This is a genomic window from Streptomyces sp. BE20, from assembly GCF_036322525.1.
Lineage (GTDB): Bacteria > Actinomycetota > Actinomycetes > Streptomycetales > Streptomycetaceae > Kitasatospora.
Genome location: NZ_JAQYWW010000471.1, coordinates 55,647 through 113,317, shown reverse-complemented (window position 1 = coordinate 113,317; position 57,671 = coordinate 55,647). Strand labels below are relative to the sequence as shown.

50 protein-coding genes and 1 pseudogene (1 of these 51 only partly in view) are annotated in these 57,671 nt (G+C 72.6%); 33 read left to right on the top strand and 18 right to left on the bottom strand.

Translation table 11 applies throughout. The features are described 5' to 3' along the window. Positions 1-59 precede the first annotated feature (59 nt). Entirely contained in the window at positions 60-722 is a 663-nt protein-coding gene (locus PUR61_RS06180) for a DUF3000 domain-containing protein (protein ID WP_329876427.1), read from the bottom strand. Positions 723-969: 247 nt separating this feature from the next. On the opposite strand from PUR61_RS06180, the gene hemE reads away from it, so the two are divergent. Beyond that, positions 970-1,983: a uroporphyrinogen decarboxylase gene (gene hemE, locus PUR61_RS06175; protein ID WP_329876460.1), complete on the top strand. Its 1,014-nt coding sequence runs from the start codon at positions 970-972 to the stop codon at positions 1,981-1,983. Between the two features lie 85 nt (positions 1,984-2,068). Here the strand turns inward: hemE and PUR61_RS06170 are convergent, their stop codons facing one another. Then, a complete protein-coding gene (locus tag PUR61_RS06170; protein ID WP_329876425.1) occupies positions 2,069-3,127 on the bottom strand; it encodes a DUF4349 domain-containing protein in 1,059 nt (352 codons plus the stop codon). Positions 3,128-3,580: 453 nt separating this feature from the next. Between PUR61_RS06170 and hemG the strand changes: the two genes are divergently transcribed. Both hemG and hemQ read left to right on the top strand, forming a co-directional pair. Continuing rightward, positions 3,581-5,017: a protoporphyrinogen oxidase gene (gene hemG, locus PUR61_RS06165; RefSeq protein ID WP_329876423.1), complete on the top strand. Its 1,437-nt coding sequence runs from the start codon at positions 3,581-3,583 to the stop codon at positions 5,015-5,017. Then, positions 5,014-5,727, top strand: a complete 714-nt coding sequence (gene hemQ, locus PUR61_RS06160) for a hydrogen peroxide-dependent heme synthase (RefSeq protein WP_329876421.1) — start codon at positions 5,014-5,016, stop codon at positions 5,725-5,727. Before hemG ends, hemQ begins: the two co-directional genes overlap by 4 nt. 117 nt (positions 5,728-5,844) lie before the next feature. On the opposite strand, the gene PUR61_RS06155 is transcribed toward hemQ, so the two are convergent. The 3 genes and pseudogenes from PUR61_RS06155 to PUR61_RS06145 all read right to left on the bottom strand — a co-directional run bounded on the left by PUR61_RS06155 (position 5,845) and on the right by PUR61_RS06145 (position 9,252). Further along, complete coding sequence (locus PUR61_RS06155) at positions 5,845-6,621, bottom strand: TIGR04222 domain-containing membrane protein (protein ID WP_329876419.1); 777 nt, start codon at positions 6,619-6,621, stop codon at positions 5,845-5,847. Between the two features lie 86 nt (positions 6,622-6,707). After that, positions 6,708-7,763, bottom strand: a complete 1,056-nt coding sequence (locus tag PUR61_RS06150) for a TIGR04222 domain-containing membrane protein (RefSeq protein ID WP_329876417.1) — start codon at positions 7,761-7,763, stop codon at positions 6,708-6,710. Positions 7,764-7,966: 203 nt separating this feature from the next. Further along, positions 7,967-9,252, bottom strand: a pseudogene (locus PUR61_RS06145) (multinuclear nonheme iron-dependent oxidase). A gap of 386 nt (positions 9,253-9,638) precedes the next feature. On the opposite strand from PUR61_RS06145, the gene PUR61_RS06140 reads away from it, so the two are divergent. The 8 genes from PUR61_RS06140 to PUR61_RS06105 all read left to right on the top strand — a co-directional run bounded on the left by PUR61_RS06140 (position 9,639) and on the right by PUR61_RS06105 (position 17,578). After that, positions 9,639-10,559, top strand: coding sequence for a GNAT family N-acetyltransferase (locus PUR61_RS06140; protein ID WP_329876415.1), 921 nt, complete (start codon positions 9,639-9,641; stop codon positions 10,557-10,559). 237 nt (positions 10,560-10,796) lie between these two features. Next, a complete protein-coding gene (locus PUR61_RS06135; protein WP_329876414.1) occupies positions 10,797-11,543 on the top strand; it encodes a hypothetical protein in 747 nt (248 codons plus the stop codon). A gap of 174 nt (positions 11,544-11,717) precedes the next feature. Next, positions 11,718-12,749 (top strand): MBL fold metallo-hydrolase, encoded by a 1,032-nt coding sequence (locus tag PUR61_RS06130; protein ID WP_329876412.1) that lies wholly within the window; start codon positions 11,718-11,720, stop codon positions 12,747-12,749. Between the two features lie 60 nt (positions 12,750-12,809). Further along, positions 12,810-14,777 carry an ATP-binding protein gene (locus tag PUR61_RS06125; RefSeq protein WP_329876410.1) on the top strand — a complete coding sequence of 656 codons (1,968 nt, stop codon included), beginning with the start codon at positions 12,810-12,812 and terminating at the stop codon, positions 14,775-14,777. A gap of 111 nt (positions 14,778-14,888) precedes the next feature. Continuing rightward, positions 14,889-15,284: a roadblock/LC7 domain-containing protein gene (locus tag PUR61_RS06120; protein ID WP_329876458.1), complete on the top strand. Its 396-nt coding sequence runs from the start codon at positions 14,889-14,891 to the stop codon at positions 15,282-15,284. After that, positions 15,281-15,643 carry a DUF742 domain-containing protein gene (locus PUR61_RS06115; protein WP_329876408.1) on the top strand — a complete coding sequence of 121 codons (363 nt, stop codon included), beginning with the start codon at positions 15,281-15,283 and terminating at the stop codon, positions 15,641-15,643. The genes PUR61_RS06120 and PUR61_RS06115 overlap by 4 nt, the downstream gene beginning before the upstream one ends. Before the next feature lie 61 nt (positions 15,644-15,704). Next, positions 15,705-16,340 (top strand): GTP-binding protein, encoded by a 636-nt coding sequence (locus PUR61_RS06110; protein WP_329876456.1) that lies wholly within the window; start codon positions 15,705-15,707, stop codon positions 16,338-16,340. Then, positions 16,337-17,578, top strand: a complete 1,242-nt coding sequence (locus tag PUR61_RS06105; protein ID WP_329876406.1) for a cytochrome P450 — start codon at positions 16,337-16,339, stop codon at positions 17,576-17,578. Before PUR61_RS06110 ends, PUR61_RS06105 begins: the two co-directional genes overlap by 4 nt. Positions 17,579-17,650: 72 nt before the next feature. On the opposite strand, the gene msrB is transcribed toward PUR61_RS06105, so the two are convergent. The 4 genes from msrB to PUR61_RS06085 form a co-directional block, all read right to left on the bottom strand. Further along, a complete protein-coding gene (gene msrB, locus PUR61_RS06100) occupies positions 17,651-18,055 on the bottom strand; it encodes a peptide-methionine (R)-S-oxide reductase MsrB (RefSeq protein ID WP_329876404.1) in 405 nt (134 codons plus the stop codon). Between the two features lie 21 nt (positions 18,056-18,076). Beyond that, entirely contained in the window at positions 18,077-19,459 is a 1,383-nt protein-coding gene (gene murC, locus PUR61_RS06095; RefSeq protein ID WP_329876454.1) for a UDP-N-acetylmuramate--L-alanine ligase, read from the bottom strand. Positions 19,460-19,656: 197 nt separating this feature from the next. After that, on the bottom strand, positions 19,657-20,118 hold the full coding sequence (locus PUR61_RS06090; protein ID WP_329876402.1) for an indole-3-glycerol phosphate synthase: 462 nt from the start codon (positions 20,116-20,118) through the stop codon (positions 19,657-19,659). 144 nt (positions 20,119-20,262) lie between these two features. After that, positions 20,263-21,030 (bottom strand): pyrimidine reductase family protein, encoded by a 768-nt coding sequence (locus PUR61_RS06085; RefSeq protein WP_329876400.1) that lies wholly within the window; start codon positions 21,028-21,030, stop codon positions 20,263-20,265. 114 nt (positions 21,031-21,144) lie between these two features. Between PUR61_RS06085 and zapE the strand changes: the two genes are divergently transcribed. From zapE to PUR61_RS06065, 4 genes are all read left to right on the top strand, one after another. Continuing rightward, positions 21,145-22,203: a cell division protein ZapE gene (zapE, locus tag PUR61_RS06080; RefSeq protein ID WP_380360198.1), complete on the top strand. Its 1,059-nt coding sequence runs from the start codon at positions 21,145-21,147 to the stop codon at positions 22,201-22,203. A gap of 115 nt (positions 22,204-22,318) precedes the next feature. Beyond that, positions 22,319-24,415, top strand: coding sequence for an excinuclease ABC subunit UvrB (uvrB, locus tag PUR61_RS06075; RefSeq protein ID WP_329876398.1), 2,097 nt, complete (start codon positions 22,319-22,321; stop codon positions 24,413-24,415). Positions 24,416-24,675: 260 nt separating this feature from the next. Next, positions 24,676-25,257 (top strand): TerD family protein, encoded by a 582-nt coding sequence (locus tag PUR61_RS06070; protein WP_329876396.1) that lies wholly within the window; start codon positions 24,676-24,678, stop codon positions 25,255-25,257. Positions 25,258-25,521: 264 nt separating this feature from the next. Continuing rightward, positions 25,522-26,496 (top strand): TerC family protein, encoded by a 975-nt coding sequence (locus tag PUR61_RS06065; protein ID WP_329876394.1) that lies wholly within the window; start codon positions 25,522-25,524, stop codon positions 26,494-26,496. A gap of 135 nt (positions 26,497-26,631) precedes the next feature. Here PUR61_RS06065 and PUR61_RS06060 read toward each other — a convergent pair whose 3' ends face one another. After that, positions 26,632-27,285 (bottom strand): MBL fold metallo-hydrolase, encoded by a 654-nt coding sequence (locus PUR61_RS06060; RefSeq protein WP_329876392.1) that lies wholly within the window; start codon positions 27,283-27,285, stop codon positions 26,632-26,634. A gap of 54 nt (positions 27,286-27,339) precedes the next feature. Further along, on the bottom strand, positions 27,340-28,146 hold the full coding sequence (locus PUR61_RS06055; protein ID WP_329876390.1) for a maleylpyruvate isomerase family mycothiol-dependent enzyme: 807 nt from the start codon (positions 28,144-28,146) through the stop codon (positions 27,340-27,342). A gap of 275 nt (positions 28,147-28,421) precedes the next feature. On the opposite strand from PUR61_RS06055, the gene uvrA reads away from it, so the two are divergent. The 11 genes from uvrA (at position 28,422) to PUR61_RS06000 (ending at position 41,521) form a co-directional block, all read left to right on the top strand. Next, positions 28,422-31,328: an excinuclease ABC subunit UvrA gene (gene uvrA, locus PUR61_RS06050; protein ID WP_329876387.1), complete on the top strand. Its 2,907-nt coding sequence runs from the start codon at positions 28,422-28,424 to the stop codon at positions 31,326-31,328. A gap of 154 nt (positions 31,329-31,482) precedes the next feature. Next, entirely contained in the window at positions 31,483-31,929 is a 447-nt protein-coding gene (locus tag PUR61_RS06045) for a Rieske (2Fe-2S) protein (protein ID WP_329876385.1), read from the top strand. Between the two features lie 51 nt (positions 31,930-31,980). Next, positions 31,981-34,047 carry an excinuclease ABC subunit UvrC gene (gene uvrC, locus PUR61_RS06040; RefSeq protein WP_329876383.1) on the top strand — a complete coding sequence of 689 codons (2,067 nt, stop codon included), beginning with the start codon at positions 31,981-31,983 and terminating at the stop codon, positions 34,045-34,047. Positions 34,048-34,135: 88 nt separating this feature from the next. Then, the gene (gene rapZ / locus PUR61_RS06035; RefSeq protein ID WP_380360184.1) at positions 34,136-35,077 is read left to right on the top strand and encodes an RNase adapter RapZ; all 942 of its coding nucleotides are present in this window, start codon (positions 34,136-34,138) and stop codon (positions 35,075-35,077) included. A 64-nt stretch (positions 35,078-35,141) separates the two neighbouring features. Continuing rightward, a complete protein-coding gene (locus PUR61_RS06030; protein WP_443035128.1) occupies positions 35,142-36,272 on the top strand; it encodes a gluconeogenesis factor YvcK family protein in 1,131 nt (376 codons plus the stop codon). Continuing rightward, a complete protein-coding gene (gene whiA / locus PUR61_RS06025; protein ID WP_148642545.1) occupies positions 36,263-37,243 on the top strand; it encodes a DNA-binding protein WhiA in 981 nt (326 codons plus the stop codon). Before PUR61_RS06030 ends, whiA begins: the two co-directional genes overlap by 10 nt. Positions 37,244-37,549: 306 nt before the next feature. Then, positions 37,550-38,554, top strand: coding sequence for a type I glyceraldehyde-3-phosphate dehydrogenase (gene gap / locus PUR61_RS06020; RefSeq protein WP_329876374.1), 1,005 nt, complete (start codon positions 37,550-37,552; stop codon positions 38,552-38,554). A gap of 151 nt (positions 38,555-38,705) precedes the next feature. After that, positions 38,706-39,911 (top strand): phosphoglycerate kinase, encoded by a 1,206-nt coding sequence (locus PUR61_RS06015; protein ID WP_329876372.1) that lies wholly within the window; start codon positions 38,706-38,708, stop codon positions 39,909-39,911. 7 nt (positions 39,912-39,918) lie between these two features. Continuing rightward, positions 39,919-40,704, top strand: coding sequence for a triose-phosphate isomerase (gene tpiA, locus PUR61_RS06010; protein WP_329876370.1), 786 nt, complete (start codon positions 39,919-39,921; stop codon positions 40,702-40,704). An 87-nt stretch (positions 40,705-40,791) separates the two neighbouring features. Continuing rightward, on the top strand, positions 40,792-41,028 hold the full coding sequence (gene secG / locus PUR61_RS06005; protein WP_329876368.1) for a preprotein translocase subunit SecG: 237 nt from the start codon (positions 40,792-40,794) through the stop codon (positions 41,026-41,028). Positions 41,029-41,233: 205 nt separating this feature from the next. Continuing rightward, positions 41,234-41,521, top strand: a complete 288-nt coding sequence (locus tag PUR61_RS06000; RefSeq protein ID WP_329876448.1) for an RNA polymerase-binding protein RbpA — start codon at positions 41,234-41,236, stop codon at positions 41,519-41,521. Positions 41,522-41,610: 89 nt separating this feature from the next. Here PUR61_RS06000 and pgl read toward each other — a convergent pair whose 3' ends face one another. The 5 genes from pgl to tkt all read right to left on the bottom strand — a co-directional run bounded on the left by pgl (position 41,611) and on the right by tkt (position 48,438). Next, a complete protein-coding gene (gene pgl, locus PUR61_RS05995; RefSeq protein ID WP_329876366.1) occupies positions 41,611-42,399 on the bottom strand; it encodes a 6-phosphogluconolactonase in 789 nt (262 codons plus the stop codon). Continuing rightward, positions 42,396-43,493: a glucose-6-phosphate dehydrogenase assembly protein OpcA gene (opcA, locus tag PUR61_RS05990; RefSeq protein WP_329876365.1), complete on the bottom strand. Its 1,098-nt coding sequence runs from the start codon at positions 43,491-43,493 to the stop codon at positions 42,396-42,398. The genes pgl and opcA overlap by 4 nt, the downstream gene beginning before the upstream one ends. After that, the gene (gene zwf / locus PUR61_RS05985) at positions 43,490-45,046 is read right to left on the bottom strand and encodes a glucose-6-phosphate dehydrogenase (protein WP_329876446.1); all 1,557 of its coding nucleotides are present in this window, start codon (positions 45,044-45,046) and stop codon (positions 43,490-43,492) included. The genes opcA and zwf overlap by 4 nt, the downstream gene beginning before the upstream one ends. Before the next feature lie 63 nt (positions 45,047-45,109). Beyond that, entirely contained in the window at positions 45,110-46,249 is a 1,140-nt protein-coding gene (tal, locus tag PUR61_RS05980; protein ID WP_329876363.1) for a transaldolase, read from the bottom strand. A 92-nt stretch (positions 46,250-46,341) separates the two neighbouring features. Further along, a complete protein-coding gene (gene tkt / locus PUR61_RS05975; RefSeq protein WP_329876361.1) occupies positions 46,342-48,438 on the bottom strand; it encodes a transketolase in 2,097 nt (698 codons plus the stop codon). A 507-nt stretch (positions 48,439-48,945) separates the two neighbouring features. Between tkt and PUR61_RS05970 the strand changes: the two genes are divergently transcribed. Continuing rightward, on the top strand, positions 48,946-49,887 hold the full coding sequence (locus PUR61_RS05970; RefSeq protein WP_329876359.1) for a heme o synthase: 942 nt from the start codon (positions 48,946-48,948) through the stop codon (positions 49,885-49,887). Positions 49,888-50,040: 153 nt separating this feature from the next. Here PUR61_RS05970 and PUR61_RS05965 read toward each other — a convergent pair whose 3' ends face one another. Further along, positions 50,041-50,682 carry a DUF2461 domain-containing protein gene (locus tag PUR61_RS05965; RefSeq protein WP_329876357.1) on the bottom strand — a complete coding sequence of 214 codons (642 nt, stop codon included), beginning with the start codon at positions 50,680-50,682 and terminating at the stop codon, positions 50,041-50,043. A gap of 84 nt (positions 50,683-50,766) precedes the next feature. Between PUR61_RS05965 and PUR61_RS05960 the strand changes: the two genes are divergently transcribed. Further along, positions 50,767-51,105 carry a hypothetical protein gene (locus PUR61_RS05960; RefSeq protein WP_329876355.1) on the top strand — a complete coding sequence of 113 codons (339 nt, stop codon included), beginning with the start codon at positions 50,767-50,769 and terminating at the stop codon, positions 51,103-51,105. A gap of 73 nt (positions 51,106-51,178) precedes the next feature. On the opposite strand, the gene PUR61_RS05955 is transcribed toward PUR61_RS05960, so the two are convergent. Continuing rightward, on the bottom strand, positions 51,179-52,192 hold the full coding sequence (locus tag PUR61_RS05955) for a COX15/CtaA family protein (protein WP_329876353.1): 1,014 nt from the start codon (positions 52,190-52,192) through the stop codon (positions 51,179-51,181). Positions 52,193-52,459: 267 nt separating this feature from the next. Here PUR61_RS05955 and PUR61_RS05950 point away from each other — a divergent pair, with 267 nt between their 5' ends. From PUR61_RS05950 to PUR61_RS05930, 5 genes are all read left to right on the top strand, one after another. Next, a complete protein-coding gene (locus PUR61_RS05950) occupies positions 52,460-53,884 on the top strand; it encodes a choice-of-anchor A family protein (RefSeq protein ID WP_329876351.1) in 1,425 nt (474 codons plus the stop codon). Between the two features lie 302 nt (positions 53,885-54,186). Further along, positions 54,187-54,936, top strand: a complete 750-nt coding sequence (locus tag PUR61_RS05945) for an LAETG motif-containing sortase-dependent surface protein (protein ID WP_329876349.1) — start codon at positions 54,187-54,189, stop codon at positions 54,934-54,936. Between the two features lie 283 nt (positions 54,937-55,219). Continuing rightward, positions 55,220-55,642: a WXG100 family type VII secretion target gene (locus tag PUR61_RS05940; RefSeq protein WP_329876347.1), complete on the top strand. Its 423-nt coding sequence runs from the start codon at positions 55,220-55,222 to the stop codon at positions 55,640-55,642. Positions 55,643-55,645: 3 nt separating this feature from the next. After that, complete coding sequence (locus PUR61_RS05935) at positions 55,646-57,349, top strand: alpha/beta hydrolase (protein ID WP_329876345.1); 1,704 nt, start codon at positions 55,646-55,648, stop codon at positions 57,347-57,349. Then, positions 57,337-57,671, top strand: the 5' portion of a protein-coding gene (locus PUR61_RS05930; RefSeq protein ID WP_329876343.1) for a hypothetical protein. The gene runs 211 nt beyond the window's last position; 335 of the gene's 546 nt are visible here — the first part of the coding sequence; its start codon is at positions 57,337-57,339; its stop codon lies off the right edge, out of view. Before PUR61_RS05935 ends, PUR61_RS05930 begins: the two co-directional genes overlap by 13 nt.

The following is a 57,671-nucleotide window of genomic DNA, read 5'->3' as shown; positions in this document are numbered from 1 at the left end:
TCGTCAGCCCTGGAGGACGTGCCGGGCGCGGCGGCGCCGGGCCTCCCGGGCGCCACTCGTCAGTGCGAGCGCGGGCGCCGTCGCGCGGGCATCGGGACCACTCCACCGAGTGACGCGACGTCGGCCGGTGACTGCGGGGCCGGGGCGACCGGCGGCAGACCCGCGCTGATGCAGAGCAGGTCCCCCCAGGCCGCGAGGTGCCGTTCGAAACGGCCGTCGGCCGGCGTCCAGGACGCCCGGATCTCGATCTCGGTGCTGGACTCGCGGTCCGCCAGCCCGCCGAAGTACTGCGAGGCGCACCGGGTCACCGTGCCGGAGGTCTCCGCGTACCCGGCGCCGTGCGCCTGCAACGCGTCGAGCAGCCAGGCCCAGCCGACCTCGGAGAGCATCGGGTCGCCGGCCATCTCCGGTTCCAGCTCCGCCCGGGTCATGGTGACCACGCGGAAGTCCCCGTTCCAGGCCTCCTGGCCGGCGGGGTCGTGCAGCAGCACCAGCCGGCCGTCGGCGAGCTCCTCGCCGTCGACCTCGACGGCGGCGGTCACCGCGAACGCGAACGGGGCGAGCCGGCGCGGCGCGGGGGCGGGGGAGAGGACGACCTCGGGGCGGAGCCGCGCTCCGGAGAACGCCTCCACGGCGGCCCGGAACTCGCTCGGCGCCGTCTCCCGACCCGTTCCGCCACCTGCTCCGCCACCCTGTGCGGGGTGCCCTCCGACCGCTGCCATGACCCGAAGACTAGGTCGAAAACTCGGTTAATCGCCGCAACTTCTTTCCGCGCGGCGCGCCGGGAGGGCAATCCGGCCAGATCTTGGAGGAACCGACGAGACCGGGCGAGGGGGCCGGTCCGGGGCGCGTGCGAAGATTTGGGGCGTGAGCGAGACAACGGCAGACACCACGGCAGCCGCCCAGGCAGGCGCCGCCCCCGGCCAGCAGCCCCCCGCGCGCCGCGGCGCCGCGTACGACTCCGCGTTCCTGCGGGCCTGCCGGCACGAGCCGGTACCGCACACCCCGGTGTGGTTCATGCGCCAGGCCGGCCGCTCGCTGCCCGAGTACCTGAAGGTCCGCGAGGGCATCCCCATGCTGGAGTCCTGCATGCGGCCCGAGCTGGTCAAGGAGATCACCCTCCAGCCGGTGCGCCGGCACCAGGTGGACGCGGCGATCTTCTTCAGCGACATCGTGGTGCCGCTCAAGGCGGTCGGCATCGACGTCGACATCAAGCCCGGCATCGGTCCGGTCATCGCCGACCCGATCCGTACCTTCGAGGACCTCCGGCGGCTGCGCCCGCTGGAGCCGGACGACGTCCCCTACATCACCGAGGCGATCGGCCTGCTCGTCGACGAGCTCGGCTCCACCCCGCTGATCGGCTTCGCCGGCGCGCCCTACACGCTGGCCAGCTACCTGGTCGAGGGCGGCCCGTCCAAGAACCACGAGAACACCAAGGCCATGATGTACGGCGAGCCCGAGCTGTGGGCCGCCCTGGTCGACCGGCTGGCCGACATCACCTCGGCCTTCCTCAAGGTGCAGATCGAGGCGGGCGTCTCCGCGGTCCAGCTCTTCGACTCCTGGGTCGGCGCGCTCGCTCCGGACGACTACCGACGCTCGGTCATGCCGGCCAGCACCAAGGTGTTCGACGCCGTCGCCGGCTACGGCGTCCCGCGGATCCACTTCGGCGTCGGCACCGGCGAGCTGCTCGGCCTGATGGGCGAGGCCGGCGCGGACGTGGTCGGCGTGGACTGGCGGGTCCCGCTGGACGTCGCCGCCGAGCGGGTCGGCCCCGGCAAGGCCCTGCAGGGCAACCTCGACCCGGCCGTGCTGTTCGCGCCGACCCGGGCCGTCGAGGCCAAGGCGCGCGAGGTGCTGCAGGCCGCCCGGGCGCTCGGCACCAGCGGCCACATCTTCAACCTCGGCCATGGCGTGCTGCCCAGCATGGACCCGGACGCGCTCAGCCGCCTCGTCGCCTTCGTCCACGAGTCCAGCGCCCGCTGAGGTCTGCGGGCCGGCGCCCGCCGAGGGGCGGCGGCGGGACCTCCCGGAGGGGTCCCGCCGCCGTACCGGCGGTTCCGCTGCCGCGCTACTCCTCCCCGCCCTCCCCGGGAGCGCCCGGGCGCCCGGGCGGGACGGCCGGGACCTTCGGGCTCTCGACGGGGGCGGCGGGGACCTCGGGTGCCGCCGGCCGATCGCCCTGACCGCCCGGGGTGACCGGGGTGACCGGTGTCGTCCCCGCTCCGGCCCGCCGACGCCGGCGCAGTACCCAGAGCACCAGCGCCGCCGGTCCGGCGACCAGCAGGAACGGCGCCGCCGCGGCCACCGCGACCGCGACGCCGCGCACGATCGCCGCCAGCACGTCCCAGCCGCCGCCCAGCGCGTCACCGACCGAGGTCCAGAAGCCGTCGTCGTCCTCGGCATCCGGTTCGTCCGGCGCCGGGGTGTCCGCCCGCTGCCGGACGTCCAGCGTGATGGTGGACAGCGAGGTCTTCGCCGACAGCTCCTTCAGCTGCTTCTGCAGGGACTCCAGGTCCGCCTCGCGGCGGCTCAACTCGCCCTCCAGGCTGGTGATCTCGGCCAGCGTCTTCGCCTGCGCCATCAGCGCCCGGACCCGGTCCACGCTCACCTGCTGGGTCTGCACCCGGCTGCCGACGTCCGCGACCTGCTGGGTCAGGTCGTCCGCCTGGCTGCGGCGGGACAACACCTCGCCCAGCCCGGCCAGCTGGTCCAGCGTCTGCTGGAACGCCGCCGACGGCACCTTCACCGTCAGCTGGCCGCTCTGCGGGCCGGGCGGATCCATGTCGACCGGGCGCTTGCCACCCCCTCCGCCGCCGGGGACCCCGGCGGAGCCGCTCACCGTCTCGCTCGCCACGTAGCCGCCCGCCCCGACCGCCAGGTCGCGGGCCCGCGCCAGCGCGGTGTCCGCCTTCGCCACCCGGACGGACAGCTGCGCGCTGTAGGCGATCTGCCGGGTGTCCGCCACCGGCACCGCGTTCGGCTTGCCGGCCCCCGCCTCCGGTGCGGCCTTCGGAGCGGCCGAGGCCGCACCCGCCGCACCCGCCGCACCGGGTGCGGCCGGCGCGGCCGGTGCGGCGGCCGGTGCCGCCGCGTCACCGGCGACCGCCGGCGCCGCGTTGCCGCTCATGCTGCTGTCCCTCTTGTCGGACGCGCTGCACCCCCCGGCCAGTACCGCCGCCACGGCCACCGCCGCCAGCGCTCCCGCTCTCCGCCGTCCTCGTTCCACGATCGAGTCCTCCCCGCGTCCACAGTTCCGGCGCCGCTTCCTTCCGGCACTCGGACCATTCGACGGGCGCGGAGCCGGATCGGACCCGCTCCGGAGGTCGCAGCTCGATCACAGCTCGGCTGCGGCCCGGACAAGGCGTCAGACCGTCACCACCACGCTCCCCGCCCGCCGCAGCAGTGCCGCCGTCACCCCGCCGCACCGCCCCGCCGGACATCCGGGCGCCGACCTCCCGTACGACCCCGACCGGACGTGGCTCGCGCGCGGATGTCGCGCCCGCCCCCGCCCCCGGGGCCTCGAACGGGCGGAAGCGGGCGGATTGAGGCAAAGGTGTAAAGACCTGCAAGACTGCGAGGCATGTCGCAAGCACATGTCGTCGTGATCGGCGGCGGGATCGCGGGGCTGACCGCGGCCGCCGTGCTCAGCGGGGCCGCCGGGGGAGCGGCCCGGGCGCGGGTGACGCTGCTGGAGGCGTCCGACCGGCTGGGCGGGAAGCTGTGGGGCGGCGAGGTGGGCGGGGTCCGGGTGGACCTCGGGGCCGAGTCGATGCTGGCCCGGCGGCCCGAGGCGGTCGACCTGGCGCGCGCGGTCGGACTGGACGGGGAACTGGAACCGCCGACCACCGCCAGGGCCGCGATCTGGACGAGGGGCGCGCTGCGGCCCCTGCCCGGCGGACAGGTGATGGGCGTTCCGGGAGACCTCGCCGCGCTGGAGGCCTCCGGGGTACTGAGCGCCGAGGGCCTGGAACGGGCCCGGCACGAGGGGGCAGGCGAGGCCGTCACGGACGACGTCGCGATCGGGCGGTACGTCGCCGACCGGCTCGGCCGCGAGGTGGTGGACCGGCTGGTCGAGCCGCTGCTCGGAGGTGTCTACGCCGGCCGCGCCGACGAGATCTCGCTGCGTGCCGCCGTCCCCGCCCTGCTGCCCGTCGCCCGCGGCGGCGGCTCGCTGGTCGCCGGCGTGCACGAACTGGCCACCCGGCCGCAGACCGCCGGCACCCCCGTCTTCCAGGGTCTGCGCGGCGGCCTCGGCACCCTGCCGACGGCGGTCGCCGCCGCCTGCGCCGGAGCCGGCGTCGACCTGCGCACCCGCACCGCCGTGACCGGGCTGCGCCGCACCCCGGACGGCTGGCGGGTCGCGACCGGCGACGGCGGGGAACTGCACGCCACCGCCGTGGTGCTGGCCGTGCCCGCCCCCGCCGCCGCCCGGCTGCTGCGCGCCGACGCACCGGCCGCGGCCGTCGAGCTGGACGCCGTCGAGTACGCGGGGATGGCCCTGGTCACCCTGGCGTTCCGGCGTTCCGACCTGCCGGAGCCGCCGGCCGGCAGCGGCTTCCTGGTGCCGCCGGTGGACGGCCGCCGGATCAAGGCGTCCACCTTCTCCTCCAACAAGTGGGGCTGGCTGGAGCGCTCCGCCCCGGACGCGTTCGTGCTGCGCACCTCGCTGGGCCGGCTGCGCGAGGAGGAGCCGCTGGAACTGCCGGACGAGGAACTGGTCGCCGGATCGCTGGCCGACCTGGGCGAGGCGATCGGACTGACCGCCCGCCCGTACGACACCGCCGTCACCCGTTGGCGGGCCGGGCTGCCGCAGTACCCGGTCGGCCACCTGGACCGGGTGGCCCGGATCCGGGCTGCCGCGGACCGGGTCGGCGCGCTGGCGCTGTGCGGGGCCGCGTACGACGGGGTGGGCATCCCGGCGTGCATCGCGAGCGCCCGGACGGCCGTCGCCGGGCTCGACGGAGTGCTGACCCCGCTGACCGGGGAGAACGTCACGGAGAGGACAATGGGCGCATGACTGAGACCGTTGAGCAGCAGCCGGAGAAGAAGAAGGCACGGGACCTGAACCAGGTCATCCGCTACACCATGTGGTCGGTGTTCAAGCTCAAGGGCGCACTGCCCGAGGACCGCACCGGCCTGGCCGCCGAGGTGGACGAGCTGTTCGCCCAGCTCGACGCCAAGGACGTCACGGTGCGCGGTACCTACGACGTGTCCGGTCTGCGCGCCGACGCCGACATCCTGGTCTGGTGGCACGCCGCCGACTCCGACGACCTCCAGGAGGCGTACAACCGCTTCCGCCGCACCGGCCTGGGCCGGGAGCTGGAGCCGGTCTGGTCGAACATGGCGCTGCACCGCCCGGCCGAGTTCAACAAGTCGCACATCCCGGCGTTCCTCGCCGACGAGCGCCCGCGCGACTACGTGTGCGTCTACCCGTTCGTCCGCTCCTACGAGTGGTACCTGCTGCCGGACGCCGAGCGGCGCGCGATGCTCGCCGAGCACGGCCAGATGGCGCGCGGCTACCCGGACGTGCGGGCCAACACGGTCGCCTCGTTCGCGCTGGGCGACTACGAGTGGCTGCTCGCCTTCGAGGCGGACGAGCTGCACCGCATCGTGGACCTGATGCGCGACCTGCGCCCCTCCCGGGCCCGGCTGCACGTCCGCGAGGAGGTGCCGTTCTTCACCGGGCGCCGCAAGCCGGTCAGCGAGCTGCTCAACGGGCTCGTCTGAGGCCACCGGCCGTCGAACGCGGCCGAGGATGCCGGTCTGCGGGGCTCGTCCCGGCAGGCCGGCATCGCTGCGTCCGGGCGTCGTGGCGTGGTCGGGGCCGCCGGTCCGGCCGGACCCTCAGTGCCGGCGGAGGGCCGCGCGGAGGCGGGCGTCGGGGTGGGCGTCGGTGCCGTTCATGGCGACGGCGGTGAACAGTTCGCGCTCGTCGTCGTCGGTGAGGCCGTGCTGGCGCGGTGGGCGGACTTCGCGGAGCACCTCCTGGCCGACCGGCGAGGCCCAACCGGTGTACGGGTAGACGTCGACCCGGGCCATCAGCAGGGTCCCGGCGGTGAGCACCAGCGGCAGCGAGAACCAGGCGAGCGGTGCCAGCGCGTCACCGTCCACCAGGACGCCGGTGGCCAGCGCGGCGGCCAGCAGGACCAGGGAGAGCAGCAGCGCCTGCCGGACCTGCCGGATCACCAGGACGGTGCGCCGCTGGACGGCCGCCGGGGTCGCCAGCCCGGCGAGCGAGAGCCGGCTGCCGATCTCCAGCACGGTGGGGTGGGCGCCCATCGCCTCGCGCAGGTCGTCCGTGCGGCACTGGCCCTCGGGGCCGACGGTGGCGAGCACCGCGCGTTCGAGCCGGCTGCGGCCGCGCGGGTCGACGACCGTCGTCCACCCGGTGTGGGCCAGGTGCAGCCGGCCCCGGGACGCCATCAGGACGAGTGCCAGCTCCACCACCCGGTCCGGGCCGCCGGCCAGGTAGGCCGTCTCGTAGAGCCCGATCCCGACCGCCTCGGCCGGCCGTGGGCCCTCCTGCCCGGCCAGGGCGTCGGCGGTCGCGGCCGTCCGGACCAGCCGGATGCAGGAGAGGACCGCGGCGACGCAGGCCGGGAGCAGGAAGAGCAACCACATGGGGTTGTTGTAGACCCGCCGCCGTCGTGGGTGGAACGCATTCCCGGACCGCGATACCGAACTGTGACGTCCGGGGCGGGCGGTGGTCAGGAACCGCAGCCGCCTCCGCCTCCGCCGCAGCTGGAGGAGGAGCTGCAGGAGGACCCGGAGCTCGACCCGCAGCTCGACGAGGAGGACCCGCCGCTCGACGACCCGCAGCCGCTGCTTCCGCCGCAGCCCGAACCGGAGGAACCGGAGTCGGAGGAGGAGCCGCACCAGGTGCCCGCGGTGCCGCAGGACGAGGAGGACGAGCCGGACGAGGAGGACGAGGAGGAGCCGGCGCCGGTGTGGGCGGCGGACCGGGCGGCCTGGTCGGCCGCCGCCGAGGCGAGCATCGCCTCCCGCAGCTGCTCGTCGGCCAGCTCGGCGGTGGTGAGGCCGCCGAGCGCCACGGCACCGAGCAACGTGGCGTCGCGGGCGTGCAAGGGGGCCGGTCGGTCGGAGGGCTTCCACGGCTTGCCGGTGTTCATCAGGGTGAGCTGACGCCGCCCGGCGGGCGTGATCCGGCCCTTGAGCGGCCAGCTGGCCGGCAGCGAGAACAGGCCGAACCCGAGCATGACCAGCGGGGCCCAGAGCGCCGGGCGGTCGTAGCCGGGCTCGTCGGAGTCCAGCAGGTAGGCGGCGACGGCGAAGACCACCACGTCGAGCAGGGCTATCCAGAGCAGCCGGCGGGCGGACCTGGCCCGCCGCAGCCGCACGGGGTCGCGCAGCAGACCGCGGTCGGCGAGCCGGTCGCCGATCTCCTGGACGGCGACGGAGCGCATCACCGTGCGGCGCAGGGCGCCGAGCTCGCCGCTCCGGGACGGGCCGGCCGCCTCGATGACGGCCTGGTCGACGGCGTCGAACGCCAGGGTGCCGGTGAGGGTGACGAGGCCGGCGCGGTTCAGGACGGCGCGGCCGTCCCGGTGCATCCGGACGAAGGCGGTGTCGAAGACCCGGCCGGGGCCGCCGGCGAGGAAGGCGGTGTCCAGCAGCGGCAGGCCGCGGCCGGGCAGGCCCTTGGGGGACGGCACGCGCTTGGCGGCCCGCTTGGCCTGCGCGGCGTACAGCGCGGCGCCGAACAGCAGGAGGGCGGGGACGAGGAAGTAGCTGTTGTGCCACATGGGCGGATTCCCCCCGGGACGTGAGCGTTCTGGTGCCGCTCGTTCTGGTGCGCGGGGCCTGGCGGCCCGGTGCGGGTTTCGGGTGCGCGGGGTCCGGCGCCCGGTGTGTGGTGGGTCGTTCGTGGGGTCCGGCGAACGGTGCGCGGACCCGGTGACGAAGTGCGCGGTCCGGTGCTTGCCTGCTGCGGCCGGGCCGCCGGGTGTCAGGTCCGGCTGCCGGGCCGCAGGGCGCGGCGCAGGCGGGCGAGCGGGCCGGGCGGTCGTTCGGGGGCGGGGCGGAGCCAGCGTTCCAGGGCCCGGCGCCGTTCGGCGTCGAGCGGGGCGGCTGCGGTGCCTTCCGTCGCCGGGTCGCGCTTCGTCGGGTCGTCCGTTGCCGGGTCGTCCGTTGCCCGGCGGGGCGGTTCGGTGAGAGCCCAGGCGGCGAAGGCGCGGGCGTCGGCGCGGTAGCCGCCGGTCTGCGGGTGCCGTCGGGCGTAGGCGAGGAAGAGCGGCCCGTACTGCGGCCCGAGCAGGCGCGGCAGTGCCGGTGCCACCTTGGCGGCGGTGTCACGGCGCTTGGCTGCCAGGGCGGCGGACTGGGCGCGGACCTGGGCCGGATCGAAGCCGGGCGGCACCGGCCCGCCGGCCACCAGGGCGGTGAGCAGGTCGGTCTGCCGGGCGGCCAGCCGCTCCCGGGCCTCGTCGGTGGCGGTCACCGTGGGCCACCGCCGTCCAGCACCCGGCGCACGGCGTCGAGTTCGGCGGCCAGTTCGGCGGGCGGCGGGAAGGCGGCGTCGCGCTCCAGCAGCACGCCGGGCGGGGCGACCCGGGCGCAGAGCTCGGCCAGCACCTCCAGCACCGGCTCGGTGACCGGGTGGGCGTGGGTGTCGTGCCAGACCCCGTCGATCATGGTGCCGCCCGCGACGTGCACGTAGGCGAGGGCCTCCAGCGGCAGGCGGTCCAGCTCGGCGGCCGGGTCGATCCCGAGGTTGACCCGGTTGGTGTGCAGGTTGGCGACGTCGATCAGCAGCCGGACGCCGGTCCGTTCGACCAGCTCGGCGAGGAACTGCCCCTCGGTCAGCTCGTCGTCCGGCCAGGCCAGCTGGGCGGCGATGTTCTCCAGCGCCAGCGGGACCGGGAGCTGGTCCTGGGCGATCCGGACGTTCTCGGCGATGACGTCCAGGGCGTCGCGCGTGCGCGGTACCGGCAGCAGGTGGCCGGCCTCCAGGCCGCCGGCCCGGACGAAGGCCAGGTGCTCGGTGACCAGCGGGGACCCGAGGGCCCCTGCGGTCTCGGCGAGCCTGGCCAGGCGGGCCGGGTCGGGCCGGTCGGCGCCGCCGAGACCGAGCGAGACGCCGTGCGGGATCACGGTCAGGCCGCGGGCGAGGAGGACGGTCAGGGACTCGGGCAGGTGGTCGGCGCAGACGTTCTCGGCGACGACCTCGATCCAGTCCAGGCCGGGCTGCCGCTCCACCACGGTGTCGATCTCGCTGCGCCAGCCGAGGCCGATGCCGAGCCGGCCGGCGGCACGGGCCGTGCCGGCCGTGGCGGTGCTGCCGGCCGTGCCGGCGGTGGTCCCCGTCGTCGTCGCGGGCGCTCGCAGTGCGGGAGAGGTCATGGGTGCGCCCCCTTCTGAGGGCTGGTGGGGAGCCGTCGGTCGGCGCGGGCCTCGTCGCCAGGGCCGCCGGGCTGTGCTGCTGAGGATGTCCCCGGACGGTACCGCTGCCAAGCCTCACCCGGACATCTCAGAGCATTATTTGAGCTTGGCGGCACGCGGGTGAGGGACTTTGGTCCCCTTCCCGTGACTTCTTCGCAGGTGGAGCCGGTAGGGCGGGCCTCGGGCCCGGAGAATAATCGGCTGCGTACGAGCCCGCCGCGGGTTAGCGTGACGCACCTATGACAACACTGATAATTCGTGACTTCCGCCCCGACGACGCCGAGGCCGCCGCGGCGGCCCACCGTGCCGGCCGCGACCACCTGGTGATGACGGCCGAGGCCTTCGCCTGGCACGCCGCCCACCAGGCCGAGGGTGCGCACTTCCGCACCTTCGTGGCGGAGCTGGACGGCCGGGTGGTCGGGTCGGTCCGTTGCGCGCTGGTCACCGGCACGACGACCAAGGGCATCGGCTACGCCAACGGCAGCGTGCTGCCCGAGTACCGGCGGCGCGGTGTCTTCACCGGCCTGCTGGCCGCCGCCGAGCGGCACCTGGCCGAGCACGGCGTGGTCGAGGTGCACAGCTGGGTGGACGAGGACGAGGACGCGTTGGCCTTCGCTCGGGCCCGCGGCTTCACCGAGGGCCGGGTGGCCCACTTCGGCGGTCGTGACCTGACGCTGCCGCTGCCGGAGGCCCCGCCGCTGCCGGCCGGTGTCGAGCTGCGCCCGGCGAGCGAGTGGGCGGCCGACCCGTACCCGATCTTCGTGATCGAGGCGGACGCCATCCGGGACGAGCCGGGCGAGATCGAGATGGACGCGGCCGACTTCGAGGAGTTCCTGAACGGCGACTGGATCCACCCGGACCACGACCGCGACCTGACCGTCGTGGCCGTGGTCGACGGTGAGCCGGCCGCGTTCAGTGCGGTGCACACGGACGGCGTGGACCGGTACTGGTCGGCGTTCACCGCCTGCCGCCGGGAGTACCGGGGCCGGGGCCTGAGCAAGCTGGCCAAGCTGGAGTCGCTGCGCCGGGCCCGCGAGGCCGGGTTGCTCCGGGCGTACACCTCCAACGACGCGACCAACGCGCCGATGCTGGCGATCAACGCCTGGCTCGGGTACGAGCAGTGCGCCAGCGAGCGGAAGTTCACCAAGAAGCTGGGCTGAGACGCCGGTCGGCGGCCGGCCCGACGGACGGCCGCCGACGAAGTCGGGCGGCGGTGAGGCCGGGCCGGTCGGCCGGAACCGCGGCGGGCGTGACTGGGTGTCACCCGAACGGGTGAAGTGGGCGCATTTCGCGTGGTCGGCGCCGGGTGGGCTGCAGTGCCGGGAGTTTCTGGTGTTCTACGGGGCATCACCTCAGCGCAGACAGTTCGTGCCCGAGTCGTTCGCGCGAGGGGTGCCATGGAGATCCTCCTGCAGATCCTGGTCGGGTTCTTCCCGGCCGTGATCGGCTTCGTCGCCGCCCGGTCCCTCGCCCGCACCCGCCTCTTCCTGCGCTACGGCTTCCTGCGCGCGCTGCTCGCGCCGTACGGGCGGGTGCAGATCGTCACCCCCAGCATCGAGGTGGCGGAGTTCGCCTACGCCAAGGACGGCTGCCGGCTCACCAGCCGGGGGCCGAAGAACGTGCTCTTCATGCCGATGGCCGAGGCCCGGGCGATCGCCGAACTCACCGACCTGCTGCGGAAGATCAACCGCAAGGCGACCATCGAGCTGGTCACCGCCGGCGCCCAGGACCCGCGGATGCCGACCTTCTCGATAGGTGGGCCGAGCGTCAACGCCTACTCGGCCAGCGTGCTCGCCGGCGACTTCCCGGACTTCCGGCTGGAACACCCCCGGGCGGCCCGGGCCCGCTGGGGCGGCATGGCGTTCGAGGCCCAGTACAACGCCGCCGACGAGCTGGTCCGCGACCACGGCTTCGTCTTCGTCACCCGCACCTCCCGGCACGCCCCCTGCATCGTGCTCTGCGGCGTCTTCGCCTTCGGGTCCGCGATGGCCGTCGAGGCCCTGGGGGCCGCCGGCCGGCAGTCCCCGCTGGCCGCGCTCTTCCGTTCCGGGGAGAAAGGATTCGTCGCCGTCGAGGGCCGGGTCATCGGCCTCGACACCGTCGACGTGACCGTCGAGGTGTGCCGGCCCCTGCCCCTGGTCTGAGACGCCGACGGACCGTCCCCCGGCGGGCCCTGCCCGGCGGGACGGAACGGCCTGGACCGGGCGTGGTGCAAGGGGGGAGGAATCGGGACAGGACAGGATGGTCCGTGACAGGAATTGTCTTGAATTGCAGAGGCCCTGCTCCACTCCTGTCACATCATCGGCATAATCGCGCCCATGACGATCAACCGTGCGAACGTGAGCACGATTGCCGATGACCTGTACGTCTGGCTTCCCCCGAAGCGCGGATGGGGTCTCGCCAACTGCGGGCTGCTGGCTTCGCCGAGGACGGCGCTCTGGATCGACACGCCCTACGACCCCTCGCTCGCCGCGGAGTTCCTCACCGAGAGCCGCAAGCGGCTCGCCGACGGCGTCACCGTCGACCGGGTGATCGTCACACACGCCAACGGCGACCACCTCTGGGGAGCCGGCGTGCTCCCCGGGGCGGAGATCATCGCCACCCGCGAGGCGCTGGAGCACATCCACTACGAGCCGACGCCCAAGCAGCAGCACGCCCTGGTCGCGAGCAGCGACCCTGACTCGCTGCTCGGCGGCTACCTCCGGCGCCACTTCGGCCAGTTCGACTGGTCGCAGACCGAGCCCGTCCGGCCCGACACCGTCTTCCACGGCGAGCTGGAGCTGCGGGTGGGGGAGTACCCCGTGCAGATCACCGGGCTCCCGTCCGCGCACACCGGTGGGGACCTGATCGTCCACCTCCCGCACCAGCGGGCGGTGTTCACCGGTGACGTGATCTTCGGATCGAGCGCCGACCAGCCCGGCGACCACCCCTCGCACTGGGCGGGGCCGCTGGAGAACATCATCGCCGCCTGCGAGCGCATCCTGGCGACCGGTGCCGAGATCTTCGTCCCGGGACACGGACCGGTGCTCGGCCGTGCCGGCGTCCGGGAACACATCGCCTACCTCGGCCACCTGCGCGAGCGCGCGCACGCCCTGCACGCCGCCGGGATCCCCGCGCTGGACGCGGCCCGCCGGATCATCGCCGAGCAGCGCTACCCCGAACTCGGCCTGCCCGAGCGGCTGGTGCTCACCATCGGCGCCGAGTACCGGCACCTGGACGGCACGGAGGTGCCGAACGTCCTGGAGGCGATGAGCCAGGTGGCCCTGGTGGCGCGGGAGTTGGACGAGGACACTGATCGGCGCACGCCCCGGCCACGGAACGGGACGGGCGGCACGACCACCCGGGCCTGAGCCGCCGGACACCCCCCGGGGCGACCCCGCCCCTCCGACCGAGGACCTCCGAGGACGTCGATGACGCAGCTCGTGTTGCCGGCCCTGGCACTGATCGCGGTCGCCGCGCTCGCGGCGACGGCCGTCCTGGCGCGCGCCCGCTCCCGGGCGCTGGTCCGGGCCGCCACCGCGGCGGCCGGGGCGGCCCGGACCGAGGAAGCCGCCCGCGCCGCCGAGAACCGGGCCCTCCTCGGCGAGGAGCGGGCCCGCGAGGCCCGGGCCGAGGCCCGGCGCTCGGCCGACGAGGCCCGGCAGGCGGCGGACCGCGCACTGGCCGCCGAGGACCGGGCGCACGAGGCGGAGCGCGGCACCGCGGAGGCCGTCCGCCGGGCCGTCGAGGCCGAACGCGCGACGGCCGGGGCCGAGCAGGCGGCGACCGTCGCCGGCCGCACGGCGTCGGAGGCCCGGCGCGCCGCCGAGACCGCCGAGGAGCGCGCCGCCGCCGCCGTGCGGCAGGCCGCGGCCCTGCTGGCCGAGATCGGCCACCTCGCCACCGAACGCGTGGCCGCCGCCGCCCTCCGGCTCAGCCACCCCAACGCGCCGGTCGCCGGACCGCTCGACCCGGCCGCCGTCGGCCCGGAGGCCGTCCAGACGCTCCAGGCCGTCCTCGACGCCGCAGCCGCCGCCGTGACCGACGAGCGCGAACGGGTCGACGCCGCCGCCCGCTCCGCGATGCGCGGGGCCACCTCCAAGATCCAGACCCTGCTCTACCAGATCCAGAGCCTGGTCCAGCAGCTCCAGCACGACAACGACGACCCCCGGCTGCTGGAGGTCGACTTCCGCAACGAGGTCGCGCTGCGCCGCATCCAGACCGTCGCCGTGCTCTGCGAGGCCTGGCCCGGTCTGGCCCGCACCGACTCGCCGCTCGCCGAGGTGGTGGTCGGCGCGCTCTCCCGGGTGCCCGGTTACGCCCGGATCAAGGTCGCCAACCACCTGCGGGAGAGCCGGCTGGCGGTGGTCGCCCGGGCCGCCGAGCCGCTGGCCATCGCCGTCGCCGAGCTCCTCGCCAACGCCACCGCGTACTCGCACCCGGAGACGGACGTCCCGGTGACCGTCCAGCAGGGCGGACGGGGCGCGCTGGTGATCGTCGACGACAGCGGCATCGGGATGGAGGAGGACCAGCTGAGCCGGGCCCGCCGGCTGCTGTCAGGTCCCCCCGAGGTCCTGCTCACCGAGCTGGGCAACCCGCCGAAGACCGGCTTCGCCGTGGTCGGCAAGCTGGCCCGCCAGTACGGCTTCTCCTGCCACATCGAGCCCTCCCCGTACGGCGGCATGCGGACCATCGTGCGGGTCCCGGCCGGACTGCTGACCGTCATGGACGAGGGGCAGCAGCTCTCGGTGCTCACCCCGCTGCCGCTGCGGGCCGGGGCCGGGCCCGCCCCGGCGCCCACCGTGCAGGCGGTCCCGACGCCGTACACCCTCCGGTCCGGGGACCGCTCCGGTCCGGCAGGCGGGTCCGGTGCGTCCGGCGCCGATGCGCCGGACGCTTCGGAGCGGCACGCGCCGCCGGCCATCCACGTCGTGCCCGCGGTGCACCTCGTCGCGGACGACGGCAGCGGGCTGCCCAGCCGTCGCCGGCGCCAGCCGCTGGCCGCGAGGACGCAGCCGGCGGCACCGGGCGAGCCCGGGGAGCCGACGGCTGAGGGGGAGCGGCAGCCGGCCGGTCCGCCGGCCCGCACGCCCGAACAGGCCGCCGAGCGCTGGCAGGCCCTCCAGCACGGCACCGGCTCCGGCCGGGCCGCCGTGGCCCTCGCCGCCGTGACGGCCGCCGACGCCCGGGCCGAGGGTGACGGCGGTGACCCGGGCGGCGGTGACGGCGGTACTGCCGCGGCCACCGCCGCCGACGAGCCCGCCGCCACCGGCGACGCCACCACCGACCACCGTCCGTCCCCCGCGGCGACCGGCCCCGCCGGCGCCGACCGGGCGGCCCCGCCCCGCCCCGACGCCGACCACGCCGGCGCCGGACCCGCGGGCGCGTCCGGCCGCTAGATCCCCAGCCCCCGAAGGAGTCGAGCCGTGAGCAGCACGCCCAGCCCCACCGCCGCAGGGACCACCACCGCAGGCACCGCCGCCGGTGCGGCTGCGGCCGGCACTGACGAGATCTCGTGGGTGCTGACCCCGCTGCTGGAGCTGCCGGGCGTCCTGCACGCGGTCGTCGCCACCGGTGACGGCCTCGTCGAGGCCGCGTCGGCGGGCCTCGGCCGCGCCTCCGCCGAGCGGGTCGCCGCGATGACCGCCACCGTGCACGCCGCCGCCCGCGCGTTCACCACCGCCTTCACCGACGTCGAGCAGCCCCGGCTGGCCCAGACCGTGGTCGAGTCCGAACTGGGCTTCGCCGTCGTCGTCCCGGCCGGGGAGAACACCTCGCTCGCCGTCTTCACCACGCCCGAGGCCCAGCTCGGCAACGTGGCCTACCAGATGCAGGTGCAGGTCGCCGCCCTGGGCCGCGCGCTGGCGAGCCCGGCCAGGCGGCAGGACGCGCCCGCCCGGTCATGACCGCCGTCCCCCGCAGGCGGATGGTCCCCGCCTACCTGGCCACCGGCGGCCGGTCCCGGCCCGGCACGGCCGGTTTCGACCGGCTCACCGTCCTGAGTGCCTCCGGCACCGAACCCCCGCCGGAGCTGGCGGAGTTGGGGGCCGAGCACGGTCGGCTCTGGGACCTGCTCCGCCCCGGCGCGCTCACCGTCGTGGAGGCCGCGGCCCATCTGCGGCTCCCGGTCAGCGCCACCGTCTTCCTCGCGGCCGACCTGGTCGAGGCGGGCTGCCTGCGCGCCCGCGCGCCGATCCCCCGCGCCCAGCAGACCGACCGCTCCATCGTCGAGAGGCTCCTCGTTGGACTCCGCACTCTCCGGTAACCCGGCCGCGCCGGGCGGGCCGGACCGGGTGGGCTACCTGCCCGACCGGGACCAGACGCTGATGAAGCTGGTGGTGGCCGGCCCGTTCGGGGTCGGCAAGACGACGCTGATCCGCACGCTCTCGGAGATCCCGACCCTGCACACCGAGGAGGCGATGACCGAGACCGGAGCCCCGGTGGACGACGTGGCCGGCCTGACCGGCAAGTCCACCACCACCGTCGCGGTCGACTTCGGCCGGCTCACCCTGCCCGGCCAGGTGGTGCTGTACATGTTCGGCACCCCGGGCCAGCGCCGGTTCTTCCCGCTCTGGCAGGACATCGCCCGCGGCGCGGTGGGCGCCCTGGTGCTGGCCGACACCCGCCGGCTGGCCGACTCCTTCGAGATCATGGACATGGTCGAGGAGCAGGGCCTGCCGTACGCGGTCGCCGTCAACTGCTTCCCCGACGCGCCCGTCCACCCGCCCGACGTGCTCCGGGCCCACCTGGACCTGCACGCGAGCACCCCGTTGGTGCTCTGTGACGCCCGCGAGCGCGACTCCGGTCTGGACGCCCTGATCGCGCTCACCGAACACGTCCTGCACGGCCTGCCCGCCGGTCCCGACCCCGCCGGTTCCGATCCGGCCGGTTCCGATCCTGACGCGTCCGACCCCGCCGGTCCCGACCCAGCCGTGCCCGATCCCGCCCCGGAGCAGCCGTGACCAGCCCCGACGACGCACCCGCCGGCCCGACCGACGCCGTACCCGGCGACCCGGCCCCCCGGGCGGTCCCCCTCCACGGTCCGGCCTTCGCCGCCGACCCGCAGGCCGTCTACGAGCAGCTGCGCCGCCACGGCCCGGTCGCCCCGGTGGAGATCGCGCCCGGCGTCGAGGCCCTGCTGGTCACCGACTACCAGGCAGCCCTCGACCTGCTGCGCGACTCCGACACCTTCTCCAAGGACTCCCGGGCCTGGCAGCGGACCGTCCCGCCCGACTCCCCGCTGCTGCCGGTGCTCGGCTACCGTCCGACCGCCCTCTTCAGCGACGGCGCGACCCACGCCCGCTACCGCCAGGTGATCACCGACGGCCTGGCCCTGCTGGAACCGCACCTGCTCCAGCGCCGGGTGGCCGAGGTCGCCCACCGGCTGATCGGCACCTTCGAGGCCACCGGTTCGGCCGATCTGATCGCCGACTACGCGCGCCGCCTGCCGGTCCACGCCGTCACCACCTGGTTCGGGGTGCCGGAGGAGCACGCCGACCGTCTGGTGGCCGGGATCGTCGGCATGATCGAGTCGACCGAGAAGGCGGTGGCCGCGTACGGCGACGTCGTCGCGGTGGTCACCGCGATGGTCGCCGAGCGGCGCGAACGGCCCCGGCACGACCTGACCTCGTGGTTCCTCACCCACCCGGCGGGGCTGGACAACGAGGAGGTGGTCCGGCAGATCACGCTGACCATGATCGCCGGCAACGAGCCGACCACCAATCTGATCGGCAACGCCCTGCTCCGCCTCCTCACCGACGCCCGCTACGCCGGTTCGCTGTTCGGCGGCGCGATGACGGCGTTCCAGGCGATCGACGAGGTGCTCTGGCACGAGCCGCCGCTGGCCAACCTCTCCGCGCACTACCCGCGCTACGACGTGACCTTCCACGGCCGGGAGATCGCGGCCGGCTCCCTCGTCCTGGTCTCCTACGCGGCCGCCAACTCCCAGGCCGCCCCGCCCACCGGCGGCGGCGAGCTGGGCAGCGGTGAGTCCGCGCACCTGGCGTGGGCGGCCGGTCCGCACGCCTGCCCGGCCCGGGACCCGGCGCTGCTGATCGCCATCACCGCGATCGAGCAGCTCACCAGCCGCCTCAGCGAGCTGGAGCTCGCCACCCCCGCCGCCGGTCTCCGCTGGCGCCCGGGCCCGTTCCACCGGGCCCTGGTGGAGCTCCCGGTCCGCTTCGCCCCGGTCGCCGGATAGCGCGCGGGCCCGGGAACCGAACCGGTTCCCGGGCCCGCTGTCCGACGGCCGCCGAAACGGCCGCCGGTCCGGCTACTCCGCCGGCTTCAGCGTGAGCGAGACGCTGTTGATGCAGTACCGCTGGTCGGTCGGCGTGCCGTAGCCCTCGCCCTCGAAGACGTGTCCGAGGTGTCCGCCGCAGCGGGCGCAGCGGACCTCGACCCGGCGCATGCCGAGCGTGCTGTCCTCGATGTACTGGACGCGGTCACCGGCGAGCGGCGCGTAGTAGGACGGCCAGCCGCAGTGGCTGTCGAACTTGGTCTCCGAGCTGAACAGCTCGGCGCCGCAGGCCCGGCAGCCGTAGACGCCGACCGTCTTGGTGTCGGTGTACTCGCCGGTGAACGGGCGCTCGGTGCCGGCCTCCCGGAGGACGTGGTACTCCTCCGGCGAGAGCTCGGCGCGCCACTCGGCGTCGGTCTTCTCGATCTCGTAGCTCATGACGGCTCCAGGTCGGGGGACTCAGACGTTGGTGGCAACGTTCGCGAGGTGCTTCAGGATTTCCGGGCCGAGGTTGGTGACGTCGCCCGCACCCATGGTGAGCAGCAGGTCGCCCGGGCGGGCCAGGCCGGCCAGCAGGGCGGGGGCGGCGGCGAAGTCGTGCTCGGCGGTGACCTCGGCGCCCGCGGTCCGGGCCGCGTCGATGATCAGCTCGCTGGTGACGCCCGGGATCGGGTCCTCGCGGGCCGGGTAGATGTCGAGCACGACGGAGGAGTCGGCCAGGGCCAGGGCGGCGCCCATCTCCTCGGCGAGCTGCTGGGTGCGGCTGAACAGGTGCGGCTGGAAGACCACCAGGACGCGGCCGTCGGTGGCCTCCCGGATCGCCTCCAGGTCGGCGGTCATCTCGGTCGGGTGGTGCGCGTAGGAGTCGATCACCTGGACGCCGCCCGCCTCGCCCTTGAGCTGGAGGCGGCGGCGCACGCCGGTGTAGGCGGCGATGGCCTTGGCCAGGTCGGCGGCCGGGACGCCGAGCGCGACGCCGGCGGCCAGCGCGGCGACCGCGTTGTGGGCGTAGTGCCGGCCGGGCACCGAGACGGTGAAGGTGAGCTCGGCGCCGTCGAGCAGGACGGTGACCTCGCTGGTCATGCCGTGCGCGACCACCGACAGGACGCGGAGGTCGGCGTCCTCGGCGGCGCCGACGGTGACCACCCGCAGGCCCTCGCGGCCGGCCACTCGGGCGGTCAGCTCGCGGGCGCCGTCGTGGTCGGCGGAGACGACCAGGGTGCCGCCGGGGGAGATCCGGCCGACGAAGGTCTCGAAGGACTCGTAGATCTCGTCGATCGAGGCGTAGTTGGCGTGGTGGTCCAGCTCCACGTTGAGCACGATCGCCACCTCGGGCGCGTACTTGTGGAAGCTGCGGTCGCTCTCGTCGGCCTCGGCGACGAAGATCTCGCCGTCGCCGTGCCGGGCGTTGGAGCCGGGCGCGTCGAGGTCCCCGCCGATCGCGTAGGACGGGTCGAGGCCCAGCTCACCGAGCGCGACGGCGAGTATGCTGGTGGTGGTGGTCTTGCCGTGGGTGCCGGCGACGGCCAGCGCCCGGCGGCCGCCCATCAGCGCGGCCAGCGCGTCCGAGCGGTGCACCACCGGGATCCCGCGCTCGCGGGCGGCGGCCAGCTCCGGGTTGTCGGCGCGGATCGCGCTGGAGACCACGATGCTGCTGGCACCGTCCGGGACGTGCTCGGCGGCGTGGCCGATGTGCACGCCGGCACCCAGGGCGCGCAGGGCGAGGACGGTCTCGGACTCCTTGGAGTCGCTGCCGGAGACGCTGGCACCGCGCACCGCGAGGATCTTCGCCAGGCCGGACATCCCGGCGCCGCCGATACCGATGAAGTGCGGGGCGTGCAGGTCGTGCGCGGCGTCGTTCAAAACGGGACTCCGTACGGGCTGTGGCCCCTCCTGCCCGACGGCGGGCGCGGAGGGAGAGGCGGGTGTGGTGGAGGGCGGGCGGCAAGGGCGAATCGTCCTCGCGGACCGGACCGCAAGGACGATTCTGCACCACCGGAGGCCCCGGCCCCGGTGCCCGAGAGCGGGCGAGGAGGGCGTCAGGAGTCGCTGGCGAACAGCCGCAGCACCGGAACGCCCACCTTGTGCCGGGCCTGGGAGGCCCAGTCGCGGTGGAAGAACTCCTCCACGAAGTGCGGCGAGGTGAGCACCACCACCTCGTCGGCCCGGTGCTCCTCGACCACGGTGCGGAGCCGGTCGAGGGGCTTCTCCTCGACCAGCTCGCCGACCGCCTCGGCGCCGGCCTGCCGCAGGTGGCGCAGGCTGTGCTCCAGCGACTCGGTGGCCACCGTCGGCTCGCTCTCGGACTCGTCGTGCTCGTGGACCACCTTGTCGAGGTGGCCGAGGGCGACGTCGTCCAGCGCCCGCAGCAGCTCGTCCTGCTTGCCGCGCGGTTGCATCAGGACGACGAAGGACACCGTCTCGTCGCTGTGGAGCGTGGTGACCAGCTCCACGTCGGCGTCGGAGAGTGCCTTTTCGATCATCAGTACCGTCTTGAACACGTGAGTCCCTTCCAGTCGCCGGCCCCCGGGCTCCGGCATCGGATCCCATACTGCCCCGGCGGAAGCTTTCCGCACCTTGCTCACCCGACAGACGGGCCACGCGGAGGGAACGTCCCAAGTGGGAGCGGGATCACTTTCCGGGGGTCACGGGGTCGGCGGACGCAGGTAACGGGTGAAGAGGAATCCTTTCTGCTCGATCAATGAGACCAGTCGCATCCGCTGCACGTCCGGCATTTCCGCATCGTGGATGATCCGCGGCGCGTCGCCGGCCGTGATCAGCGGTGCCAGCGACAGGCACAGCTCGTCGAGCAGGCCGGCGGCGGCCAGCTGTCCCAGCAGCCGCGGTCCGCCCTCGGTCAGCATCCTCGTCCAGCCCCGGCCGGCCAGGGCCGCGACCGCCGCCCGCAGGTCCACCGAGCCCCGGCCCGCGACGATCACGTCCGCCACCTCGGCCGCCGCCGCGCGGCTCTCCCCGGGCGCGTCCTCGGTGGTGATCACCACCGTCCGCACCAGCGGCTCGGTGAACAGCGGCGCCGCCAGGTCCAGGCCCAGCGAGCGGGTGACGACCGCGATCGCCGGCGCCGGGGCCTGCCCGGCCGCCTGCCGCGCCCCGGCGAACTCGGCCCGGGCACGGGCCGGCCGGTACCCCTCGGCACGGACCGTCTCGGCGCCCACCAGCACCACGTCCGACAGCGCCCGCAGCACACCGAAGATCCGCTTGTCCGCCGAACCCGAGAGCCCCTCGGAGAGCCCGTCCAGCCGGGCCCCGCCGTCCAGGCCGGCCACCATGTTGGCGCGCAGCCACGGGCGGCCGTGATTCACCTGGTCGGGGTACGCGTAGACGGCGGCGAGCGACTCCAGCGAGGCCGGATCGGCGAACTGCCCGCCCGACGGGCTGATCAACTGTTGCATGCCGCCAGTCTTCCACCGGCGCGCGCCGGCGGCCGGGGCCCGCCGCGTGTGCGGTCGGGCGTACCCTGTACTACCGTGCCAGCAGCCTCACACCCCGACTCCGTGATCGACGCCGTGATCGACCCCGAGCTGATAGCCACCACCGGCCCCGCCGGACCGGTCGCGCTCACCGACCGGCGCCCCGTCGTCCCCGCCGAGCGGCTGGTCGCCGAGATGGTGCCACCGCCGCGTTTCTCCGACGTGAGCTTCGGGACGTACCTCCCGGACCCGACGCAGCCCAGCCAGTACGAGGCCGTCCAGGTCCTGGAGCAGTTCGCCGGCACGCTCGCCGCCGGGAAGGGCTCCGCCCCGAAGCGCAGCTGGTTCCGCCGCAGTGCCCCCGTGCCCACCGGTCCGGCCGGCGTCTACCTGGACGGCGGCTACGGCGTCGGCAAGACCCACCTGCTCGCCTCGCTCTGGCACGCCGCGCCGGGCCCCAAGGCCTTCGGCACCTTCGTCGAGCTGACCAACCTGGTCGGCGCGCTCGGCTTCCAGCAGGCCGTGACCACCCTCTCCGGCCACACGCTGCTCTGCATCGACGAGTTCGAACTGGACGACCCCGGTGACACCGTGCTGGTCTCCACCCTGCTCGGCCGGCTGGTCGACAACGGCGTCAAGCTCTGCGCCACCTCCAACACCCTGCCCGAGAAGCTCGGCGAGGGCCGGTTCGCCGCCGCCGACTTCCTCCGCGAGATCCAGGGCCTGTCCGCGCACTTCCGCCCGATGCGGATCGACGGCCAGGACTACCGCCACCGCGGCCTGCCGGACGCCCCGCCGCCGTACTCCGACGCCCAGGTGGACGCCGCCGCGGCCCGCACCCCGGGCGCCTCGCTGGACGACTTCGACGCCCTGCTCGGCCACCTCTCGGCCGTCCACCCCAGCCGCTACGGCGCCCTGCTGGACGACGTGACGGCGGTCTGCCTGCGCGGCGTGCGACAGGTCGACGACCAGTCCACCGCGCTGCGCCTGGTCGTCCTCGCCGACCGGATGTACGACCGCGAGCTGCCGGTCACGGCCTCCGGGATCCCCTTCGACCGGGTCTTCCCGGAGGAGATGCTGCGCGGCGGCTACCGCAAGAAGTACCTGCGGGCCGTCTCCCGCCTGGTCGCGCTCGCCCGCGACAGCGCCCGCTAGGGCTCGTCCGACCGACGGGCTCCGGGCCCTGCCCGGGCCTTCCCGGCCTCCCCGGCCTCCCCGCGGGTTTCCCGGCCGGGGCGGCAATGTCGGTGGCGGGTCGTACGGTGGACACGTGCGACCCATCACGAGTATTGAGCGGTCAGAGACGCCCTTCGAGGTCGTCAGTCCCTACCAGCCCAACGGCGACCAGCCCGCGGCCATCGCCGAGCTGGAGCGCCGGGTCCGGGCCGGGGAGAAGGACGTCGTCCTGCTCGGCGCCACCGGTACCGGCAAGTCGGCCACCACGGCCTGGATGATCGAGAAGCTCCAGCGTCCCACCCTGGTGATGGCGCCGAACAAGACCCTGGCCGCCCAGCTCGCGAACGAGTTCCGCGAGCTGCTGCCGAACAACGCGGTCGAGTACTTCGTCTCGTACTACGACTACTACCAGCCCGAGGCGTACGTCCCGCAGACGGACACCTACATCGAGAAGGACTCCTCGATCAACGAGGAGGTCGAGCGGCTGCGCCACTCCGCCACCAACTCGCTGCTCACCCGCCGGGACGTCGTCGTGGTCGCCTCGGTCTCCTGCATCTACGGCCTCGGCACCCCGCAGGAGTACGTGGACCGGATGGTGAGGCTCAAGGTCGGCGAGGAGATCGACCGCGACGTCCTGCTCCGCCGCTTCGTCGACATCCAGTACACCCGCAACGACCTCGCCTTCACCCGCGGCACCTTCCGGGTCCGCGGCGACACCATCGAGATCTTCCCGGTCTACGAGGAGCTCGCCCTCCGGATCGAGATGTTCGGCGACGAGATCGAGGCGCTGTACACCCTGCACCCGCTCACCGGCGAGATCATCAGCCAGGACGACTCCGTCCACGTCTTCCCGGCCTCGCACTACGTCGCCGGCCCGGAGCGGATGGAGCGCGCGGTCGGCGACATCGAGAAGGAGCTGGAGGGGGCCCTCGCGCGGATGGAGAAGCAGGGCAAGCTGCTGGAGGCCCAGCGACTGCGGATGCGCACCACCTACGACCTGGAGATGCTCCGCCAGATCGGCACCTGCTCCGGCGTCGAGAACTACTCGATGCACTTCGACGGCCGTGAGCCCGGCTCCCCGCCGAACACCCTGCTCGACTACTTCCCGGACGACTTCCTCCTGGTCATCGACGAGTCGCACGTCACCGTCCCGCAGATCGGCGCGATGTACGAGGGCGACGCCTCGCGCAAGCGCACGCTGGTCGAGCACGGGTTCCGGCTCCCGTCGGCGATGGACAACCGCCCGCTGAAGTGGGAGGAGTTCCAGAAGAGGATCGGCCAGACCGTCTACCTCTCGGCGACCCCCGGCCAGTACGAGCTGTCCCGCGGTGACGGCCAGGTCGAGCAGATCATCCGCCCGACCGGCCTGATCGACCCCGAGGTGATCGTCAAGCCCACCGAGGGCCAGATCGACGACCTGGTGCACGAGGTCCGCAAGCGGGTGGAGAAGGACGAGCGCGTCCTGGTCACCACCCTCACCAAGAAGATGTCCGAGGACCTCACCGACTACATGCTCGGCCTGGACATCCGGGTCCGGTACCTGCACAGCGACATCGACACGCTGCGCCGGGTCGAGCTGCTGCGCGAGCTGCGGGCCGGCGAGTACGACGTGCTGGTCGGCATCAACCTGCTCCGTGAGGGCCTGGACCTCCCCGAGGTCTCCCTGGTGGCGATCCTGGACGCCGACAAGGAGGGCTTCCTGCGGTCCGGCACCTCGCTGATCCAGACCATCGGCCGCGCCGCCCGCAACGTCTCCGGCCAGGTCCACATGTACGCGGACCGGATCACCCCGGCGATGGAGAAGGCCATCGACGAGACCAACCGCCGCCGCGAGGTCCAGCAGGCGTACAACAGGAAGCACGGGATCGACCCGCAGCCGCTGCGGAAGAAGATCGGCGACATCCTGGACACCCTCACCCGTGAGGAGGTCGACACCGACCAGCTGCTCTCGACCGGCTACCGCGGTACCGGCGCCAAGGGCGCCAAGGCCCCGGTGCCGGCGCTGGGCGCCACCCGCAAGCCGGCCAAGTCCTTGCCGGCGGCCGAGCTGGCCGACCTGATCCAGTCGATGACCGAGCGGATGCACGCCGCCGCGACGGACCTCCAGTTCGAGGTCGCGGCCCGGCTGCGCGACGAGGTGAAGGAACTGAAGAAGGAGCTGCGGCAGATGCGGGAGGCCGGCATCGCGTAGCGGCCCCGCGCAGGCTCCTCGACGCCCCGCCGGGCGTGGCCGGTTCCGTTCCCGGTCGTGCCCGGCGGTGTCTAGCCCCGCCACGAAGGGGTACACGGCGATCGAAGCGTTCTGCCGCAGGGCCTAGGCTGGCCTGCGGTGCCGCCACGCGAGGGGGCGGCCGAAACAGGGGGCCTCAGCCGGGGGACGGCAACGGGGTGTTCCACCGTGGAGCCTGCGCGGGGATCGACCGCGGGGCTGGGCAGAGAGGACACATCGCCGTGTCGGTGACACTTGCCAAGGGGCAGCGGGTCAGCCTCCAGAAGGGTTCGGGCGAGACGCTGACCGTCGTCCGGATGGGCCTCGGTTGGAAGGCGGCGCCCCGGCGCGGTCTCTTCGGCAGCCGGACCAGGCAGATCGACCTGGACGCCTCCGCCCTGCTGTACGCCGAGCGGACCCCGTCGGACGTGGTGTTCTTCCAGCACCTGGAGAGCGCCGACGGCTCGGTCAGGCACACCGGGGACAACCTGGTCGGCGGAGCCGGCGCGGGGGAGGACGACGAGGCGATCCTGGTCGACCTGGCGCACGTGCCGCCGCACATCACCCAGGTGGTGTTCACGGTGAGCTCGTACACCGGGCAGACCTTCGCCGAGGTCCAGAACGCGCACTGCCGGCTGGTGGACGAGTCGACCGGGCTGGAGCTGGCCCGGTACGAGCTGACCGGCGGCGGTCCGCACACCGGGCAGGTCATGGCGAAGGTGTTCCGCGAGGAGGACGGCGGCTGGGGGATGCAGGCGATCGGCGCTCCGGCCCGCGGCCGGACCTTCCAGGACCTGCTTCCGGCCATCGAGCCGTACCTGTAGCGGCGGGCCCCCGAGCGGGCCCCCGAGCGGCCCGGGACCGGCCCGGTCCCGGAGGTCCTTTACCTTCTTTACCTTTCCTTGGGACTGCTGTTACCCTGGTTGGCAGCGGAGGGGAGTATTCCCCCGCAGTTGCCCCGTCATCACGGGCGTCCCCAGCGGCGTCCCGGGGCGCTGGTCCGCGGGCGCGCAGCAGCGCGTCCGACGGGCGGAAGAGACCTCCGGCAGTGACGATGACTGTCTCGCCTACCTGCCGGAGGAGCAGTAGTGGACGTTTCCGTAAGTTTGTGGGTCGGCACGATCGTGGTGCTTCTGGCACTGATCGTGGCCGACTTCTTCATCGGCGGTCGCAAGCCGCACGAGGTGTCGATCAAGGAAGCCGGCATCTGGACCACGGTCTGGGTCGTGCTCGCGGCACTCTTCGGTGGATTCCTCTGGTGGCACTCCGGCGCCCAGCCGGCCGGTGAGTTCTTCGCCGGGTACATCACCGAGAAGTCGCTCAGTGTCGACAACCTGTTCGTGTTCATCCTGATCATGGGCAAGTTCGCGGTGCCCCGGATCTACCAGCAGCGCGTGCTGATGTTCGGTGTGATCATCGCGCTGGTGCTCCGGGCGGTCTTCATCGCCGGTGGCGCGGCCCTGGTCGCGCAGTTCTCCTGGGTGTTCTTCATCTTCGGCGCCTTCCTGATCTGGACGGCGTGGAAGCTGATCAAGGAGGCCCGGTCCGACGAGGAGGACGAGGAGTTCGAGGAGAACCGCCTGCTCAAGTCGATCGAGCGGCGCTTCCCGTCGACCGACAAGTACCACGGCACCAAGCTCTTCATCCGGGAGAACGGCCGCCGGCTGATGACCCCGATGCTGATCGTCATGCTGGCGATCGGCACCACCGACGTCCTGTTCGCGCTGGACTCGATCCCGGCGATCTTCGGTCTGACCCAGGACCCGTACATCGTCTTCACCGCCAACGCCTTCGCCCTGATGGGTCTGCGGCAGCTGTACTTCCTGATCGGCGGCCTGCTGAAGAAGCTGGTCCACCTCTCGTACGGCCTGTCGGTGATCCTCGGCTTCATCGGCGTGAAGCTGGTGCTGCACGCGGCGCACGAGCAGGGCGCGAACGTGCCGGAGATCGGCATCCCGCTCTCGCTGGGCTTCATCGTGGTGGTGCTCGCCGTCACCACCGTGACCAGCCTGATGGCCTCGAAGAAGGCCGAGCGGGCCGAGGCGGAGAAGATCGACGCCTGAGCCCCGCCCCCCCCGGCCCGGCGGGCCCGCGACCGAGCAGTGGTCGCGGGCCCGCCGTCGTCGTGTCAGCCCCGCACGGGCCCCCGCACGGGCCTCCGTGGGGTCCTCACGGGCCCGCGGGGGCCCGTCGCGCGCCTACCAGCCGCGCTCGCGCCAGGCGGCCAGGTTGGGGCGCTCGGCGCCCAGGGTGGTGTCGTTGCCGTGACCGGGGTAGACCCAGGCCTCGTCCGGCAGGACGTCGAAGAGCTTCTCGTTGACGTCCCGGAACAGGCTCCGGAAGGCCTCCGGGTCGCCCCAGGTGTTGCCCACCCCGCCCGGGAAGAGGCAGTCCCCGGTGAACACGTGCGGGTGGCCCTGCGGGTCGTCGTAGACCAGCACGATCGCCCCGGGGGTGTGGCCGACCAGGTGCCGCACGGTCAGCTCGCAGTGGCCCACCCGCAGGGTGTCGCCGTCGTCCAGCGGCAGGTCGGTCGGCACCTCGACGGCCTCGGCGTCGATCCGTCCGGCGGCGGTGCGGGCGCCGGTGGCGGCGACCACCTCGGCCAGCGCGCCCCAGTGGTCGTGGTGCCGGTGCGTGGTGACCACGGTGGCCAGGTTCTCGCCGACGGTCTCCAGCAGCGCCGGCGCGTCCGCCGCCGCGTCGATCAGCAGCTGCTCGTCGGTGTCGCGGCAGCGCAGCAGGTAGGCGTTGTTGTCGTAGGGGCCGACCGCCACCTTGGTGATGATCAGGTGGGCCAGGTCGCGCACGTCCGGCGGTCCGCCGACCTTGACCGCTCCGTGGTACGTCATCCGTCCGCTCCTCGTCATGGGGGTTCTGGGATCATCCTCGCGCCGAGCGGGCCGTCAGCCCAGCGGGGGGAGCGGGGGCAGGGCGGCCCGGCCGTCGGCGAGCGGGACGCCGTCCTCGCGGACCAGCAGGCCGTCGCCGTCCGAGCGGCCGGAGAGCCAGGCGGTGAGGGTCCGGACGGGGCCCTCGACGCTGAGCCGGGCCTCCCCGTCGGCGGAGCCGATCCGGGCCCGGTCCCCGGTGTCCCCGGCCACCAGCAGGGCCGCCGGGAGGGCTGTCGGGAGGTCCCCGGAGGCCCCGGCGCCCCCGGCGGCGTCCGCGCCGGCGAGCCTGGCCGCCAGCCGCCGGAACTCGGCCGTGGCGAAGGACTCCGGCCAGTCCGCGGGGGAGTAGCCGGCGGCGAGGTCGACGTGGTGGTACTCAAGCTCCATCAGCCGCTTCCACGGGATGTCGTGGGCCGGGAAGAGGTAGCCGGAGCGGTGGCGCACCGAGGCGGCCCAGGCCGCGGCGGGCAGCAGCGCGGCGGCGGCGGCGAAGCCGGCGTGGGAGTCCCGGACGTCGTCGGCCTGGACGTCGAGCGGGCGGGGCGCGCCCTGCTCGATGCCCAGGTCGCGGGCCTCGTCGCTCGCGTACTGCGGGACGTCGGTGCCGGTCCGGGCGCCGTCGAGCAGGTTGACCAGCGAGTCGGCGTTGCGGGCGACGTGGGCCAGCACGTGGCCCCTGGTCCAGCCCGGCAGGGCCGAGGGGCCGGCGACGGCCGCGGGCTCCAGCGCGGCGAGGGTCCGCAGCAGGCGGCCGGTGGCCTCGGCGACGTCGGTGAGCCGGGCCGCGGCGAGGTCGGCGGGGTTCTGGGGGGCGGTCATGGGTCGGTGGCCTCCGGTTCGGCTGCTCCACGGCGTTGCCCACCGGCCCCGCCGCTCGTTGACGTGGTGACGCTATCGCCGTTCTCCGGCGTTGAGCAGGGGCTTTTTCCGGACCTGCGTCAAGGCTGGCAGGGTGGCGGTCACTCATTCGGGTGGACCCGGCCGGACAGGCTCGTTAATCGAACGCGTGAGCTAGTAGGCTGACTGGCGCATCCTGGAGGAAGTACACACGACTTCCACCAGCCCTCCCGCCCCGGAGAAAGGCGCCAGAAGCAGTGGCCGACCGCCTCATCGTCCGCGGTGCTCGCGAGCACAATCTCAAGAACGTCTCGCTCGACCTGCCCCGCGACTCCCTCATCGTCTTCACGGGCCTCTCCGGGTCCGGCAAGTCCTCGCTCGCCTTCGACACGATCTTCGCCGAGGGGCAGCGCCGCTACGTCGAATCGCTGTCCTCCTACGCCCGCCAGTTCCTCGGGCAGATGGACAAGCCCGACGTCGACTTCATCGAGGGCCTCTCCCCGGCCGTCTCGATCGACCAGAAGTCCACCAACCGCAACCCGCGCTCGACCGTCGGCACCATCACCGAGGTCTACGACTACCTCCGCCTGCTGTTCGCCCGGATCGGCAAGCCGCACTGCCCGCACTGCTCCCGGCCGATCGCCAAGCAGTCGCCGCAGGCCGTCGTGGACAAGGTGCTGGCGCTCGCCGAGGGCACCCGCTTCCAGGTGCTCAGCCCGGTCGTGCGGGAGCGCAAGGGCGAGTTCGTCGACCTCTTCGCCGACCTCCAGTCCAAGGGCTACGCCCGCGCCCGGGTGGACGGCGAGACGATCCAGCTCGCCGAGCCCCCGAAGCTCAAGAAGCAGGAGAAGCACACCGTCGAGGTGGTCATCGACCGCCTCACCGTCAAGGAGAGCGCCAAGCGGCGCCTGACCGACTCGGTGGAGACGGCCCTGCGGCTCTCCGGCGGCATGGTCGTGCTCGACTTCGTCGACCTCCCGGAGGACGACCCCGAGCGCGAGCGGATGTACTCCGAGCACCTCTACTGCCCGTACGACGACGTGTCGTTCGAGGAGCTGGAGCCGCGCTCGTTCTCCTTCAACTCGCCGTTCGGCGCCTGCCCGGACTGCTCCGGCCTCGGCAACCGGATGGAGGTGGACCCGGAGCTGGTCGTCCCCGACGACGAGAAGTCGCTGGACGAGGGCGCCATCCACCCGTGGTCCGGCGGCCACACCAAGGAGTACTTCCAGCGCCTGATCGACGCGCTCGCCGGCGAGCTGGGCTTCCGCACCGACCTCCCCTGGGCCGGCCTCCCGGCCCGCGCCAAGAAGGCCCTGCTGTACGGGCACAAGCACCAGGTCGAGGTCCGCTACCGCAACCGGTACGGGCGCGACCGCTCGTACACCACCGGCTTCGAGGGCGCGGTGCCGTTCATCCAGCGCCGGCACACCGAGGCGGAGAGCGACTCCAGCCGCGAGCGCTTCGAGGGCTACATGCGCGAGGTGCCCTGCCCGACCTGCAAGGGGACCAGGCTCAAGCCGGTGGTGCTGGCCGTCACCGTCGAGGACCGCTCGATCGCCGACGTCTCGTCGATGTCGATCAGCGACTGCTCCGACTTCCTCGGCGCGATGAAGCTCAACGCCCGGGACAAGCAGATCGCCGAGCGCGTGCTCAAGGAGGTCAACGAGCGGCTCCGCTTCCTCGTCGACGTCGGCCTGGACTACCTCTCGCTCAACCGCGCGGCGGGCACCCTCTCCGGCGGCGAGGCCCAGCGGATCCGGCTCGCCACCCAGATCGGCTCCGGCCTGGTCGGCGTCCTCTACGTGCTGGACGAACCGTCCATCGGCCTGCACCAGCGCGACAACCACCGGCTGATCGAGACCCTCGTGCGGCTCCGCGACATCGGCAACACGCTGATCGTCGTCGAGCACGACGAGGACACCATCAAGATGGCCGACTGGGTGGTCGACATCGGCCCCGGCGCCGGCGAGCACGGCGGCAAGGTGGTCCACTCCGGCTCGCTGAAGCAGCTGCTCACCAACAAGGAGTCGCTGACCGGGCAGTACCTCTCCGGCAAGCGCTTCATCCCGATCCCGGAGGCCCGCCGCGACCGGGACAAGAAGCGCCAGCTGACCGTCCACGGCGCCCGTGAGCACAACCTCAAGGACGTCACGGTCGGCTTCCCGCTCGGCACCTTCACGGCGATCACCGGCGTCTCCGGCTCCGGCAAGTCCACCCTGGTCAACGACATCCTCTACACCCACCTCGCCCGGGAGCTGAACGGCGCCCGCACGGTCCCCGGCCGGCACACCCGGATCACCGGCACCGACCTGGTGGACAAGGTGGTCCACGTCGACCAGTCGCCGATCGGTCGCACCCCGCGCTCCAACCCGGCCACCTACACCGGCGTCTTCGACCACGTCCGGCGGCTCTTCGCGGAGACCCAGGAGGCCAAGGTCCGCGGCTACCTGCCCGGCCGGTTCTCGTTCAACGTCAAGGGCGGCCGCTGCGAGAACTGCTCCGGCGACGGCACCATCAAGATCGAGATGAACTTCCTGCCGGACGTCTACGTGCCCTGCGAGGTCTGCCACGGTGCCCGGTACAACCGGGAGACGCTGGAGGTGCACTACAAGGGCCGGTCCATCGCCGAGGTGCTGGACATGCCGATCGAGGAGGCGCTCGGCTTCTTCGAGGCCGTCCCCGCGATCGCCCGGCACCTGAGGACGCTCAACGACGTCGGCCTCGGCTACGTCCGGCTCGGCCAGTCCGCGCCGACCCTCTCCGGCGGCGAGGCGCAGCGCGTCAAGCTCGCCTCCGAGCTCCAGAAGCGCTCCACCGGCCGGACGGTCTACGTGCTCGACGAGCCGACCACCGGTCTGCACTTCGAGGACATCAGCAAGCTGATCAAGGTGCTCTCCGGGCTGGTGGACAAGGGCAACACGGTGATCGTCATCGAGCACAACCTCGATGTGATCAAGACCGCCGACTGGGTCGTCGACATGGGCCCCGAGGGCGGCTCCGGCGGCGGCACGGTGGTCGCCGAGGGCACCCCGGAGCAGATCGCGGCCGTCGCGGAGAGCCACACCGGCAAGTTCCTCCGGGACATCCTGCCGGGCGAGTTCGCCGACGCCCCGGTCGTCAAGGCCAAGGCACCGCGCAAGCGCGCCGCGGCCGCCCGGAAGTAGCCGGGCAGGAGACCCGAACCCGCCCCGGCCGCCCCCCGACACAGGGGGAGCGGCCGGGTAAGGGTTGCATAGACTGCGCCCGGCCCGACCAGCAGCCGGGCCGCCGCGGCCACCTCGTGGCCGCGGTGACACCAGCCAGACCAGGAGCACCCTCATGCCCGAGGCCCCCGACCGCCTGCCGTCCGGCAGCCCCGCCACCTCCCGCCGCACCCTGCTCTGCGGGGCCGCGGCCGTCCTCGCCGCCGGCGGCACCCTGGCCGTCTCCGGCTGCTCCTCGTCCTCTTCCGACTCCGCCGCCCCCAAGACCCCGGTGGACGTCGGCCCGGCCTCCGCCGTGCCCGTCGGCGGCGGCACCGTCTACCGCGAGAAGAAGATCGTCGTCACCCAGCCGACCGAGGGCCAGTACCGGGCGTTCAGCGCCAAGTGCACCCACGCCGGCTGCATCGTCGACCAGGTCAAGAACCAGAAGATCCAGTGCCCCTGTCACGGCAGCTTCTTCGGCATCACCGACGGCGCCGTGCTGGACGGCCCGGCCCCCACCCCGCTGCCCGCGTACACCGTGGCCGTCGAGGGCGGCAACCTCAAGGTCACCCCGAGCTGAAGCAGTTGATCTCCCCTCCGCAGGCCCGGCCCGACTCGGTACGGTGGACCCATGGCTGACCCGTCCACCTACCGCCCGTCGCCGGGCGCGATCCCCGTCTCGCCAGGCGTCTACAAGTTCCGCGACGCCCACGGTCGGGTCATCTACGTCGGCAAGGCGAAGAGCCTGCGCCCGCGGCTCTCCTCCTACTTCCAGGACCTCGCCGGGCTGCACCCGCGCACCGCGACCATGGTCACCACCGCCGCCTCGGTGGAGTGGACCGTGGTCGCCACGGAGGTCGAGGCGCTCCAGCTGGAGTACTCCTGGATCAAGGAGTTCGACCCCCGCTTCAACGTCAAGTACCGCGACGACAAGAGCTATCCGGAGCTGGCGGTCACCCTCGACGAGGAGTACCCCCGGGTCCAGGTCATGCGCGGCTCGCACAAGAAGGGCGTCCGCTACTTCGGCCCGTACGGCCACGCCTGGGCGATCCGCGAGACCGTCGACCTGCTGCTGCGCGTCTTCCCCGTCCGCACCTGCTCCAACGGCGTCTTCAAGCGCGCCAGCCAGGTCGGCCGCCCCTGCCTGCTCGGCTACATCGGCAAGTGCGCCGCCCCCTGCGTCGGCAAGGTCTCGCCCGAGGAACACCGCGCGCTGGCCGAGGACTTCTGCGACTTCATGGCCGGGCGCACCGGCAACTACCTGCGCCGCCTGGAGGGCGAGATGCAGGAGGCCGCGGTCGAGATGGAGTACGAGAAGGCGGCCCGGCTGCGCGACGACATCGGCGCGCTCAAGCGGGCGATGGAGAAGAACGCCGTCGTCCTCGCCGACGCCACCGACGCGGACCTGCTGGCCGTCGCCGAGGACGAACTGGAGGCCGCCGTCCAGATCTTCCACGTCCGCGGCGGCCGGGTCCGCGGCCAGCGCGGCTGGGTCACCGACAAGGTCGAGGACGTCGACACCGCCGGCCTGGTCGAGCACGCCCTCCAGCAGCTCTACGGCGGGACGGACGAGGACGAGCGCAGCGAGTCCGTCCCCCGCGAGGTCCTCGTCCCGGCGCTGCCCGAGCCGGTCGACCCGGTCCGCGACTGGCTGAGCGGTCTGCGCGGCAGCCAGGTCGACCTCCGGGTGCCGCAGCGCGGCGACAAGAAGGACCTGATGGCCACCGTGCAGCGCAACGCCCAACAGGCGCTCGCCCTGCACAAGACCAAGCGCGCCTCCGACCTCACCACCCGCAGCCGCGCCCTCCAGGAGATCGCCGACGCCCTGGAGCTGGACTCCGTCCCGCTGCGCATCGAGTGCTTCGACATCTCCCACCTCCAGGGCGAGGACGTGGTCGCCTCGATGGTCGTCTTCGAGGACGGCCTGGCCCGCAAGAGCGAGTACCGCCGCTTCCAGATCAAGGGCTTCGAGGGCCAGGACGACGTCCGCTCGATGCACGAGGTGATCAGCCGGCGGTTCCGCCGCTACCTCCAGGAGCGCGAGCGGACCGGCGAATGGGCCGTCCCCGAGGAGGGCCCGGACGACGAGCCCGGCGCCGCCGAGGTGCCGGGCGGTCCGGTCGACCCCGAGACGGGCCGCCCGCGCCGCTTCGCCTACCCCCCGCAGCTGATCGTCGTCGACGGCGGTCAGCCCCAGGTCGCCGCCGCCCGGCGGGCCCTGGACGAACTCGGCATCGACGACGTCGCGCTCTGCGGCCTGGCCAAGCGCCTGGAGGAGGTCTGGCTGCCCGGCGACGACGACCCGGTCGTGCTCCCGCGCAGCAGTGAGGGCCTCTACCTGCTCCAGCGGGTCCGCGACGAGGCCCACCGCTTCGCCATCGCCTACCAGCGCGGCAAGCGTTCCAAGCGACTCACCGCCGGAGAACTGGACTCCGTCCCCGGCCTCGGCGAGACTCGCCGTCAGGCGCTGCTCAAGCACTTCGGCTCGCTGAAGAAGCTCCGGTCGGCCACCGTCGACGAACTCTGCGCAGTCCCCGGCATCGGCCGGCGGACGGCGGAGACAGTTGCGGCGGCGTTGTCGTCCCGTACACCTGCCGCACCAGCCGTGAACACGGCCACGGGCGAGATCATCGAGGACGGCGCCGACGATCCGGTGCCCGCGGCGCCCGAGACCGCACCCACCCAGGAGACGCCATGACGGCCGACGCCGCCCGTCAGCCTGCGCGCCCCGGATCACTCGCCCGAGTGGACCGGGGAAGCTTGCCCGCGCGTCGCGCGTTCTCCACATGCAGAACCACCGAGAGCGGGGAACCGAAGTGACCGTGTCCGATTACGGGGGCACCGCGCGGCCGGAGGCCGGCGGAGAGAACGCCCCGGAGCTGGTGATCATCTCCGGCATGTCCGGAGCCGGCCGCTCCACCGCGGCCAAGTGCCTGGAGGACCTGGGCTGGTTCGTGGTGGACAACCTGCCGCCGGCCCTCATCCCGACCATGGTCGACCTCGGAGCCCGCTCCCAGGGCAACGTCGCCCGGATCGGCGCCGTCGTGGACGTCCGCGGCCGGCAGTTCTTCGACGACCTGCTGACCTCCCTGGACGAACTGGAGAAGCGCGGCATCCGGCTGCGCGTGGTCTTCCTGGACTCCTCCGACGACGCACTGGTCCGCCGCTTCGAGGGCGTGCGCCGCCCGCACCCGCTCCAGGCCGACGGCCGGATCGTCGACGGCATCGCCCAGGAGCGCGACCTGCTGCGCGAGCTGCGCGGCGAGGCCGACCTGGTGATCGACACCTCCAACCTCAACGTCCACCAGCTGCGCGCCAAGCTCGACGCCCAGTTCGCCGACCACGACGAGCCCGAGCTGCGGGCCACCGTGATGTCGTTCGGCTTCAAGTACGGCCTGCCGGTCGACGCCGACCTCGTGGTGGACTGCCGCTTCCTGCCCAACCCGCACTGGGTGCCCGAGCTGCGGGCCCGGACCGGCACCGACGGGGACGTCGCCGACTACGTCTTCCAGCAGCCCGGTGCCAACGAGTTCCTCAACGGTTACGCGGAGCTGCTGCGCATCGTCACCGAGGGGTACCGGCGCGAGGGGAAGCGCTACATGACGCTTGCCGTAGGCTGCACCGGTGGCAAGCACCGCAGCGTCGCGATGTCCGAGCGCCTGACGAAACGTCTCATCTCGGACGGCGTCGAAACGGTGCTCGTCCACCGGGACATGGGACGGGAGTAGCCGCCGTACCCCCTGCCGGCCGCCGGCGGAGGCCGGCGGCGGGCAAGAGGAACGCGAGGTAGGTGTGACGGGATACGTGCCCGGGCGGCAGTTTCAGAACAAGACCGCCGACCGGAGTGGGCTCCCGGCCCGGTCCTTCGTGACCGGCCGGTCCCGCTCCGGGGCGGCCCGCACCGGCCCGTCCCGTCCCCACCAGACGCCCCGGACCAACCAGGCGCCCCGGATCACCGCCCTCGGCGGCGGTCAGGGCCTGTCCGCCTCGCTCTCCGCGCTGCGCCGGCTCACCACCGACCTCACCGCGGTGGTCACCGTCGCGGACGACGGCGGCTCCAGCGGCCGGCTCCGTGAGGAGCTGGGCGTGCTGCCGCCGGGCGACCTCCGCAAGGCGCTGGCCGCGCTCTGCGGCGACGACGACTGGGGCCGCACCTGGTCCGAGGTGATCCAGCAGCGCTTCACCGGCAGCGGCGAGCTGGGCGGCCACGCCGTCGGCAACCTGCTGATCGTCGCGCTGTGGGAGAAGCTCGGCGACCCGGTCGCCGCCCTGGACTGGGTGGGCCGGCTGCTCAACGTCCAGGGCCGGGTGCTGCCCATGTCGGCCGTCCCGCTCGACATCGAGGCGGTCGTCCGGGGCCACGACCCGGCGCACCCGGCCGAGCTCGCCGCCGTCCGCGGGCAGGCCAGCGTCGCGGTGACCCCGGGCACCGTGCAGTCCGTCCGGCTGGTGCCGGACGAGCCGCCGGCTGTGCCGGAGGCGGTCACCGCCGTCCGCGAGGCGGACTGGGTGGTGCTCGGCCCCGGCTCCTGGTTCACCAGCGTGCTGCCGCACCTGCTGGTGCCCGACCTGGTCAAGGCGCTGGTCGAGACCCGCGCCCGCCGCCTGCTCACCCTGAACCTGGCCCCGCAGCCCGGCGAGACCGAGGGCTTCACCCCGCAGCGCCACCTGGAGGTCATCGCCGACCACGCCCCCGCCCTTGCGGTGGATGCGATCCTGGTGGACGAGCGCGCCGTCACCGGCGGTGCCTTCGGCCAGGCCGACCTGGCGGGCCTGGAGAAGGCCGCCGAGCGGATGGGCGCGGCCCTGGTGCTCGGCCGGGTCGCCCGCACCGACGGCACGCCGCGACACGACCCGGAGCTCTTGGCAGCCGCGTACGACCGGATTTTCCGGACACATGGAAGGATCGGGCCATGGCGATGACTCCAGCGGTGAAGGACGAAATCAGCCGGCTCCCGGTCACCCGGGCCTGCTGCCGCAAGGCGGAGGTGTCGGCGATCCTGCGATTCGCGGGCGGGCTGCACATCGTGAGCGGCCGTATCGTGATCGAGGCGGAGCTGGACACCGGCGCTGCCGCGCGTCGTCTGCGCAAGGACCTGCTGGAGATCTTCGGACACTCCTCGGACCTGGTCGTGATGGCCCCCGGCGGCCTGCGGCGCGGCAGCCGGTACGTGGTCCGGGTGGTCAAGGACGGCGAGCTGCTGGCGCGCCAGACCGGCCTCGTGGACGGCCGCGGTCGCCCGATCCGGGGCCTGCCCCCGGCCGTGGTCTCCGGCGCCACCTGCGACGCCGAGGCGGCCTGGCGCGGGGCCTTCCTGGCACACGGCTCGCTCACCGAGCCCGGCCGGTCCTCGTCGCTGGAGATCACCTGCCCCGGCTCCGAGGCGGCCCTCGCCCTGGTCGGCGCCGCCCGCCGGCTCGGCATCCCGGCCAAGGCCCGCGAGGTGCGCGGCGTGGACCGGGTGGTGATCCGTGACGGCGACGCCATCGGCGCGCTGCTCACCCGCCTCGGCGCCCACGAGTCGGTGCTGGCCTGGGAGGAGCGCCGGATGCGGCGCGAGGTCCGGGCGACCGCCAACCGGCTGGCCAACTTCGACGACGCCAACCTGCGCCGCTCGGCCCGCGCCGCGGTCGCGGCCGGCGCCCGGGTGCAGCGCGCGCTGGAGATCCTCGGCGAGGAGGTGCCGGAGCACCTGGCCGCCGCCGGCCAGCTGCGGATGCAGCACAAGCAGGCCTCGCTGGAGGAGTTGGGCGCCCTCGCCGACCCGCCGCTGACCAAGGACGCGGTGGCCGGCCGGATCCGCCGGCTGCTGGCGATGGCCGACAAGCGTGCCTCCGAGCTCGGTCTGCCGAGCACCGAGGCGAACCTGACGGACGAGATGGCACTCAACTGACTCTTGACGACCGCGCTCGACGGTGATCTCCCCGCCGGTGTCCGTTCCTCGGGCACCGGCGGTGCCGTGTCCGGGGACTGGGACGGCGGCCCGTGCCGGAGGGCCCCGCGAGCCCGGGACCAACTGCCCCGGAGGGCAAGGACGGAAGGCCCGAAGGTGCGTGGAACGCGCGCCACGCCAGGGGTTGCGAAGCGGGCTGATGTGCTCTACCCGGCCTCGGAGGGGTAGGGTCATAGGCGGTCGGGGACATCCCAAATTCCACCCCGTCGGCATAGCGTCCGGCGTACCTAACGAGGAGATCGGTTCGTGACGATCCGGGTAGGCATCAACGGATTCGGCCGCATCGGCCGCAACTTCTTCCGTGCGGTTCAGGCCCAGGGCGCGGACATCGAGATCGTCGGTGTCAACGACCTGACCGACACCAAGACCCTGGCGCACCTGCTCAAGTACGACTCGATCCTGGGCACCTTCCAGGGCGAGGTCTCGCACACCGCAGACAGCATCACCGTCGACGGCAAGACCTTCAAGGTCATCGCCGAGCGTGACCCGGCCAACCTCCCCTGGGGCGAGCTGGGCGTCGACATCGTCATCGAGTCGACCGGCATCTTCACCAAGGCCGAGGCGGCCAAGAAGCACGTCACCGCCGGTGCCAAGAAGGTCATCATCTCGGCGCCCGCCACCGACGAGGACATCACCATCGTCATCGGTGTCAACGACGAGAAGTACGACGCCGAGAAGCACACGGTCATCTCCAACGCCTCCTGCACCACCAACTGTGTGGCGCCGCTGGCCAAGGTGCTGAACGAGAACTTCGGCATCGTCAAGGGTCTGATGACCACGGTGCACGCGTACACCAACGACCAGGTCACCCTGGACTTCCCGCACAAGGACCTGCGTCGCGCCCGCGCCGCGGCCCTCAACATCATCCCGACCTCGACGGGTGCCGCCAAGGCGACCGCCCTGGTCCTGCCCGAGCTCAAGGGCAAGCTGGACGGCACCTCGCTGCGCGTTCCGGTCCCGACCGGTTCGATCACCGACCTGGTCGTCACCCTGGAGCGCGACGTCACCGTCGCCGAGGTCAACGAGGCGTTCAAGAAGGCCTCGGAGACCACCCTCAAGGGCATCCTGCAGTACACCGAGGACCCGATCGTCTCCTCCGACATCGTGAACTCGCCGTTCTCCACGATCTTCGACTCGCTGATGACCATGGTCCAGGGCAACCAGGTCAAGATCTTCGGCTGGTACGACAACGAGTGGGGCTACTCGAACCGCCTCGTCAACCTGACCACCCTCGTCGGTGACCGGCTCTGACGCAGCGGGAGCTGATGTGAAGTAGGGGGGAGGGCCCGGAAGGCATGTGCGACGCCGTCCGGGCCCTCCGTCTGCGCACCCTCAACTCCCCTTTGACGGCCCGCCGTTGTGCCGTCGCCTGCTCCACCTTCTCGCCAGGAGACCGAAGACCGTGAAGACCATCGAAGACCTGGACGTCGCCGGCCGACGCGTGTTCGTCCGCGCGGACCTGAACGTGCCGCTGTCCGGCGCCACGATCACCGACGACGGCCGGATCCGCGCCGTCGCCCCGACCATCGCCAAGCTCGTCGAGCGCGGGGCGAAGGTCGTCGTCGCCTCCCACCTCGGCCGCCCCAAGGGCGAGCCGGACCCGCAGTTCTCCCTCGCGCCGGTGGCCGTCCGCCTCGGCGAGATCCTCGGCACGCCGGTCGCGTTCGCGACCGACACCGTGGGCGAGAGCGCGAAGGCCACCGTCGCCGCCCTGGCCGACGGCGAGGTCACGCTGCTCGAGAACCTGCGGTTCAACGCCGGGGAGACCAGCAAGGACGACGCCGAGCGCGGCGCCTTCGCCGACCGGCTGGCGGACCTCGCCGACCTCTACGTCGGCGACGGCTTCGGTGCGGTGCACCGCAAGCACGCCTCGGTGTTCGACCTGCCGGCCCGCCTGCCGCACGCGGTCGGCGACCTGATCGCCACCGAGGTCGGCGTGCTCAAGCGCCTCACCGAGGAGGTCGAGCGCCCGTACGTGGTGGTGCTCGGCGGCTCCAAGGTCTCCGACAAGGTCGGCGTGATCGACAACCTGCTCGGCAAGGCCGACCGCATCCTGATCGGCGGCGGCATGGCGTACACCTTCCTCAAGGCCAAGGGCCACGAGGTCGGTATCTCGCTGCTGCAGGAGGACCAGATCCCGACGGTGCTGGACTACCTGAAGCGCGGCGAGGAGAGCGGCGTCGAGTTCGTGCTGCCGGTGGACGTCGCGATCTCCGGGTCGTTCCCCGACACCAAGACGTTCGCGCCGGTCGAGGACTTCGAGGTCGTGGGCGCCGACGGCATCCCGGCCGACAAGGAGGGCCTGGACATCGGCCCCAAGACCCGCGAGCTGTTCGCGGCGAAGCTGGCCGACGCGAAGACGGTGTTCTGGAACGGTCCGGTGGGCGTCTTCGAGCACCCGGCCTTCGCCGAGGGCACCAAGGCCGTCGCCCAGGCCCTGGTCGACGGCGACGCGTTCTCCGTGGTCGGTGGCGGTGACTCCGCCGCGGCCGTCCGTATTCTGGGCTTCGACGAGACGAAGTTCGGGCACATCTCGACCGGCGGTGGCGCGAGCCTCGAGTACCTGGAGGGCAAGACCCTTCCCGGTCTCGCCGCCCTGGAAGGCTGACAACGCAATGACTGAGCGTCTCCCGCTGATGGCGGGCAACTGGAAGATGAACCTCAACCACCTCGAGGCCATCCAGCACACCCAGAAGCTGGCCTTCGCGCTGGCCGACAAGGACTACGAGTCGGTCGAGGTGGCCGTCCTCGTGCCGTTCACCGACCTCCGCTCGGTGCAGACCCTGGTCGACGGCGACAAGCTGAAGATCAAGTACGGCTCGCAGGACATCTCGCAGCACGACTCCGGTGCCTACACCGGCGAGATCTCCGGTCCGATGCTGGCCAAGCTCAAGTGCACCTACGCGGTGATCGGCCACTCGGAGCGCCGCCAGTACCACGGCGAGAACGAGGAGATCGTCAACGCCAAGGTGAAGGCCGCCTACCGTGCCGGGATCACCCCGATCCTCTGCATCGGCGAGCCGCTGGAGATCCGCAAGGCCGGCACCCACGTCGAGTACACCCTGGCCCAGCTCGACGGCGGCCTGCAGGGCGTCCCGGCCGACCAGGCCGAGTCCGTCGTGGTCGCCTACGAGCCGGTCTGGGCGATCGGCACCGGCGAGGTGGCGACCCCCGAGGACGCCCAGGAGGTCTGCGCCGCCATCCGCGCGCGGATCGCCGAGCTGTACGACGCCGAGCTGGCCGGGAAGGTCCGCGTGCTCTACGGCGGTTCGGTCAAGTCCTCCAGCGCGGCCGGCCTGATGGCCAAGCCGGACGTCGACGGCGGCCTGGTCGGCGGTGCCTCGCTGGACGCCGACGAGTTCGTCAAGATCGTGCGGTACCGTGACCAGGCAGTAGGCTAACGCCGCCGCAGCAACGTAGGCTTTGGGGCCGGGCCGCCGTACGCGGCCCGGCCCCTTCGCCGAAGATACGAGAGAGTTGGTCCCGTCGTGGTTATCGGGTTCTCGATTGCCCTGATCGTCTTCAGCCTGCTGATGATCCTCCTGGTGCTGCTGCACAAGGGGAAGGGCGGCGGCCTGTCGGACATGTTCGGCGGCGGCGCGATGTCGACCGGTGGCGGCTCGGCGGTGGCCGAGCGCAACCTGGACCGCATCACGATCGTGGTCGGGCTCGGCTGGTTCGCGTCCATCATGGTGCTCGGCCTGGTCATGAAGTACAAGAGCTGACGTACCTCTGACGCCCCGTCGCCCCGCGGCCTATGCTGGAACGGTCCGGGGCGGAGCCGGTGATGGCGCAACCTTAACTCCTGCTTACACTAGGACGACTTTCGCCACCGACGCGCATCGCGGCGGGTCGGCGCACCAGCACGCAGGGAGTCAGACCGTGGCAAGTGGCAACGCCATCCGTGGCAGCAGGGTCGGAGCCGGCCCGATGGGTGAGGCGGAGCGTGGCGAGTCCGCCCCCCGCAACCGGATCACCTTCTGGTGTGCCAACAAGCACGAGACCCGTCCGAGCTTCGCGGCCGAAGCGGTCATCCCGGAGACCTGGGACTGCCCGCGGTGCGGTTTCCCGGCCGGCCAGGACGAGCACAACCCGCCCGCCCCGTCCCGCAACGAGCCGTACAAGACCCACCTCGCCTACGTCCGCGAGCGGCGCACCGACGCCGACGGCGAGGCGATCCTCGCCGAGGCGCTGGCCAAGCTCCGGGGCGAGATCTGAGCCACGGGTCGGAACCGCCCGGCTGCGGGCGACGAGCAACGCCGAAGGGCGTCACCGTTCGGGAGAACGGTGACGCCCTTCGCGCATGCTCAGGCCGAGGCCGGGGGGTAGAGCTGGGGCGGCAGTTGGGCCGCCGCGGAACGGTCCAGCAGCCACAGCGTGCGCCCGCGCCCGTACGCGCCGGAGGCGGGTGCCTGGAGCTCGCCGGGGCCGGACAGGGCCAGCGCGACCGCGCCCGCCTTGTCCTCGCCCGCCGCCAGCAGCCAGACCTCGCGGGCCTCCCGGATCGCCGGGAGGGTGAGCGAGATCCGGGTCGGCGGGGGCTTGGGCGCGCCGCGCACGCCGACCACCGTCAGTGCGGTCTCCCGGACGCCGGGGTGCTCGGGGAAGAGCGAGGCGACGTGGGTGTCCGGGCCGACGCCGAGCAGCAGCACGTCGAAGGCGGGGACACCGAGCCGGTCGCCGGGACCGGCCGCCTTCGCCAGCTCCTCCGCGTAGCGCGCGGCGGCGGCCTCGACGTCCGAGCCGTCCACGCCGTCCGACGCGGGCATCTCGTGCACCCGCGCCGGGTCGAGCGGGACGGCGTCCAGCAGCTCGGCCCGGGCCTGGACGGCGTTGCGGTCCGGGTCGGCGGCGGCCACGAACCGCTCGTCGCCCCACCAGAGGTCGAGCCGGGCCCAGTCGACCGCGTCCCGCGCCGGGGAGGCGGCGATGGCGGCCAGCAGGGCGTTGCCGTTGCGTCCGCCGGTGAGCACCACCGAGGCGGTGCCGCGGGCGGACTGGGCGTCCACGATCCGGGTGATCAGCCGGGCCGCGGCCGCCTGGGCCATCAGCTCCTTGTCCCGGTGGACGACCAGCTGCGGGGTGGCGGCCGTCATGCCTCCGCCTTCTTGGCACCGCGCTTGCCGGCCGGCTTCTTCGCCGGAGCGGGGGCCGGAGCAGGGGCGGGGGCCTCGGCGGCCACCGCGGCCCCGGCGGCCTCCGCCACGGCCTCCTCGGCGACCTTGTCGGCCACCTCGGCCCGCGCGGCCGACTCGGCGGCGGTCGGTTCGAGCAGCCGGTCCACCGGCGTGCGCACGGCCGCCGCGTAGATGTCGTCCGGGTCGAGCCGGCGCAGCTCCTCGGCGATCAGCTCCGAGGTCTCGCGGCGCTTCAGCGCCACCTGGCGGTCCGGCGAGCCGGGCATGGAGAGCGTGCCCATCAGGCCGTCCGGGCGGTCCAGGGTGATGTCCCCGTCCGTGGTGCGCAGGTGCACCGCGGTGATGCCCGGGCCGTTGGTGACGACCCGTTCGACGGGCACGTGCAGCCGGGTGTGCAGCCAGAGGCCGAGCAGCTCGACGCTGGGGTTGTACGGCTCGCCCTCGACCACCGCGGAGGTGATCGTGGACGGCCGCTGGTCCAGCGCGGCGGCCAGCATCGAGCGCCAGCCGGTGATCCGGGTCCAGGCCAGGTCGGTGTCGCCCGGGGTGTAGCTCTGGGCGCGCTGGGCGAGCTGGCCGACCGGGGACTCGGCGGTGACCGCGTCGGTGATCCGGCGCTGGGCGATCGAGCCCAGCGGGTCCTGCGCCGGGTGCAGCGGCGCATTCTCCGGCCACCAGACCACGACCGGGGCGTCCGGCAGCAGCAGCGGCAGGGCGACCGACTGCGCGTGCGAGACCAGCTCGCCGTGCATGCGCAGGATGACCGGTTCGCCGGAGCCGGCGTCGGAGCCGACCAGGATCTCGGCGTCCAGGCGGGTCTCGGCGCGGGCCCGGGGCGAACGCCCGGCGCGCTTGATGACCGCCAGGGTGCGCGAGGGGTGCTCGCGGGAGGCGTCGTTGGCGGCCTTGAGGGCGTCGTACGCGCTGCCCTCGTCGGTCACGATCACCAGGGTGAGCACCATGCCGGCAGCGGTGGAACCGCTGGCCCGGCGCGCCTCCATCAGGGCGGCGTTGATCTTGCTGGACGTGGTGTTCGTAAGGTCGATCTTCATGGCCGGCGCCAGCTCCTGCCGTCTCGTGCGAGCATCTCGTCAGCCTCGGCCGGTCCCCAGGTGCCGGCCGGGTACTGCGCGGGCTTGCCGTGCGCGTCCCAGAACCTCTCGATCGGGTCGAGGATCTGCCAGGACAGCTCGACCTCCTGGTGGCGCGGGAACAGGTTGGCGTCCCCGAGCAGCACGTCGAGGATGAGCCGCTCGTACGCCTCGGGGGACGACTCGGTGAAGGACTCGCCGTAGGCGAAGTCCATCGTGACGTCGCGGACCTCGAAGGAGGTGCCCGGCACCTTGGAGCCGAACCGCACGGTGACGCCCTCGTCCGGCTGGACCCGGATGACCAGGGCGTTCTGCCCCAGCTCCTCGGTCGCGTAGGAGTCGAACGGCAGGTACGGGGCGCGCTGGAAGACCACCGCGATCTCGGTGACCCGGCGGCCCAGCCGCTTGCCGGTCCGTAGGTAGAACGGCACACCCGCCCAGCGGCGGTTGTTGATCTCCAGCTTGATGGCCGCGTAGGTGTCCGTCTTGGAGTCCGGGTTGATGCCGTCCTCGTCGAGGTAGCCGACGACCTCCTCGCCGCCCTGCCAGCCGGCCGCGTACTGGCCGCGCACGGTGTGCTTGCCGAGGTCGGCCGGGAGCTTGACGGCGCTGAGCACCTTGAGCTTCTCGGCCACCAGCGCCTTCGGGTGGAAGGACGCCGGCTCCTCGATGGCGGTGAGCGCCATCAGCTGGAGCAGGTGGTTCTGGATGACGTCCCGGGCCGAGCCGATGCCGTCGTAGTAGCCGGCCCGGCCGCCGATGCCGATGTCCTCCGCCATGGTGATCTGCACGTGGTCGACGTACGACCGGTTCCAGATCGGCTCGAACATCTGGTTGGCGAAGCGGAGCGCCAGGATGTTCTGGACGGTCTCCTTGCCCAGGTAGTGGTCGATCCGGAAGACCTCGTCCCGGGGGAAGACCTCGTGGACGATCCGGTTCAGCTCCTGGGCGGACTCCAGGTCGTGGCCGAAGGGCTTCTCGATGACGGCGCGGCGCCAGGAACCCTGGGGCGGGTCGGCCAGGCCGTGCTTCTTCAGCTGCTGGACGACGGTCGGGAAGAACTTCGGCGGGACGGAGAGGTAGAAGGCGAAGTTGCCGCCGGTGCCCTGCGCCTTGTCCAGCTCCTCGATGGTCGCGCGGAGCTTGTCGAAGGCGTCGTCGTCGTCGAAGTCGCCCTGGACGAAGCGCATGCCCTTGGCGAGCTGCTGCCAGACCTCCTCGCGGAAGGGGGTGCGGGCGTGGTCCTTGACCGCGTCGTGCACCTCCTTGGCGAAGTCCTCGTCCTCCCACTCGCGGCGGGCGAAGCCGACGAGCGAGAAGCCCGGCGGCAGCAGGCCGCGGTTGGCCAGGTCGTAGATGGCCGGCATCAGCTTCTTGCGGGACAGGTCGCCGGTGACCCCGAAGATGACCAGGCCGGACGGCCCCGCGATGCGCGGGAGCCGCCGGTCGGTGGGGTCACGAAGCGGGTTGACGGGGGCCGGCGTGGGGTCGCCTGCGTCCGAGTCCGACGTCAACTCAGGGAAGTCAGTGCTCACTTGATGAACTCCGCTTTCGTGCGCTGGCTGTGTGAGCAGGGGTCACTTCTCGCCGGCGAAGGAGGCCAGCGAAGCGGTGACGGTGTCGAGCAGCTCGTTCCAGGACTGCTCGAACTTCTCCACGCCCTCGTCCTCCAGGACCTGCACGACGTCGTCGTAGTCCACGCCGGCGGCGGCGATGGCGTCCATGACGGCCTTGGCGTCGGCGTAGTGGGGGACGATGGTGCCGCCGGTGACCACGCCGTGGTCGCCGGTCGCCTCAAGGGTGGCCTCGGGCATGGTGTTGACGGTGCCCGGGGCGACCAGCTCGGTGACGTACAGGGTGTCCGGCAGGGCCGGGTCCTTGACGCCGGTGGAGGCCCAGAGCGGGCGCTGCGGCTTGGCGCCGGCGGCCTCCAGGGCGCGCCAGCGGTCGCTGCCGGCGGTCTTGGCGTCGACGCTGCCGAAGACCTCCTCGTACGCCTGGTAGGCGAGGCGGGCGTTGGCGAGCGCGGCCTTGGAACGGAGGTCCCGGGCGTCGCCGCCGATCTTGTCCAGACGCTTGTCGATCTCGGTGTCGACACGGGACACGAAGAAGGACGCGACCGACTCGATCTGCGAGAGGTCCAGGCCCTTGGCCTTGGCGGCCTCCAGACCGGTCAGGTAGGCGTCGATGACGGCCTTGTAGCGCTCCAGCGAGAAGATCAGCGTGACGTTGACGCTGATGCCCCTGCCGATGACCTCGCCGATCGCGGGCAGGCCGGCCCTGGTCGCGGGGATCTTGATGAACACGTTCGGGCGGTCGACCAGCCACCACAGCTGCTTCGCCTCGGCGACGGTGGCGGCGGTCTCGTGGGCGAGCCGCGGGTCGACCTCGATGGAGACCCGGCCGTCACGGCCGTTCGAGGCGTCGTAGACCGGGCGCAGCACGTCGGCGGCGTCCCGCACGTCCGAGGTGGTGATCATGCGGACGGCCTCGTCCGTGGTGACCTTGCGGACGGCGAGGTCGCGCAGCTGGCCGTCGTAGGAGGAGTCCCCGCCGCCGATGGCCTTCTGGAAGATGGTCGGGTTGGTGGTGACGCCCACCACGTGCTTGTGCTGCACCAGCTCGGCGAGGTTGCCGCTGTTGAGGCGCTTGCGGCTGAGGTCGTCCAGCCAGATCGCCACGCCTTCGTCGCTGAGGCGCTTCAGTGCGTCAGTCATGGTGCTTCAGTCCTTCGTCCGTATATCCGTGGGGTCCTCGGGTGCCGGCCGGGCGCCCGGTGTGCGGTCGGGCGCCCGGCCGGCGGCTGCCGTCAGCGGTTGACGGCTTCCAGCGAACGCAGCGCGATGTGGGCCTCGGCGACGACGCGCTCGGCGGTCAGGCCGAACTCCTCGAAGAGGACCTGGTAGTCGGCGGAGGCACCGAAGTGCTCCAGCGACACGATCCGGCCGTGGTCGCCCACCAGCTCGCGCCAGCCCTGGGCGATGCCGGCCTCGACCGAGACGCGGGCCTTGACCGACGGCGGCAGCACGCTGTCGCGGTAGGCCTGGTCCTGCTCCTGGAACCACTCGAAGGACGGCAGCGAGACGACGCGGGTGGCGACGCCCTCGGCCTCCAGGACCTCGCGGGCCCTGACGGCCAGCTGGACCTCGGAGCCGGTGCCCAGCAGGATCACCTGCGGGTCGCCGGTGGACGCCTCGGCGAGGACGTAGCCGCCCTTCGCGGTGCCCTCGGCGGAGCCGAACACCGTGCGGTCGAAGGTCGGGACGTTCTGGCGGGTGAGTGCCAGGCCGACCGGGCCGGGGTGGCTGCTGTGACGCTCCAGGACGGTGCGCCAGGCGACGGCGGTCTCGTTGGCGTCGGCCGGGCGGACCATGGACAGGCCCGGGATGGCGCGCAGCGAGGCCAGGTGCTCGACCGGCTGGTGGGTCGGGCCGTCCTCGCCGAGGCCGATGGAGTCGTGCGTCCACACGTAGGTGACCGGCAGCTTCATCAGCGCGGCGAGGCGGACGGCCGGGCGCATGTAGTCGGCGAACACCAGGAAGGTGCCGCCGAAGACGCGGGTCCCGCCGTGCAGCGCGATGCCGTTCATGGTCGAACCCATGGCGTGCTCGCGGATGCCGAAGTGGATGGTCCGGCCGTACGGGCTCGCCGACTTCAGCGGGTTGCCCTCGGGGAGGAAGGAGCTGTCCTCGTCGATGGTGGTGAGGTTGGACTCGGCGAGGTCGGCCGAGCCGCCCCACAGCTCCGGGATCACCGCGCCGAAGGCCTTCAGGGCCTCGCCGCTGGCCTTGCGGGTGGCGACGGCCTTGCCGGCCTCGAAGACGGGCTGCGCCTTCTTCCAGCCCTCGGGCAGCTCGCCGGCCTCGATGCGGTCGAACTCGGCGGCGCGCTGCGGGTGGGCGGCACGCCAGGCGTCGAACGACTGCTCCCACTCGGTGCGGGCGGCCTTGCCGCGCTTGATCACCAGGCGGGCGTGCTCGATGACCTTGTCGCTCACCTCGAAGGTCTTCTCCGGGTCGAAGCCCAGGACCTTCTTGGTGGCGGCGATCTCGGCGCCGCCGAGCGCGGAGCCGTGCGCCTTGGCGGTGTTCTGGGCGTCCGGGGCCGGCCAGGCGATGATCGTGCGCATGGCGATCATCGACGGGCGGGAGGTCTCGGCCTTGGCGGCGGCCAGCGCGTCGGCGAGCGCCGCCACGTCGATGTCGCCGTTGGCCTTCGGGGAGACCCGCTGGACGTGCCAGCCGTACGCCTCGTAGCGCTTGAGGACGTCCTCGGAGAAGGCCGTCTCGGTGTCGCCCTCGATCGAGATGTGGTTGTCGTCGTAGAGCGCGACCAGGTTGCCCAGCTTCTGGTGGCCGGCCAGCGAGGAGGCCTCCGCGGAGATGCCCTCCTCCAGGTCACCGTCGGAGACGATGGCCCAGACGGTGTGGTCGAACGGCGACTCGCCGGCCGGGGCGTCCGGGTCGAAGAGGCCGCGCTCGAAGCGGGCCGCCATCGCCATGCCCACGGCGTTGCCGATGCCCTGGCCGAGCGGGCCGGTGGTGGTCTCGACGCCCGCGGTGTGACCGTGCTCCGGGTGACCCGGGGTGCGGCTGCCGGCGACCCGGAAGGCCTTGAGGTCGTCCAGCTCCAGGCCGTAGCCGGAGAAGTAGAGCTGCGTGTAGAGGGTCAGGCTGGTGTGTCCCGGAGAGAGGACGAACCGGTCGCGGCCGACCCAGGCGGGGTCGGTCGGGTCGTGGCGCAGGAAGCGCTGGAAGATCAGGTACGCCGCGGGGGCCAGCGACATGGCCGTCCCGGGGTGCCCGTTACCGACCTTCTGGACCGCGTCCATGGCCAGAACGCGGGCCGTGTCGACCGTCCGCTCGTCGAGGTCGGACCACTCGAATGAATTCGGCGTCGTGCTCACCCTGTCTCAGGGCTCCTTCCATTGTGAAGAGTGACCCCGTGAGGGACCGGGTCGGCCACGTCGCTGGGGCCGGACGCTGGGTGGTGCCGGTCACGGAGGGTAGATCCCGCTTCTTTGGGCGAGCCTACCGTCCGGGCGAGGCTCACCCTCCGTGGTGGGACAACTCAGGCATGTTGGTCCCCATTCCCCGTCCCCTCCCCGTCCCCGATTCCCCGCGGACGGCCGGATCCTTTGTCCACCCTCGCCCGGATTGGGGAGGTTCGCCTCTCCGGGGCCCGGGTGGCGGGCGGTCACCCTGCGGGTGGGTCCGGGGACCGGGCCGGAGGCATCGGTCCAGGCCCGGGCGGCCGGGTTCACCCGGCGGTGTGCGTTCCGCCCCGCCGGGGCACCCCGGGGCCGGTGGGGAGATATGGAGCGTCTAAGGTGGCGTGGTACGCGCAGAGCGGACGATTCGGGAACAACGTTCCGGTGGCCGCCTGTGAGGATTCATCTTCAGTTGGGGTGTTAGTGACCGCCGTCGAATCCCGTCCCGCCGGGGTCACCGGGGCGACGCCTGCGCAACGGCCGTTCGGGGCCCGTGTCGGCGCCTTCGTCGCACTGACCAAACCGCGGATCATCGAGCTGCTGCTGATCACCACCGTGCCGGTGATGTTCCTGGCGCAGCGCGGTGTCCCGGACCTGCTGCTGGTGCTGAAGGTGGTCATCGGCGGTTACCTCTCGGCGGGCGGCGCCAACGCCCTCAACATGTACATCGACCGTGACATCGACGCGGTGATGTCACGGACGGAGCGCCGCCCGCTCGTGACCGGCATGGTGTCGCCGCGCGAGGCGCTGGTCTTCGGCATCGCCCTCGCGGTCGGGTCGACGCTCTGGCTGGGCGCCCTGGTCAACTGGCTCGCGTCGGCGCTCGCGCTGGGTGCACTGCTGTTCTACGTGTTCGTCTACACGCTCGGACTGAAGCGCCGCACCGCGCAGAACATCGTCTGGGGCGGCATCGCGGGCTGTATGCCGGTCTTCGTCGGCTGGGCGGCCGTCACCAACACGGTCTCCTGGTCGGCGCTGGTGCTCTTCCTGGTGATCTTCTTCTGGACGCCGCCGCACTACTGGCCGCTGTCGATGAAGGTCCGCGAGGATTACGCGCGGGCCGGCGTGCCGATGCTGCCGGTGGTCAAGGGCAACCTGGCCGTCGCCAGGCAGATCGTCGCCTACTCCTGGGTGATGGTGGCCGTCTCGCTGGCGCTCTGGCCGCTCGCCGACACCAGCTGGCTCTACCCCGTCTCGGCGGTGGTGCTGGGCGCCGCGTGGCTGAAGGAGGCGCACGCGCTGCACGCCCGGGCCAAGGCCGGGATGGTCGGCGCCAAGCTGAAGGAGATGCGGCTGTTCCACTGGTCGATCACCTACCTGACGCTGCTGTTCGTCGTGATCGCGGTGGACCCCTTCGTGAAGTGAGTCCCGCGTCGTGCCGAAGGGCCCCGGTCCGCATCTGCGGACCGGGGCCCTTCGGCGTGCACGGGGTGTCAGCGGCGGCTGCCGCCTCCCGCCCGTCCTCGGGCTCGCCCTCTCGCCGGTCTTCTCGCCGGTCGGCCGTCGCCGGTCGGCCGCTCAGCGGGCGGGGAGCCCGGACGGGCCGACGTGGCCGTCCAGCCAGTCCTTGAGGGGCTGGGAGACGCGCAGGAAGGCGGTGATCCGGCCGTAGGCGTCCGGCGTGCCCAGCCAGGGCTCCGGAGCCCACTCCTGCCACGCGACCAGTCCCTTGTGGCGGAGCAGTCCGATCCGCGGGTGGTCCTTGGGGTAGCCGCGCGGGGCGGACTTCAGCGAGTCCCGGCCGACCACCTGCGGCCCGGCCTTCCGGACCCGGGCGACCACCCGCTCCAGCTCGGCACCGGCGACGTCCTCGGCGACGGCCGTCCGGTACCGCTCCAGCTGGTCGGGGGCGAGCTGGTACATCCCGTTGCCGCAGGCCAGGCCGTCGGCGGAGAGCTGGACGTAGCCGCCGGCCGCCAGGTGGGCCCCGATGTGCGTCTTGTACGGGGACTTGTCGGCGCTGAACCGGACGTCGCGGTTGGGGCGGAAGATCTTCCCCGGTCCGAACTCGGGTTCCAGCTCGGCCAGCAGTCGCTCCATCGGCTCCCGTACGGCGTGCTCGTACCGGGCCTTGTGGGACTGCCAGAAGGTCTTGGAGTTGTCCGCCTCCAGGTGCTCGTAGAAGTCGAGCGCCTCGGCGGGCCAGCCATCGAAGGTCACCGCACCAGTATGTCGCCCGGTGTGTGGCCCGGGGCACAGCCCGCTCCCGTCGCCAGCCCCGCTACCGCTCGGTAGCATGCGGGCATGAGCAGCGCAGAGACCGCCACCACCGCCGCGCCGGACGCCCGCGCCGAGCGCCGCGCCAAGCGCATCGCCAAGAGCCTCACCGCCTTCGCCCGGCAGCACGGCGGCAGCGCCGACGGCGTCGTCGAGTACGTCGGCGCGGTCGCCACCCGCATCGTGGTGGTCGGCGCGGACGGCGCCTGGGGCGACCAGGTCGCGCCGAGCTACGCGGTCGGCCGCCGGGCCGCCGAGCTGGCCGGGGTCACCCTGCACGACTCCTTCGAGGGCGAGCTCGCCCTCAAGGTGAAGACCGGCCCGTACGAGTGGAAGCGCATGGCGGGCATCCAGATCGGCGGCTGACCCCGCCCCGGCCCGTGCGAAGGGCCCCGGTCCGTGGACGGAACCGGGGCCCTTCGCGCGTTCCCGGGGCGGGTCAGACCGAGGTGGTCTGCGGGGCCCGGGAGGTGTCGGTGTCGGCGGCCGACGCGGGGACCGCGCCCGCGGGGGTGTCCTCGTCCTCGCGGAGGCGGAGGGCCAGGGGGATGCGCAGGGCGGCGATCCAGGTCAGGGTGGCGCCCAGCATGTGGAGGCCGACCAGCACCTCCGGGACGTCGGTGAAGTACTGGACGAAGCCCAGTACGCCCTGGAGCAGCAGGATGACGAGCAGTTCGCGGGCCCGGGCCCGGGCGGCCGGCGGGGCCTTCACCGCGGCGAACACGAACAGCACCGCGACCGCGAGGCCGAGCGAGACGAACGCCAGGTCGGCGTGCACCTGGGCGAGGCGGTCGTAGTCGATCGGGATGCGCGGGACGAACTTGTTGTCCTTGGGCGTCCCCGGGTGGTGGCCGGCGCCGGTGACCAGTGTTCCGGCGGCCACCAGCAGGCCGATCACGCCGACCAGGACGTAGGAGAGCCGCTTGATGGGCTCGGCCACCAGCGGGCGGGCCGGGCCGTCGCCCTCCTTGGACCGCTCCCACATCTGCAGGGCGACCCAGACCAGGGCCATCGCGGCGATCAGGTGCAGGGCCACGGTGTACGGGTTGAGGCCGGTCAGCACGGTGATGCCGCCGAGCACGGCGTTGCTCATCACCAGCCAGAACTGGGCCCAGCCGAGCTTGCTGAGGCCGTGCCGCCAGGGCCGGTGGCAGCGGGCGGCCAGGATGGCCCAGCCGACCGCGGCGCTCAGGACGTAGGTGAGCATCCGGTTGGCGAACTCGATGACGCCGTGCAGGCCCATCTCGGGTGTGGGCGTCAGGCTCTCGTCGGTGCAGCGCGGCCAGGTGGTACAGCCGAGGCCGGAGGCGGTGAGGCGGACGGCGCCGCCGGTCACGACGATCACCACGCTCATCACCAGCGCGACGAGCGCGGCACGCCGGACCATGGCGGCGGAGGGCTTCCAGCGCTCGGCGAGCAGGGAGAAGGGGGTGGTCTTCAGCACGGCGTCCATGCTAGGCGCCCTTACAGGCGATCTTCGGGCGGGGCGGGGGCCGACGGGGGAGTGGCGTCGCGCGGTGACGTGGTGAGCGGCAAGTTGATCTTCCCGCCTTGCCGCTACGGCAAACCCGCGGTCCGAACGGGAGGAGCAAAACGGACTGTTCGGGCAACCCGGTCATTGGTCTTGACCAATCACTCGTTTGGCCGAAAGAGTGCGGTTTGGTCCATACCTTTTTCGGGACCCCTCCCACACCCCCGCACGTAAGCGGAGATCCTGCACATGCGCATACCCGTACCCGCCGCTGCGCTCGCGCTCGGTGGATCCCTTGTCCTGGCCGGCCTCATCGCCCCGGCTGCCGCCCACGCCGCCGAGCCCGGCCAGCAGTGCCAGAACCTCGGAGTCGCCAACCTCTACGGGGAGTTCGTCGAGGGCGACGACACCCACACGCCGGACGCCGAGGGTGCGGTGGCGGTCGGCGGAAACGCCGACTTCACCGGCGGCTTCTCGGTCGGCCAGGAACTGACCGCGGACCAGGTGAAGGCGCTCCCCGGCGGCAACGCCCTGGTCGTCGCCGGTCGCGTGACCGGGCACAACACCCAGGTGATGAAGGGCAACGGCATCTACGGCTCCAAGGCCGACGGCGCCGTCATCGACGCACACCAGGGCAAGATCAGCCAGGGTGCCTCGCCGATCGACTTCAAGGCCGAGTTCACCAAGCTGCGCGCCGCCTCCGTCCAGCTGGCCGCCGTGCCGCAGACCGCCGCCGCCAAGGTCGAGGCCCAGGGCCCGAAGCTCTACCTGACCAGCGGCGACGCCGCGTACAACAGCTTCACCGTCAGCGCGGCCACCCTCCAGGGCGCCACCGACATCTACCTGAAGGTGCCGGCGGGTTCGGTCACCGTGGTCAACGTGACCGGCGACTCGTACGACATGTCCGCCGCGAAGACCACCGGCTTCAACCTCTGGGACGAGGGCAAGAAGACCTACCTCCTGGACGACAAGCTGCAGAGCGCGCACGGCGGCGCGGTCCGCGCCAAGCTGCTCTGGAACTTCCCGACCGCGACCAAGGTGATCAAGAACGGCGCGGCCGCCTGGGCCGGCACCGTCCTGGCGCCGAACGCCGCGTTCTCCCTGAACACCCCGGGCGTCGGGGGCGCCAAGCCCACCGGTGGCGGCCCCGTCAACGGCTCGGTGATCGTCGCCTCGCTGACCGGCACCGCCGGCGCCGAGACGCACCACTTCCCGTTCACCGGCTGCCTGCCGGTGGTGACGCCGCCCACCACGCCGCCGACCACCCCGCCGCCGGTGGTGCCGACCGGTACGCCGTCCGCCACCACCACGCCGAGCACGCCGGGCTCCACCGGCACGCCGAGCGCTTCGGGTACGCCGTCGGCCACCCCGGGCACGCCGGGCGCCTCGGTGACCCCGGGCACCTCCGCGAGCCCGTCGGCGTCCGTCCCGGGCAGTGCCAAGCCGAGCGCGAGCGGTTCGGCCGGCCCGTCGGCCTCCGCCTCGGGTTCGGCAGCGGTGCCGGCCGCCTCGGCCTCCGCGAGCCCGTCGGCCGAGGCCAGCACCGGGGGCGGTCTCGCCCACACCGGTTCCGGCCCGGTCGTGCCGCTGGCGATCGGCGGCGCGGTCGTCATCGCCGCCGGTGGCGCGCTGGTGCTGGTCGCCCGTCGACGCAAGGCTGCCAACCAGGTCTGACCCTTTCGGTTCTGACCGATGCGGCACCCCCGGCGATCGATTCGGATCGCCGGGGGTCGCTGTTTTTCAGCCACTCTGACGGAGTTCATTCGAGTTTCGCCGAACCGCCGTCCTGCGAGGTCGCGGGTGTGATGGGCTGGTTCTTGCACATCCGAGGCCGGACGGACAGGCGAAATCCGGTCGTGCGGTGGGGTGTAGAGGGACACGGGGGTGCCGGTAGAGTCCCCCGGACAGCCGTAGCGGGCCACCGCTGATCCACTCGATTCGCCTGCTGCAGAAGACCGTCCGGAGGGGACAACGAAATGGCGCGACAGCGGCGGCAGATAGGCATCAGTAGCGCGGCACTCGCGGGGGCGGCGGTCACCGCAGTCCTGCTGCCCGTGGCCCTGGCCACCGGCGCCTCGGCGCACACGCCGGCCTGGAAGGTCACCTGCGACAAGATCGTGATCGACCTGGTCAACTACAGCGACAAGGCCGGCGTGAAGAACGCCGTCAGCCTCACCGTCGACGGTGAGAAGGTGCTGGACCAGAAGGAGTTCGGCAAGGAGTTCCACCAGACGTTCCCGGTGAAGGCGCACAACGCGCCGATCAGCGCCACCTTCGTGGTGACCACCACCGAGGACCCGAAGAACAACGACTGGAACAAGACGGAGACGAAGACGATCGAGGTCTGCGCGACCCCGACTCCGACGCCGACTCCCACGCCCACCCCGACTCCCACGCCCACCCCGACTCCCACCCCGACTCCCACCCCGACGCCGACGCCGACTCCTACGCCGACTCCCACGCCGACGCCGACTCCCACGCCGACTCCCAGCCGGACGGCGACCCCCACCCCCACGCGGACACCCACCCCGACTCCCACCCCGACGCCGACCCGCACGCCCACCCCGGTCCCGACGGCCACCTCGACGCCGGTCGCCCCGGTGTTGGCCTCCACCGGTAGCAGCGACGCGACCCCGGTGATCGCGGCCGCGGGCGGCGGTGTCGTGGTCCTCGGCGGGGCCCTCGTCTTCCTCGCCCGTCGCCGCCGCAGCAGCGACGAGAGCTGACGCCCACCGCTCGGTTCCGGCCGGCGCCGGCCCCTCGACTCGTCCGAGTCGAGGGGCCGGCGCCGTCGTGGGCCCGGGCCGGTGGAGGTGCCGCCCGCACAGGAAGTCGACGGGCCGACCTCCTGTGCGGGCAGCGCGGCCGTGCCGCGTCGCGAAGTGCGGCGCGGAGGAGGAACGGCCGGACACCGAGGGGTAATTGAGTACGAGTACTCATTCACGCCACCGGGCCGGGTCCGGCAGACTTCCGGCATCACGACGCTGAGACGACGCACAGGGGGGAACCGTGCCGAATCCCGATCTCGCTTCCGAGTTCAAGGTCAATCCGGCGGCGTTGGCCGGCTGCGGGCAGAGCGCCCAGCACATAGCGGGTCAGGTGCCGGGAGAGACGGCGAGGATCGTCGCACCGAGCGACAGGGCCGCCGCGACGCTCCAGGGCTGGCTCACGGCAACCGCGATACGCACCTGCGGCACGAACTGGAGGACGCTGCTGGACAAGCTCTCCGGTGACATGTCGGACGTCGGCTCCAAGCTCGTCAAGACGGCGGCCCACTACCAGCAGGGGGAGCAGAGCGTCTACGCGCACCTCCGCGGCGCGGCGGGCGGCGCCGCACCGACGCCGGAGGCCGATCCGTTCGGGACGGTCCTGGCGGGCGAGAGCCCCGCCACCGCCACGGCGCGTGCCGCCGCAGAGCGGAAGTCCCGGTAGCCGATGGACATCGCCGGCCTCTACAACGCCAACCTCAACAACATCACCACCGCGAAGAACGCCTTCGACGCCCTGGCCACGGCCTTCGGACAGCACGTGGAAGCCTGGCAGCACGAGGTCGCCGACCGGCTTGGCGCTTCGCACTGGACCGGACCCACCTCCGCCGTGGCCCAGGGCCGCGTCAAGGACCTGGGCGGTCAACTCCGGGCCGCCCGCCAGGAACTCACGTTCGTCAGCAAGGCCCTGGCCAACGCCGTCGAACAGTTCGCGCTGGCCCAGTCCCATCTGATCAGCGCCCTCGACGACGCCAGGAACGCGAAGCTCGACGTGGCGCCCGACGGACGCATCACGTGGGACAACGAGCCTGCCTCGCCGGGCTTCGCGGGCTCGGGCGCGGAGACGACCGCGGTCGCCATCAGCAACCGGATCACCGCCGCACTCAACGAGGCGGCCCACGCCGACCAGGAGATCAGTGCGAGGCTCAACCACCTGGCGACCAACGCGAGCAACGGCACGGGACTGAACGCCGCCACCGTGGCGCAGGACCTGGCTGCCGAGACCGCCCGCGAGCAGATACCCGTCGCGGGCACCGACCCGAACAGCGTCAAGCAGTGGTGGAGCGGCCTCACACCGGCTCAGCAGCAGAGGTTCGTCCACGACCACCCCGACCGGATCGGCAACCTCGACGGCATCCCGGCCGTCGCGCGTGACGGGGCCAACCGCCTCACCCTCCAGCAGGCGAAGCTGGACCTCCAAGCCCAGCTCGACCACCTGGGCCCCGAACCGCCCGCGAAGGTCGCGGGCATGAACGGCGCCGTCTCGAACCCGGCGCACGACGAGTGGGAGCGGAGGAGGGCCCTCCTCCAGGAGCAGGTCATCGGTGTGAACGCCATCGAGAAGCGGCTGATGACCAAGGTCGACGACAAGCATCCGCCCACCTATCTGCTCGGCTTCGACACCAAGGGCAACGGCCACGCCATCGTCGCGGTCAACAACCCCGACACCGCCGACAACGTCTCGACGTACGTCCCCGGCACCGGGGCCCGGCTCGGCAGCATCGACAGCGACATCGAGCGGTCGGACCGGATGGTCGCCTCGGCGAGCGCAGCCCAGAATCCGCACAACCCGAAGACCACCTCGTCGATCACCTGGGTCGGCTATGACGCGCCGCAGTCGATCGTCCCGGACGCGACCCACGACAGCTACGCGAAGAATGCGGCGAACAGCCTGCACAGCTTCGAAGCCGGCCTTCGCACCACGCACGAGGGGGTGCCGTCGAACAACACGATCCTCGCCCACAGCTACGGAACCACGACTGTCGGATACACGATGCGAGACAAGGGTCTTCCGGTGGACAACGTCGTCCTGATCGCCAGCCCCGGCGCCGGCGTCGAACGCGCCGGCGATCTCGGAGTCGACCCGTCGCGTGTCTTTGTCGCGAAGGGTGACATCGACAACATCGACATGGCATTTCCCCAGACCGCCGACAAGCTGGCGAGCAACGGCGGTAACAACGTCGGTACCTGGTACGGAATCATCCAGAACCCCGACCACCACCTGATCCACGGGCGGGACCCGATGATTCCCGACTTCGGTGCGCGGACCGTCCCGACCAGCCCGGAGACGGGCCACTCCGACTACTGGAACGAAAACTCAAGCTCGCTCCGGGCCATGGGGGAGATCATCGCAGGGAAGTGGAACTCATGAGGGTTACCGGGCGTGCCGACGGAGAATCGCCACGGGCCGGTCGGACGACCCTGACGGCAGCACTGGCCGTTGCGGTGCTGGCTCTGAGCTCCTGCGGGGTGGAAACCGTGTCGGAGCGGAGGAAGTCCACGATCACGCTGGAACAGGCGAAGGCTCAGGTCGATGCCTACCTCGCGGAAATCCAGGCGAAGCTGCCGGTCGAGCCTCTGGCGAGCACCATCAGCGACTTCAGCGACATGGAGTGTGATCACAACGACGTGGGCCCGCACGGAAGGAAGGAGACCTCGCGCGGGTACGGCTTCGGAAACGTTCCTGCGGAGAG

Excerpts from the sequence above, each read along its gene's own strand:
- PUR61_RS06085 (WP_329876400.1), bottom strand. The coding sequence starts at position 21,030 with ATGCAACAGTTGATCAGCCCGTCGGGCGGGCAGTTCGCCGATCCGGCC.
- PUR61_RS06150 (WP_329876417.1), bottom strand. The coding sequence starts at position 7,763 with ATGTGGCACAACAGCTACTTCCTCGTCCCCGCCCTCCTGCTGTTCGGC.
- PUR61_RS06155 (WP_329876419.1), bottom strand. The coding sequence starts at position 6,621 with ATGTGGTTGCTCTTCCTGCTCCCGGCCTGCGTCGCCGCGGTCCTCTCC.
- tpiA (WP_329876370.1), top strand. The coding sequence starts at position 39,919 with ATGACTGAGCGTCTCCCGCTGATGGCGGGCAACTGGAAGATGAACCTC.
- tal (WP_329876363.1), bottom strand. The coding sequence starts at position 46,249 with ATGACTGACGCACTGAAGCGCCTCAGCGACGAAGGCGTGGCGATCTGG.
- PUR61_RS06135 (WP_329876414.1), top strand. The coding sequence starts at position 10,797 with ATGGAGATCCTCCTGCAGATCCTGGTCGGGTTCTTCCCGGCCGTGATC.
- uvrC (WP_329876383.1), top strand. The coding sequence starts at position 31,981 with ATGGCTGACCCGTCCACCTACCGCCCGTCGCCGGGCGCGATCCCCGTC.
- msrB (WP_329876404.1), bottom strand. The coding sequence starts at position 18,055 with ATGAGCTACGAGATCGAGAAGACCGACGCCGAGTGGCGCGCCGAGCTC.
- PUR61_RS06170 (WP_329876425.1), bottom strand. The coding sequence starts at position 3,127 with ATGAGCGGCAACGCGGCGCCGGCGGTCGCCGGTGACGCGGCGGCACCG.
- PUR61_RS05950 (WP_329876351.1), top strand. The coding sequence starts at position 52,460 with ATGCGCATACCCGTACCCGCCGCTGCGCTCGCGCTCGGTGGATCCCTT.
- hemG (WP_329876423.1), top strand. The coding sequence starts at position 3,581 with ATGTCGCAAGCACATGTCGTCGTGATCGGCGGCGGGATCGCGGGGCTG.
- PUR61_RS06000 (WP_329876448.1), top strand. The coding sequence starts at position 41,234 with ATGGGTGAGGCGGAGCGTGGCGAGTCCGCCCCCCGCAACCGGATCACC.
- PUR61_RS05955 (WP_329876353.1), bottom strand. The coding sequence starts at position 52,192 with ATGGACGCCGTGCTGAAGACCACCCCCTTCTCCCTGCTCGCCGAGCGC.
- PUR61_RS06055 (WP_329876390.1), bottom strand. The coding sequence starts at position 28,146 with ATGACCGCCCCCCAGAACCCCGCCGACCTCGCCGCGGCCCGGCTCACC.
- PUR61_RS06180 (WP_329876427.1), bottom strand. The coding sequence starts at position 722 with ATGGCAGCGGTCGGAGGGCACCCCGCACAGGGTGGCGGAGCAGGTGGC.
- PUR61_RS06060 (WP_329876392.1), bottom strand. The coding sequence starts at position 27,285 with ATGACGTACCACGGAGCGGTCAAGGTCGGCGGACCGCCGGACGTGCGC.
- PUR61_RS06140 (WP_329876415.1), top strand. The coding sequence starts at position 9,639 with ATGACAACACTGATAATTCGTGACTTCCGCCCCGACGACGCCGAGGCC.
- PUR61_RS06130 (WP_329876412.1), top strand. The coding sequence starts at position 11,718 with ATGACGATCAACCGTGCGAACGTGAGCACGATTGCCGATGACCTGTAC.
- PUR61_RS05935 (WP_329876345.1), top strand. The coding sequence starts at position 55,646 with ATGGACATCGCCGGCCTCTACAACGCCAACCTCAACAACATCACCACC.
- opcA (WP_329876365.1), bottom strand. The coding sequence starts at position 43,493 with ATGAAGATCGACCTTACGAACACCACGTCCAGCAAGATCAACGCCGCC.
- PUR61_RS06115 (WP_329876408.1), top strand. The coding sequence starts at position 15,281 with ATGACCGCCGTCCCCCGCAGGCGGATGGTCCCCGCCTACCTGGCCACC.
- PUR61_RS05960 (WP_329876355.1), top strand. The coding sequence starts at position 50,767 with ATGAGCAGCGCAGAGACCGCCACCACCGCCGCGCCGGACGCCCGCGCC.
- PUR61_RS06110 (WP_329876456.1), top strand. The coding sequence starts at position 15,705 with ATGAAGCTGGTGGTGGCCGGCCCGTTCGGGGTCGGCAAGACGACGCTG.
- whiA (WP_148642545.1), top strand. The coding sequence starts at position 36,263 with ATGGCGATGACTCCAGCGGTGAAGGACGAAATCAGCCGGCTCCCGGTC.
- rapZ (WP_380360184.1), top strand. The coding sequence starts at position 34,136 with ATGCAGAACCACCGAGAGCGGGGAACCGAAGTGACCGTGTCCGATTAC.
- hemQ (WP_329876421.1), top strand. The coding sequence starts at position 5,014 with ATGACTGAGACCGTTGAGCAGCAGCCGGAGAAGAAGAAGGCACGGGAC.
- PUR61_RS06125 (WP_329876410.1), top strand. The coding sequence starts at position 12,810 with ATGACGCAGCTCGTGTTGCCGGCCCTGGCACTGATCGCGGTCGCCGCG.
- PUR61_RS05945 (WP_329876349.1), top strand. The coding sequence starts at position 54,187 with ATGGCGCGACAGCGGCGGCAGATAGGCATCAGTAGCGCGGCACTCGCG.
- PUR61_RS06045 (WP_329876385.1), top strand. The coding sequence starts at position 31,483 with ATGCCCGAGGCCCCCGACCGCCTGCCGTCCGGCAGCCCCGCCACCTCC.
- pgl (WP_329876366.1), bottom strand. The coding sequence starts at position 42,399 with ATGACGGCCGCCACCCCGCAGCTGGTCGTCCACCGGGACAAGGAGCTG.